This is a genomic window from Limnohabitans rimovensis (SeqCode) (assembly GCF_965234775.1).
GTDB classification, from domain to species: Bacteria; Pseudomonadota; Gammaproteobacteria; order Burkholderiales; family Burkholderiaceae_C; genus Limnohabitans; species Limnohabitans rimovensis.
In genome coordinates this window covers 113074-170023 of record NZ_OZ248568.1, presented here as the reverse complement: position 1 = coordinate 170023, position 56950 = coordinate 113074, and the positions used below count along the sequence as shown (strand labels likewise).

Annotated in this window: 48 protein-coding genes (2 of these 48 running past the window's edge); 22 read left to right on the top strand and 26 right to left on the bottom strand. The window is 62.0% G+C overall.

What is annotated here, in order from left to right; translation table 11 throughout:
- Positions 1 to 1747 carry the 5' portion of an acetoacetate--CoA ligase gene (locus AC8GFZ_RS13795; protein ID WP_506645482.1) on the bottom strand. It extends 332 nt beyond the left edge of the window, so 1747 of the gene's 2079 nt are visible here — the first part of the coding sequence; it begins with the start codon at positions 1745 to 1747; its stop codon lies beyond the left edge, outside the window.
- Between the two features lie 136 nt (positions 1748 to 1883).
- On the opposite strand from AC8GFZ_RS13795, the gene AC8GFZ_RS13790 reads away from it, so the two are divergent.
- Entirely contained in the window at positions 1884 to 2306 is a 423-nt protein-coding gene (locus AC8GFZ_RS13790; protein WP_506645481.1) for a hotdog fold thioesterase, read from the top strand.
- 78 nt (positions 2307 to 2384) lie between these two features.
- Here the strand turns inward: AC8GFZ_RS13790 and AC8GFZ_RS13785 are convergent, their stop codons facing one another.
- Positions 2385 to 2945 (bottom strand): cob(I)yrinic acid a,c-diamide adenosyltransferase, encoded by a 561-nt coding sequence (locus AC8GFZ_RS13785; protein ID WP_506645480.1) that lies wholly within the window; start codon positions 2943 to 2945, stop codon positions 2385 to 2387.
- Between the two features lie 169 nt (positions 2946 to 3114).
- Between AC8GFZ_RS13785 and AC8GFZ_RS13780 the strand changes: the two genes are divergently transcribed.
- Positions 3115 to 4542 carry an FAD-binding oxidoreductase gene (locus tag AC8GFZ_RS13780; RefSeq protein WP_506645479.1) on the top strand — a complete coding sequence of 476 codons (1428 nt, stop codon included), beginning with the start codon at positions 3115 to 3117 and terminating at the stop codon, positions 4540 to 4542.
- Here the strand turns inward: AC8GFZ_RS13780 and AC8GFZ_RS13775 are convergent, their stop codons facing one another.
- The 7 genes from AC8GFZ_RS13775 to mnmG form a co-directional block, all read right to left on the bottom strand.
- Positions 4543 to 6297: an ATP-binding protein gene (locus AC8GFZ_RS13775; RefSeq protein WP_506645478.1), complete on the bottom strand. Its 1755-nt coding sequence runs from the start codon at positions 6295 to 6297 to the stop codon at positions 4543 to 4545.
- A complete protein-coding gene (locus AC8GFZ_RS13770; RefSeq protein ID WP_506645477.1) occupies positions 6294 to 8030 on the bottom strand; it encodes a hybrid sensor histidine kinase/response regulator in 1737 nt (578 codons plus the stop codon). The genes AC8GFZ_RS13775 and AC8GFZ_RS13770 overlap by 4 nt, the downstream gene beginning before the upstream one ends.
- A gap of 21 nt (positions 8031 to 8051) precedes the next feature.
- Positions 8052 to 9017, bottom strand: a complete 966-nt coding sequence (locus AC8GFZ_RS13765) for a ParB/RepB/Spo0J family partition protein (RefSeq protein WP_506645476.1) — start codon at positions 9015 to 9017, stop codon at positions 8052 to 8054.
- Between the two features lie 14 nt (positions 9018 to 9031).
- A complete protein-coding gene (locus AC8GFZ_RS13760; RefSeq protein ID WP_506645475.1) occupies positions 9032 to 9829 on the bottom strand; it encodes a ParA family protein in 798 nt (265 codons plus the stop codon).
- A 26-nt stretch (positions 9830 to 9855) separates the two neighbouring features.
- Positions 9856 to 10470 carry a LysE family transporter gene (locus AC8GFZ_RS13755; RefSeq protein ID WP_506645474.1) on the bottom strand — a complete coding sequence of 205 codons (615 nt, stop codon included), beginning with the start codon at positions 10468 to 10470 and terminating at the stop codon, positions 9856 to 9858.
- Positions 10471 to 10658: 188 nt separating this feature from the next.
- Entirely contained in the window at positions 10659 to 11318 is a 660-nt protein-coding gene (gene rsmG, locus AC8GFZ_RS13750; protein ID WP_506645527.1) for a 16S rRNA (guanine(527)-N(7))-methyltransferase RsmG, read from the bottom strand.
- 119 nt (positions 11319 to 11437) lie between these two features.
- Positions 11438 to 13438, bottom strand: a complete 2001-nt coding sequence (gene mnmG / locus AC8GFZ_RS13745; protein WP_506645473.1) for a tRNA uridine-5-carboxymethylaminomethyl(34) synthesis enzyme MnmG — start codon at positions 13436 to 13438, stop codon at positions 11438 to 11440.
- A gap of 427 nt (positions 13439 to 13865) precedes the next feature.
- Between mnmG and AC8GFZ_RS13740 the strand changes: the two genes are divergently transcribed.
- Genes AC8GFZ_RS13740 through AC8GFZ_RS13730 form a run of 3 tightly spaced genes read left to right on the top strand, consistent with a single transcriptional unit; the run spans position 13866 to position 17482 of the window.
- Entirely contained in the window at positions 13866 to 14663 is a 798-nt protein-coding gene (locus AC8GFZ_RS13740) for an FAD binding domain-containing protein (RefSeq protein WP_506645472.1), read from the top strand.
- Between the two features lie 36 nt (positions 14664 to 14699).
- Complete coding sequence (locus tag AC8GFZ_RS13735) at positions 14700 to 15170, top strand: (2Fe-2S)-binding protein (protein ID WP_506645471.1); 471 nt, start codon at positions 14700 to 14702, stop codon at positions 15168 to 15170.
- Positions 15167 to 17482, top strand: coding sequence for a xanthine dehydrogenase family protein molybdopterin-binding subunit (locus tag AC8GFZ_RS13730; protein WP_506645470.1), 2316 nt, complete (start codon positions 15167 to 15169; stop codon positions 17480 to 17482). The genes AC8GFZ_RS13735 and AC8GFZ_RS13730 overlap by 4 nt, the downstream gene beginning before the upstream one ends.
- A gap of 84 nt (positions 17483 to 17566) precedes the next feature.
- Here AC8GFZ_RS13730 and AC8GFZ_RS13725 read toward each other — a convergent pair whose 3' ends face one another.
- The 8 genes from AC8GFZ_RS13725 to AC8GFZ_RS13690 all read right to left on the bottom strand — a co-directional run bounded on the left by AC8GFZ_RS13725 (position 17567) and on the right by AC8GFZ_RS13690 (position 24957).
- A complete protein-coding gene (locus tag AC8GFZ_RS13725) occupies positions 17567 to 18361 on the bottom strand; it encodes a class II glutamine amidotransferase (RefSeq protein WP_506645469.1) in 795 nt (264 codons plus the stop codon).
- Positions 18362 to 18446: 85 nt separating this feature from the next.
- Entirely contained in the window at positions 18447 to 18860 is a 414-nt protein-coding gene (locus AC8GFZ_RS13720; RefSeq protein WP_506645468.1) for a VOC family protein, read from the bottom strand.
- 35 nt (positions 18861 to 18895) lie between these two features.
- The gene (locus tag AC8GFZ_RS13715; RefSeq protein WP_506645467.1) at positions 18896 to 19918 is read right to left on the bottom strand and encodes an Ldh family oxidoreductase; all 1023 of its coding nucleotides are present in this window, start codon (positions 19916 to 19918) and stop codon (positions 18896 to 18898) included.
- A gap of 6 nt (positions 19919 to 19924) precedes the next feature.
- A complete protein-coding gene (locus tag AC8GFZ_RS13710; RefSeq protein WP_506645466.1) occupies positions 19925 to 21028 on the bottom strand; it encodes a cis-3-hydroxy-L-proline dehydratase in 1104 nt (367 codons plus the stop codon).
- Between the two features lie 30 nt (positions 21029 to 21058).
- A complete protein-coding gene (locus AC8GFZ_RS13705; RefSeq protein ID WP_506645465.1) occupies positions 21059 to 21994 on the bottom strand; it encodes a dihydrodipicolinate synthase family protein in 936 nt (311 codons plus the stop codon).
- A 63-nt stretch (positions 21995 to 22057) separates the two neighbouring features.
- On the bottom strand, positions 22058 to 23041 hold the full coding sequence (locus tag AC8GFZ_RS13700) for a TRAP transporter substrate-binding protein (protein ID WP_506645464.1): 984 nt from the start codon (positions 23039 to 23041) through the stop codon (positions 22058 to 22060).
- A 28-nt stretch (positions 23042 to 23069) separates the two neighbouring features.
- Entirely contained in the window at positions 23070 to 24335 is a 1266-nt protein-coding gene (locus AC8GFZ_RS13695) for a TRAP transporter large permease (protein ID WP_506645463.1), read from the bottom strand.
- 1 nt (position 24336) lies between these two features.
- The gene (locus AC8GFZ_RS13690; RefSeq protein ID WP_506645462.1) at positions 24337 to 24957 is read right to left on the bottom strand and encodes a TRAP transporter small permease; all 621 of its coding nucleotides are present in this window, start codon (positions 24955 to 24957) and stop codon (positions 24337 to 24339) included.
- Positions 24958 to 25048: 91 nt separating this feature from the next.
- On the opposite strand from AC8GFZ_RS13690, the gene AC8GFZ_RS13685 reads away from it, so the two are divergent.
- A complete protein-coding gene (locus tag AC8GFZ_RS13685) occupies positions 25049 to 25735 on the top strand; it encodes a GntR family transcriptional regulator (protein WP_506645461.1) in 687 nt (228 codons plus the stop codon).
- A gap of 71 nt (positions 25736 to 25806) precedes the next feature.
- On the opposite strand, the gene AC8GFZ_RS13680 is transcribed toward AC8GFZ_RS13685, so the two are convergent.
- Both AC8GFZ_RS13680 and AC8GFZ_RS13675 read right to left on the bottom strand, forming a co-directional pair.
- Positions 25807 to 27003 (bottom strand): amidohydrolase family protein, encoded by a 1197-nt coding sequence (locus AC8GFZ_RS13680; RefSeq protein WP_506645460.1) that lies wholly within the window; start codon positions 27001 to 27003, stop codon positions 25807 to 25809.
- An 11-nt stretch (positions 27004 to 27014) separates the two neighbouring features.
- Positions 27015 to 27716, bottom strand: coding sequence for a TetR family transcriptional regulator (locus AC8GFZ_RS13675; protein ID WP_506645459.1), 702 nt, complete (start codon positions 27714 to 27716; stop codon positions 27015 to 27017).
- Positions 27717 to 27988: 272 nt separating this feature from the next.
- On the opposite strand from AC8GFZ_RS13675, the gene AC8GFZ_RS13670 reads away from it, so the two are divergent.
- The 13 genes from AC8GFZ_RS13670 (at position 27989) to AC8GFZ_RS13610 (ending at position 42806) form a co-directional block, all read left to right on the top strand.
- Positions 27989 to 29584 (top strand): 6-hydroxynicotinate reductase, encoded by a 1596-nt coding sequence (locus AC8GFZ_RS13670; protein WP_506645458.1) that lies wholly within the window; start codon positions 27989 to 27991, stop codon positions 29582 to 29584.
- Between the two features lie 10 nt (positions 29585 to 29594).
- A complete protein-coding gene (locus AC8GFZ_RS13665; RefSeq protein ID WP_506645457.1) occupies positions 29595 to 30521 on the top strand; it encodes a UPF0280 family protein in 927 nt (308 codons plus the stop codon).
- Between the two features lie 69 nt (positions 30522 to 30590).
- Positions 30591 to 31175: an amino acid synthesis family protein gene (locus AC8GFZ_RS13660; protein ID WP_506645456.1), complete on the top strand. Its 585-nt coding sequence runs from the start codon at positions 30591 to 30593 to the stop codon at positions 31173 to 31175.
- A 46-nt stretch (positions 31176 to 31221) separates the two neighbouring features.
- Positions 31222 to 32427 (top strand): ABC transporter substrate-binding protein, encoded by a 1206-nt coding sequence (locus AC8GFZ_RS13655; protein ID WP_506645455.1) that lies wholly within the window; start codon positions 31222 to 31224, stop codon positions 32425 to 32427.
- Between the two features lie 85 nt (positions 32428 to 32512).
- The gene (locus tag AC8GFZ_RS13650; protein ID WP_506645454.1) at positions 32513 to 34423 is read left to right on the top strand and encodes an ABC transporter permease; all 1911 of its coding nucleotides are present in this window, start codon (positions 32513 to 32515) and stop codon (positions 34421 to 34423) included.
- Complete coding sequence (locus AC8GFZ_RS13645) at positions 34420 to 35187, top strand: ABC transporter ATP-binding protein (RefSeq protein ID WP_506645453.1); 768 nt, start codon at positions 34420 to 34422, stop codon at positions 35185 to 35187. Before AC8GFZ_RS13650 ends, AC8GFZ_RS13645 begins: the two co-directional genes overlap by 4 nt.
- Positions 35188 to 35197: 10 nt before the next feature.
- A complete protein-coding gene (locus AC8GFZ_RS13640; RefSeq protein ID WP_506645452.1) occupies positions 35198 to 35938 on the top strand; it encodes an ABC transporter ATP-binding protein in 741 nt (246 codons plus the stop codon).
- Between the two features lie 14 nt (positions 35939 to 35952).
- Complete coding sequence (locus AC8GFZ_RS13635) at positions 35953 to 36447, top strand: (2Fe-2S)-binding protein (RefSeq protein WP_506645451.1); 495 nt, start codon at positions 35953 to 35955, stop codon at positions 36445 to 36447.
- Complete coding sequence (locus AC8GFZ_RS13630) at positions 36444 to 40106, top strand: molybdopterin cofactor-binding domain-containing protein (protein ID WP_506645450.1); 3663 nt, start codon at positions 36444 to 36446, stop codon at positions 40104 to 40106. Before AC8GFZ_RS13635 ends, AC8GFZ_RS13630 begins: the two co-directional genes overlap by 4 nt.
- A gap of 223 nt (positions 40107 to 40329) precedes the next feature.
- Positions 40330 to 40563: a hypothetical protein gene (locus AC8GFZ_RS13625; protein WP_506645449.1), complete on the top strand. Its 234-nt coding sequence runs from the start codon at positions 40330 to 40332 to the stop codon at positions 40561 to 40563.
- Between the two features lie 33 nt (positions 40564 to 40596).
- On the top strand, positions 40597 to 41022 hold the full coding sequence (locus AC8GFZ_RS13620) for a putative toxin-antitoxin system toxin component, PIN family (RefSeq protein ID WP_506645448.1): 426 nt from the start codon (positions 40597 to 40599) through the stop codon (positions 41020 to 41022).
- A 217-nt stretch (positions 41023 to 41239) separates the two neighbouring features.
- Positions 41240 to 42436 carry an acyl-CoA dehydrogenase gene (locus AC8GFZ_RS13615; RefSeq protein WP_506645447.1) on the top strand — a complete coding sequence of 399 codons (1197 nt, stop codon included), beginning with the start codon at positions 41240 to 41242 and terminating at the stop codon, positions 42434 to 42436.
- Between the two features lie 181 nt (positions 42437 to 42617).
- Positions 42618 to 42806, top strand: coding sequence for a helix-turn-helix domain-containing transcriptional regulator (locus tag AC8GFZ_RS13610; protein ID WP_506645446.1), 189 nt, complete (start codon positions 42618 to 42620; stop codon positions 42804 to 42806).
- Between the two features lie 108 nt (positions 42807 to 42914).
- Here the strand turns inward: AC8GFZ_RS13610 and AC8GFZ_RS13605 are convergent, their stop codons facing one another.
- The 3 genes from AC8GFZ_RS13605 to AC8GFZ_RS13595 form a co-directional block, all read right to left on the bottom strand.
- Positions 42915 to 43844 (bottom strand): DMT family transporter, encoded by a 930-nt coding sequence (locus AC8GFZ_RS13605; RefSeq protein WP_506645445.1) that lies wholly within the window; start codon positions 43842 to 43844, stop codon positions 42915 to 42917.
- Positions 43845 to 43935: 91 nt separating this feature from the next.
- Positions 43936 to 46398: a hybrid sensor histidine kinase/response regulator gene (locus AC8GFZ_RS13600; RefSeq protein WP_506645444.1), complete on the bottom strand. Its 2463-nt coding sequence runs from the start codon at positions 46396 to 46398 to the stop codon at positions 43936 to 43938.
- The gene (locus AC8GFZ_RS13595) at positions 46395 to 47501 is read right to left on the bottom strand and encodes a TRAP transporter substrate-binding protein (RefSeq protein WP_506645443.1); all 1107 of its coding nucleotides are present in this window, start codon (positions 47499 to 47501) and stop codon (positions 46395 to 46397) included. Before AC8GFZ_RS13595 ends, AC8GFZ_RS13600 begins: the two co-directional genes overlap by 4 nt.
- Before the next feature lie 235 nt (positions 47502 to 47736).
- Here AC8GFZ_RS13595 and AC8GFZ_RS13590 point away from each other — a divergent pair, with 235 nt between their 5' ends.
- Together AC8GFZ_RS13590 and AC8GFZ_RS13585 are read left to right on the top strand one after the other, a co-directional pair.
- A complete protein-coding gene (locus tag AC8GFZ_RS13590; protein WP_506645442.1) occupies positions 47737 to 50034 on the top strand; it encodes a xanthine dehydrogenase family protein molybdopterin-binding subunit in 2298 nt (765 codons plus the stop codon).
- Between the two features lie 48 nt (positions 50035 to 50082).
- Complete coding sequence (locus AC8GFZ_RS13585) at positions 50083 to 51648, top strand: alkaline phosphatase D family protein (protein WP_506645441.1); 1566 nt, start codon at positions 50083 to 50085, stop codon at positions 51646 to 51648.
- On the opposite strand, the gene AC8GFZ_RS13580 is transcribed toward AC8GFZ_RS13585, so the two are convergent.
- On the bottom strand, positions 51638 to 52603 hold the full coding sequence (locus AC8GFZ_RS13580) for a LysR family transcriptional regulator (protein ID WP_506645440.1): 966 nt from the start codon (positions 52601 to 52603) through the stop codon (positions 51638 to 51640). The genes AC8GFZ_RS13585 and AC8GFZ_RS13580 overlap by 11 nt on opposite strands.
- Positions 52604 to 52712: 109 nt before the next feature.
- On the opposite strand from AC8GFZ_RS13580, the gene AC8GFZ_RS13575 reads away from it, so the two are divergent.
- Positions 52713 to 53126, top strand: a complete 414-nt coding sequence (locus AC8GFZ_RS13575; protein ID WP_506645439.1) for a hypothetical protein — start codon at positions 52713 to 52715, stop codon at positions 53124 to 53126.
- A 98-nt stretch (positions 53127 to 53224) separates the two neighbouring features.
- On the opposite strand, the gene AC8GFZ_RS13570 is transcribed toward AC8GFZ_RS13575, so the two are convergent.
- The 3 genes from AC8GFZ_RS13570 to recQ all read right to left on the bottom strand — a co-directional run.
- Complete coding sequence (locus tag AC8GFZ_RS13570; RefSeq protein ID WP_506645438.1) at positions 53225 to 55099, bottom strand: phosphoenolpyruvate carboxykinase (GTP); 1875 nt, start codon at positions 55097 to 55099, stop codon at positions 53225 to 53227.
- Positions 55100 to 55388: 289 nt separating this feature from the next.
- The gene (locus tag AC8GFZ_RS13565; protein ID WP_506645529.1) at positions 55389 to 55538 is read right to left on the bottom strand and encodes a hypothetical protein; all 150 of its coding nucleotides are present in this window, start codon (positions 55536 to 55538) and stop codon (positions 55389 to 55391) included.
- Positions 55539 to 55571: 33 nt separating this feature from the next.
- A protein-coding gene (gene recQ / locus AC8GFZ_RS13560) for a DNA helicase RecQ (RefSeq protein ID WP_506645437.1) crosses the window boundary here: on the bottom strand, positions 55572 to 56950 show its 3' portion. Its footprint extends 553 nt past the window's final position; only the last 1379 of its 1932 coding nucleotides appear in the window; its start codon lies beyond the right edge, outside the window; the stop codon is at positions 55572 to 55574.

Sequence of the window (56950 nt, the reverse complement as noted above, 5' to 3'; positions counted from 1 at the left end):
CGTCGAGCACTTCAGGCAAGGCCTCGACCGCGCGGTACAGCTCGCTGGTGCCCATGCGCAGGCCGTGTCGGTTGATGGTGGCGTCGCTGCGGCCATAGATGATGCAGCGCCCCTCGGGGGTGATCTTGATCCAGTCGCCGTGGCGCCACACAGCGCCCGCGCTGGCGGGTGCATCGCCGCCCGTGGGGTGGCGGCCCAAGCCGGGGGGGTAGTGCTCATAGTAGCTGCCCAAATAGCGTTGGTGGTCGGTGTCGCCCCAAAAAAACGGTGGCATGGCCGGCACCGGTTGGGTGACCACCAGTTCACCGACTTGGTCGATCACCGCTTGGCCGTCTTCGTTCCAGGCTTGCACGCTCACGCCGAGCAAGCGGCATTGCATCTCGCCGGGCACCATGGGCAGCTCGCGGTGGGCGCCCACAAATGCGCCCGCGTCGGTGCCGCCCGAAATATTGCACCACCAAATGTCGTTGGCTGGCAAGCCCACTTGGGTATACACGCGGTGAAACTGTTCTGTGCCCCAGCTTTGCACCTCGGCCGACAAGGGTGAGCCGGTGGTGCCCAAGGCGCGCACCCGGTGCAGGCCGGTGTGCTCGGCCAGGTTCAAGTCAGCCTTCATGCAGTTGTTGAAATACGCGGCACCGGCACCGAAAAAGGTGACGCCTTCTTGCGCTGCGTAGCGCCACAGCACGCCCCAATCGGGCTTGTCTTTGGAGCCGCCGGGGTTGCCGTCGTAAATGACGCAAGTGGTGCCACTGAGCAAACCGCTGAGCTGGGCGTTCCACATCACCCAGCCGGTGGAGCTGTACCACATGAAGCGCTCGCCCCAGGAGTTGGGCTCGTAGCTGCAGCCCACGTCGTACATCACGGTTTTGTGCGCCATGCCATTGAGCATGGTGCCGCCGTGGTCGTGCACCAAGGGCTTGGGCATGCCGGTGGTGCCGCTGGAATACACAATCCACAAGGGGTGGTCGAACGGCAGCCACAGGGGTTCAAAGGCGGCCACGGCGTCGTCGTTGCGGGCCACGATGCCGGCCCAATCGGCGGCACCCGGCAGGGTGTCGGCGGTGTTCAACACGCGGCACAAAATGGTGTGGCGCACGCTGGGCAAGGCATCGCGCAGTTGCGCCAACACGCCGATGCGCGGATGGTCTTTGCCGCCATAGGTGACGCCGTCGCAACCGATCAGCACGGTGGGGGTGATTTGGGCAAAGCGGTCGAGCACGGCGTTGGTGCCCATGTCGGGCGCACACACGCTCCACACCCCGCCCACCGAGACCACGGCCAAAAACGCCACCATGGTTTGGGGGATGTTGGGCAGGTAGGCGGCCACCCGGTCGCCGGGCACCACGCCTTGGGCTTGCAGGTGCAGGGCCAGCGCGGCGGCTTGGCGGCGCAACTCGGGCCAAGACAGTTCTTGGCGCTGGCCGCGCTCGTTGGTGCCGATGATGGCGGGCATGCCCGCAGCGTGCGCCTGCGCCACATGGCGCAACACCTGTTGCGCATAGTTCACTTGGGCACCAGGAAACCACTGCGCGCCGGGCATGGTGTTGCGCGCCAGCACCGCGCTGTGCGGCGTGGGGGACTGCACATCCAGGTATTCCCACATGCTTTGCCAAAAGGCGTCGAGCTCGGAGACCGACCATTGCCACAGGGCTTCGTAGTTGTCAAAGCGCAGCCCTTTGTGGCGGGCCAACCAGTCTTGGTAGAGCCGGATTTGCGGAGCGTAGGGTGGGGTGGTCGGGTTCATGGCCCCAAGGTTATCAGCCGCCTGGGCGGGTCGGCCATCGGGAACAACACCATGGGGCCATCACCATGGGACTAACATCGCTGTCCTTTGGGCTTGGGCATGCAGCACCCAGCCCATTCTTTCAGGAAAGCACCACATGCGCATTTGGAAAAAACCGATTTCAGTGGACATCCTCACCGAGTCCCACCACCGCACCGCGCCTGAGCTGTTGGGCATGGAGTTTGTCGAGGTCGGGGACGACTTCATCGTCGCCCGCATCCCGGTCGATGAGCGCACGCGCCAGCCCTATGGCTTGCTGCATGGTGGGGTGAGTGTGGTTTTGGCCGAAACCCTGGGGTCGTGCGGGGCTTATTACTCGTGCCCGCCAGAGGACCGTGCGGTGGGTTTGGACATCAATGCCAACCACATCAAAGGCGTCAAGTCGGGTTGGGTCCGCGGCATCACCCGCGCGGTGCACATCGGGCGCAGCACCCAGGTGTGGCACATCGACATGCACAACGAGGCCGGTGAGTTGACCTGCGTGTCGCGCATCACCATGGCCATCTTGGCGCCGCGCTGAGTCGGTTTGTTGTGCGGGAGGTTGCTAGCGGCGCAGAGCAGGCGCGGCGGCAGCGATCCGCATGTGATGCGGTGGCGATCAAGTGGCGTTTTTTAGGCGCTCGCTTTTCCAGTAGACATCGTCGCCGCCGTCCATGCGGTTGAGCACCCGCGCCAGCACAAACATCAGGTCACTCAGACGGTTGAGGTACTGGCGCGGCGTGTCGTTCAGTGATTCTTCCGCGCCCAGGGCCACCACGGCGCGTTCGGCGCGGCGTGCCACGGTGCGGCACACATGGGCCTGTGAAGCGGCGCGGTTGCCGGCGGGCAAGATGAACTCTTGCAGCTTGGGCAAGGCCTCGTTGTGGTCGGCCAAGGCATGGTCCAGGGCCAGCACGGCCTCGGCTTTGAGCAGTTCAAAGCCCGGGATGCTCAGCTCGCCACCCAGGTTAAAGAGTTGGTGTTGCACCTCGACCAGCAGTTCGCGCACGGCGGCGGGCACGGCTTCGCACAGCAGCACGCCGATGTGGCTGTTGAGCTCATCGACCTCGCCCATGGCGTGCACGCGCAAGCTGTTTTTGCTCACGCGGCGGTTGTCGCCCAAGCCGGTGGTGCCGTCGTCGCCGGTGCGGGTGGCGATTTGTGTGAGTCGGTTGCCCATGCGGTGTGTCCTGTGTGCGCCCAAAGCGCGCTGCTTTGGTTTTTGGTGAATGCGGCCTGCGAGGCCAGCCCATGCGGGCCGGGGCTTTGGACCCCGGTCAGGGGCCGATTGTCCATGAAGCGCCGGTACGGTGGCTTGCCTAGAATGGCCCCCACAGGAGACGCCCACCATGAACGCACCCACCACTGCCCAGCATTTGATTCCCCATGTTCAACAGCGCCCGGTGCCCGACGCCTTGATCGCCAAGCTCAAAGCCCATTTTGGCGAGCGTTGTAGCACGGCCATGGCGGTGCGCGAGCAACACGGGCGCGATGAGTCGGCGTTCACCACCGTGCCGCCACCGGCGGTGGTGGTGTTTGCCGAGTCCACCGCCGATGTGGCCCAAGTGGTGGCCTGGGCCCAAGAAGACCGCGTGCCGGTGATCCCGTTTGGCGTGGGCTCGTCGCTCGAGGGGCATTTGCTGGCGGTTCAAGGCGGCATCAGCATCGATGTGGGGCGCATGAACCGGGTGCTGTCGGTCAACGCCGAGGACTTGACGGTCACGGTGCAGCCCGGCGTGACGCGCAAGCAGCTCAACGAAGAGATCAAAAGCACGGGCTTGTTTTTCCCGATCGACCCGGGGGCGGACGCCAGCATTGGCGGCATGAGCGCCACCCGCGCCAGCGGTACCAATGCCGTGCGCTACGGCACCATGCGCGAAAACGTGCTGGGCCTGGAGGTGGTGACCGCTTCGGGCGAGGTGGTCCGCACTGGAACGCGGGCCAAAAAGTCATCGGCGGGTTACGACTTGACGCGGTTGATGGTGGGCAGCGAGGGCACCTTGGGCGTGATCACCGAAGTCACCTTGAAGCTCTACCCCTTGCCCGAGGCGGTGTCGGCGGCGACCTGTTCATTCCCGAGCATCGAGGCGGCGGTGCGCACCACCATCCAGCTGATCCAAATCGGTGTGCCGATTGCCCGGGTGGAGTTGATCGATCAGCATTCGGTGCGCATGGTCAACGCTTACGCCAAACTGGGTTTGCGCGAAGAGCCGATGCTGCTCATGGAGTTCCACGGCACGCCGGCCAGCGTGAAAGAACAGGCCGAGACGGTGCAAGCGATTGCCGACGAGTTTGGTGGTCAGTCCTTTGAGTGGGCGATGACGCCCGAAGAGCGCACCCGTTTGTGGGCCGCCCGCCACAACGCTTACTTTGCGGCGGTGCAAAGCCGCCCGGGTTGCCGCGCCATCAGCACCGACACCTGTGTGCCCATCAGCCGCTTGGCCGATTGCTTGCTGACCTCGGTGGCCGAGGCCGATGCCTCAGGCATCCCCTACTTTTTGGTCGGCCATGTGGGGGATGGCAATTTCCACTTTGGCTATTTGATCGACCCCAACGACCCACAAGAGCGGGCCACGGCAGAGGCGCTCAATCAGAAGTTGGTGGAGCGCGCCCTGAGCATGGAGGGCACCTGCAGTGGCGAGCACGGCATTGGCTTGCACAAAATGGACTTTTTGCTGGCCGAGGCGGGCGCACCGGCGGTGGAGATGATGCGCACCATCAAACGCGCCTTGGACCCGCACAACATCATGAACCCGGGCAAAATCTTTTTGCTCTGATCAGTCGCTTGGGGTTGGTCGGGCCAGCAACAAGGCTTGAGACTCGCGCACCAAATGCTGCGGGTCAAAGGGTTTGAGCAGCAAGGCGTTGATGCCTGCGGCGCGAAAGTTGGCCAGGTCCACGGGGCTGACATCGGCGGTCAGGCCCATCACCGGGGTGTTGCCCCGGGGTGCGGGCATGGCGCGCAGGGCGTGGGTGGCATCGGCGCCGTTGAGCTCGGGCATCACCAAGTCCATGAACACCAGGTCAAAGTCTTGCGTTTGCAGCGCTTGCAAGGCTTGCAGCCCGTCCCCTGCCTCGACCACGGTGCATTGGTGCCAGGCGTTTTTCAGCACCTGGGTGACCAACAAGCGGTTGAGGCGGTGGTCGTCGACCACCAAAAACCGCCATGCTTTGTCGGCCTGGACCAACGGTTTGTCGCTGCTGCTGATGTGCTCGGGCGAGCTGCTGGCGCGCAAGGGCAGGGTGAACCAAAACCGCGAGCCCCGACCCAGCTCGCTCTCAAAGCCCATGTGGCCGCCCAGCAGTTGAACCAGGCCATGGCTGATGGCCAGGCCCAGGCCGTTGCCCCCGTATTGGCGTTGGATGTCTTGGCTCGCCTGGGCGAAGCGGCCAAACAAATTCGCCTGGTCTTGGGTGGCGATGCCAATGCCGGTGTCGTGCACGGCAAACATCAGACCGTCGGCGTGGACCACCACATGCAGCCGCACATGGCCTTTGGCGGTGAACTTGAGCGCATTGCCCAACAGATTGACCAAGATTTGCATCAAGCGGTGGCGGTCCCCGCTGACCCAGGTGGGCACGCCGGGGGCGACCTCCAATTGGTAGGCAATCGACATGCTTTGCACTTTGGGCGCAAACAAATCAAACGCATGGCCGATGGTCGCGTGCAGGTTGAAGACCTCTTGTTGGGCGTTGAGCCGCCCGGACAGAAACTGTGAATAGTCCAACACATCGTTGATCACCGTCATCAAGTGATCGGCCGATTGCCGGGTGTGCTCCAGCAGTTGTTGGGCCCGCGGCTTGTCGCTGGTGCGCGACATCAACAGGCTGTTGAAACCCAAGATGGCATTCATCGGTGTGCGCAGCTCATGGCTGACGGCGGCAATGAAGTGCTCGCGCAAGGCCTGGGTGTGCTCGAGGTCGAGGCGGGTTTGCTCGAGCTCGTTTTGCCGTGTTTGGCTCTCGGTCAGGTTGCGGCGATGTTGTCGGTCATACACCAGCGGCACGACCATCAAGGTCAGGCAGTTGATGGCGATCGAAGCAAAAGCATAAAAATCTTGTTGATCACCGCTCACGGGCAGCGCTATCCCCGTGCCGCTCCACGTCATCCAGGCCAGTGTGATGGTGGTGAGCCACGACACCAGCAGCCACAGCAAGCCGTGTGCTGGGCCCATCACGTAGTAGGCCATCACCGGGACCAGCATCAACCACACCAATCGCAGCGAAAACACACCGCCTGAGACGCGCGCGGCATTGAACAAATAGGCCACACTCAAAAAACACATCAGACCCAAAACGATGTTGAGGGCCACGCCACGGTGCATCAACCACAACAAGCCCAGGATCAACAAGGCAAAGCCCACTTGCATGGTGGAGCCGTGGCGGTAGGGATTGAACAAGGAAAACGTCAGCGACACCACCACCAGCATCATCATGCACAGAAACACAAACGGCATCTTGTCGGCGCGAAAGCTGGCCGGGAGCAGCGCAACCCAATCTCCGCGCAGCCACTGACGCCAGGTGGTTTTCATGCGGACCCCCTTGGGGTTGCTGCGCCCAGGGCTTGTGAAACCGTGCGCACCAATGCTTTGGGGTTGATGGGTTTGTGCAGCACCATGTCCATGCCTGCTTGCAAGGCCTGTTGCTCGTCCAAGGGGTTGGTGTTGGCGGTCAAGGCCACGACGGGAATGTGGCACCAGGGCGCAGGCAGTTGGCGCAGCGCCCGCGTCAGGGCCAAGCCGTCCATGTCGGGCATCACCATGTCCACCAAAGCCAGGTCAAAGTGTTGGGCCTGCAACAGCGCCAGCGCCTGCGCGCCCGAGCTGGCAGTGCTCACCCGGGCCTGGGGCCACACCGCATGGATTTGCACGGGTGTGAGCATCAAATTCATGGCGTTGTCGTCGACCACCAGCACGTCAAACACGGCGCTATCGGGCAGGAAGGTCGGCGGCGCAATGGCCGCGGCCTGCGGCGTGGTGGCGGGCCACTCGAGCCAAAACACGGCACCCCCGCCGGTTTGGCTGTGCACCCCGATTTGCCCGCCTTGCAACACCACCAAGCGCTCGCACAAGCTCAGCCCCAAGCCGGTGCCGCCAAAGTCTTTGGTGGTTTGCAAGTCGGCCGACTCAAAGCGGTTGAAGATGTGGGCTTGGCGTTGCAAGGCAATGCCGCGACCCGTGTCTTTGACCTGCACTTGCAGGTGTTGGTTGAGCCAAGCCACATGGATCTCGACCTGGCCCTGTGCGGTGAACTTGACGGCGTTATCGGCCAGGTGGCGCATCACCTGGCACAGCCGGGGGCCATCGATCCACACCGCCTGTGGCACGTCGTCTGCAAAGTGGAGTTGCCACGCCAAACCCTTGTCCAAGGCTTTTTGCCGCAGGGGCGCGAGCGACTCGCTGAGCAGGGGGCGCAGTTCGCAAGCGCTGGAAAAAAACACCATTTGTCCGCTTTGCAACTGCGAGAAATCCAATATGTCGTTGACCACTTGAAGCAGGTGTTCTGTGGAGCGGCGGATGTGGCCCACGGTTTCCAGGCCTTCGGGGTCTTGGGAAAATTCGTCTTGCAGCAAACCGTTCAAGCCCAAGATGGCGTTCATGGGGGTGCGCAGCTCGTGGCCCATGGCGGCCACAAACTCGTCCTTGTGGGCTTGTGCCACCCGCATATCGGCATGCACATGCACCAGGGCTTGGTTGCGTTCTTCGGTTTCGTTTCTTTGCTTTTCGGTGATTTGGTCGTACAGGCGCACCATGAGCATCAAGGAGGCGGCGGCCATCACGTGGTTGGCCGTGGCATACAGAACGGTTGCGATGTTGTTGGTGATCGGGTCGGGTTGGCTGTGCAGCGTTAAGAGGTATATCCCTGTGACGATGGCCAGGATGACCAATAGCCACAAAAGGCCGCCGAGTTGACCGAGAAAGAACAGGGCCGGAATGCTCAAAATGCTCAACCACACCAAGGCGCTGGATTGGATGTGCCCGGTTTGGGTGGCAAAGTGGGCCAGCATGGCAATCAAGATCAGCATGCAGAAGTTGACCACCCAGTAGTAGAGCCGCTCGTATCGCACCAAGCCCAAAACCAAGACAAAGGCGCTGGCCACGATATACAACAGATACCCGTCAAAGCCTGGGTTGGGCAGCAGATTGAACACCACCGCATTGAGGCAAAGCAATATCGCGCCCATGCTCATCACTTGGTGCTGTTGGGCGCGCTCCCCATGCCCCAAGCGATGGGTCCAATTCAGCCAGCGGTCCCAAATGTTCATGGCGTTGCGCTGGGCGTGGCTTTAGCCGCGCAGTTTGTCGATCAAGCCGTTGAGCGCATCCAGCGAGCCGAACTGGATTGACAGCTCGCCCATTTCTTCCATGCGCCCATGGCGCTTGACGCGCTTTTTGATGCGCACCTCAACCTCGGCCATCAACAAATCGGACAGCTCCTCTTCGACCCGGCGCAGATCGCGCGACTTTTCTTTTTTGGGCTTTTGGGTGACCAGGTTGAACTCAGCACCGACCTTTTTGACCAGGCTTTCGGCCTCGCGCACCGAGAGTTTTTTGGCCGTGATTTGGTTGGCGGTGGTGATTTGGCTGGCCCGGTCCAGCGACAGCAAAGCGCGGGCGTGACCCATGTCGATGTCGCCGGCCATCAGCATGTTTTGCACCGGCTCGGCCAAATTGAGCAGCCGCAACAGGTTGCTGGCTGCGCTGCGCGAACGCCCCACGGCCTGGGCCACCGCCTCGTGAGTTAGCCCAAACTCTTTGATCAGGCGTTGCAGGGCGTGGGCTTCTTCCAAGGGGTTGAGGTCTTCGCGCTGGATGTTTTCAATCAAGGCCATGACCGCGGCCGACTCGTTGGGCACATCGCGCACCAGCACCGGCACGCGCTCGAGGCCCGCGATCTGCGCGGCCCGAAAGCGGCGTTCACCGGCAATGATTTCGTACAGCGCCTGGGCTTGACCCGGGTGGTGGGGGTCTTGGCTGCTGGCACCGCTGGCTCGGCGCAGGGCGGCGTCAGCGGGGCTGAGTTGGCGCACCAAGATGGGCTGCATGATGCCTTGGCTTTTGATGCTCTCGGCCAGCTCATACAAAGCGCCTTCGTCCATGCGGGTGCGCGGTTGGTAAGTGCCGGCGACCAACTCGCTCAGGGCCAGTTCGTGGGGCAAGCCATCGGCGGCAGGGGCGGGGGATTCGCTGACGGTGGGGCCAAGCAGGGCTTCGAGGCCGCGGCCCAGGCCTTTGGGTTTTTTGGTTGCCATGGTGGGTGGTGGGTTTAGAGTTTGGGGGCGCGCTCAACGAGCTCGCGGGCGAATTCCACAAAGGCCTGGCTGCCTTTGGCGGCGGGGTCAAACACCACGCCGGGCATGCCGTAGCTGGGCGCTTCGGCCAGGCGCACATTGCGCGGGATCAAGGTGTTGAACACCTTGTCGCCAAAGTGGCTCTTGAGTTGCTCGCTCACCTGTTGTTGCAAGGTGATGCGCGGGTCAAACATCACGCGCAGCAGGCCAATGATTTTCAGGTCGCGGTTCAGGTTGGCGTGCACTTGTTTGATGGTGTTGACCAAGTCGGTCAAGCCCTCCAGGGCAAAGTACTCGCACTGCATGGGCACGATGACACCATGGGCGCAGCACAAGCCGTTGAGGGTGAGCATGGACAAGGACGGCGGGCAGTCGATCAACACAAAATCGTATTCAGCGTCGACGGCGGCCAGGGCTTGTTTGAGGCGGTTTTCGCGCCGCTCCAAACCCACCAACTCCACCTCGGCGCCAGCGAGTTCGCGGCTCGCGCCCAGCACATCGTAGGTGGGCATTTTTTGCTGCGATGGCTCGCTGCCCCAACGGCTGGGTATGCGGGCTTCGGTGATGGTGGCGGTTTCGAGCAGCACGTCGTACACGCTGAGCAAAAGCTTGCGCTTGTCCACCCCCGAGCTCATGGTGGCGTTGCCTTGGGGGTCCAGATCGACCATCAACACCCGTTGGCCCACGGCGGCCAAACCGGCGGCCAGGTTGACGGTGGTGGTGGTTTTGCCCACACCACCTTTTTGATTGGCAACACAGAAGATATGGGACATGGGTGGGTGCCTTGGGGTAAAGGGTTTTATTTGCTCAGCGCCAGGCGCAGGCCAAAGGCAATCAGCAAGCCGCCTGCGGTTTTGTTCAGGGCCTGGGCCAGCCAGGGGCGCGCCTTGACGCGCTCGGCCAAACGGTGCGCCAACAAGGACAGGCCGATTCCGTACATCACCGCCAGGGCAGCGGCGGTCAATGCCATGGCGGCAAAGGTGCCCAGGCTGGGCGCCACGGCCGGGTCGATGAACAGCGGGAAAAACGCGATGTAAAACACAATCGCCTTGGGGTTGAGCAAGGTGATGAAAAAAGATTGCCGAAAGCACGCCCCGATGGGGATGTCGACCACCGGCGCTTGACCGGCCTTGGCCAAACACATCTTGGCACCCAACCAGGCCAGGTAAGCCGCGCCCATCCACTGGATGGCGGTGAACAAGGTGGGCGTGGTCAAAAGGACCGTGGCGACACCGGCCACGGCCAACCAAATCAGCACTTGGTCGCCCACAATGATGCCCGCCGTCGAGGCCAGGCCGCCGCGCACGCCACCCTTGGCGGTACAGCTCAAAATGGCCAGGTTTCCGGGCCCCGGAATGAACAAAAAAACCAACACGGCCACCACATAGGCGCCGTAATCTGCCACACCAAACATGCACACCTCTCGTTGCTGGGGCTGTGAGTGTAAAGCCTGGGGTGGTTCGCGTGTCCACTTTCGTGTGAAGGTGCCCGACCTGAAGCTGCTGCTTAGCCGTCACAAAGGGTCCGCGCACATGGGCGTCGGGGTGTGCCTGTGGCGCGTTTCGCCCAGTGTTTCACATGAAACAACCGGGCTGCAAGGTCTCAGCGGGTGAGGGCGGGGCGCATCCACACAAGGCAGCGCTGCGCGTCCAGCCCAGGAACGAGCAGTTGTTCCACATGAAACACATCCACCTCCGGCCCCAGGGCGGACAGTTCTTCGGTGGGCGCCTTGCCTTTGAGCGCCAGCCAAACACCACCCGGGGCAAGCGCTTTGGCCGAGCCACGCACAAAATCGGCCAACGAAGCAAAAGCGCGCGAGCACACCACGGCGTGGGCGGTTTCCATGTGCTCAATGCGTTGATGCAAGCCGCGCAGGTTGGTCAGGCCCAGGCTGGCCGCCACCTGTTGCACAAAGGCGGCCTTCTTGGCCACGGCGTCGAGGCAGGTCACTTGGATGTGCGGGCAGGCAATGGCGAGCACCACGCCTGGCAGGCCTGCGCCCGAACCCACATCCAGCAGGCGCAAGGGTTGGGCGGGCGTGTTCGCCGGAGTGTCCAGGTGCCGCAGCAGGGCCGGCACCACGGCCAGGCTGTCGAGCAGGTGCAGCGTCACCATTTCCAATGGGTCGCGCACGGCGGTCAGGTTGTAGACCTTGGACCATTTGTGCAGCAAACCCAAGTAGCCGATCAAGGCATCGGTTTGTGCTTCCGACAACGCCACGCCCAGTTGCTGGCTGCCCGTTTGCAGGGTGTTTCGCGCCAAGGCTTGGGTGCTGTCGTCCCAGGAGGTCTTCGTGGTGGGTTTGGCCCCGGGGGACGCAGGCTTGGGGGTGGATGCCTTGGCTTGTTGCCCAGGCGGTGTTGGCTTGGGCGGGCTGGGCCTCAAGGCGCGGCCTCGGCCGGCTCTGGCGCAAAGCCACTGAACCGGCCTCGGCGCAAATGGATCAACAACAAAGAAATGGCCGCTGGGGTCACGCCAGAGATGCGCGAGGCCTGGCCCAGGGTTTCGGGTTTGTGGCGGTTGAGTTTTTGCCGCACTTCCATGCTCAAGGCGCTCACCTGCGCATAGTCCAGGTCGGCGGGCAGGGGCATGTTTTCAAAGTGGGCGGCGCGGCCCACCTCGTCGCGCTGGCGGTCGATGTAGCCGGCGTACTTGGCGGCAATCTCGACTTGCTCGACCACGGCCAGCGCTGTTTCATGTGAAACACCGCCGCTGGCCAAGTCGGCGCTCAGTTGCGGGTTTTGATAGCGACCGCCATCCAGGCCCATCAAGTCTTGGTAGCCCACACCGGGGCGGCGCAGCAAATCGGCCAAGCTGTGTTCGTGTTCAATGGGTTTGCCCAACACGCGCACCGCTTCGTCGGCACTCAGGTTGCGCGGGTGCACCCACAGGCTCCGCAGCCGGGCGGCCTCTTGGGCCACGGCCTCGCGCTTGGACTCGAAGGCGCGCCAGCGTTCATCGTCGACCAAGCCAAAGCGGCGGGCGGTTTCGGTCAGCCGCAAATCGGCGTTGTCTTCGCGCAGTTGCAAGCGAAACTCGGCGCGGCTGGTGAACATGCGGTAGGGCTCGGTCACGCCTTTGGTCACCAAGTCGTCGGCGAGCACACCCAAATAGGCCTCGTCGCGCGCCGGTACCCAAGGGGCTTCGCCACGGCATTGCAAGGCGGCATTGATGCCCGCGAACAAGCCTTGGGCGGCGGCCTCTTCATAGCCGGTGGTGCCATTGATCTGGCCGGCAAAAAACAAGCCTTGGATGGCGCGTGTTTCAAAGTGGCGTTGCAGGTCACGCGGGTCGAAATAGTCGTATTCAATCGCATAGCCCGGGCGCAGGATGTGCGCGTTCTCCAAACCGGGGATGGAGCGAACCAGTGCGTACTGGATGTCAAATGGCAAGCTGGTGCTGATGCCGTTGGGGTAGACCTCGTGGGTGTGGAGGCCCTCGGGTTCGAGAAAAATCTGGTGGCTGTTTTTGTCGGCAAAGCGGTTGACCTTGTCTTCGACGCTCGGGCAATAGCGTGGGCCCACGCCTTCGATCTGGCCGGTGAACATGGGGCTGCGGTCAAAGCCGCTGCGGATGATGTCGTGGGTCGCTTCGGTGGTGTGGGTGATCCAACACGGCACTTGGCGCGGGTGCATGTCGGTGCGGCCCATGAAGCTGAACACCGGCACCGCACCGGCGGTCACCCCCCTTTCGGCGGCCAGATCGGCGCCGACCATGCCGTCGCCGGGTTGTTCTTGGCAGCGGCTGAAGTCAATGCTGCGCCCATCTAATCTTGGCGGCGTGCCGGTTTTCAACCGGCCTTGGGGCAGCTTGAGCTCTTTGAGCCGCGCCGACAAGCTCACCGCTGGGGGGTCGCCAGCACGGCCACCGGCGTGGTTGTTCATGCCCACATGGATCTTGCCGTCCAAAAATGTGCCGGCGGTCAACACCACGGTACGCGATCTGAAGCGAATACCAACTTGCGTCACAGCGCCCACTACGCGGTCACCTTCAACCATTAAGTCGTCCACGGCTTGCTGAAAAAGCCACAAGTTGGGCTGGTTTTCCAGGCGTTGGCGGATGGCCGCTTTGTACAGCACCCGGTCGGCTTGCGCCCGGGTGGCGCGCACGGCGGGCCCTTTGGAGCGGTTGAGGATGCGAAATTGGATGCCCGCCTCGTCGGTGGCCAGGGCCATGGCCCCGCCCATGGCGTCGATTTCCTTGACCAGGTGGCCCTTGCCGATGCCGCCGATCGAGGGGTTGCAGCTCATTTGCCCCAGGGTTTCGATGTTGTGAGACAGCAACAGGGTTTTGCAACCCATGCGTGCCGCGGCCAAGGCGGCCTCGGTCCCGGCGTGGCCGCCGCCGACCACAATCACGTCGAAGGTTTGGGGATAGAGCATCTGGGGTGGGCGCCCAAGCGTTGAGCGCCAGGGCGATACAAAGGAATCGGTGGGGTGCACAACCGCGCGCACAAGGCGGTGAACCAGCGGGTGCCGATTTTATACAGGCACAGCCGAAACTGCAGCTTTTTTAAGCAGCGACCCCAACGCGTTGTTTTGGGCGCTCAAAAGCTTTCACCGTGCGGCAGACGGCGCCTGGCCGGGTAGGGGTATGGCCCGCTGCGTGATGTCTCTGCAATGCGCCTGGCCGTGGCGAGCGCCAGTCGTTGGTCATCGCCGTGACGCCACCGGCTGGATGGCGGCGCGCAAGGACTCAGACATATCCCTGCGTCAAGTGCGTGCCGCGTCACCCAGGTTCGCAAGCCCTGTGGCATTTAGGGTAGATTGCAGGCTGCGCCGGAAACCCGGTGTTTTGGAGGATTTTCCCGTGTACGCATTCAAATACCAGCGCGCCGAATCGGTGGGCGCGGCCAGCGCGGCCTTGAGCGCCGATGACTCGGCCAAGGTCTTGTCGGGCGGCATGACTTTGCTGCCATCGATGAAACACCGCTTGACCGCACCATCGGCACTGATCGACGTGGCCCGTTTGCCCGAGATGACCGGTGTGCGCCAAGAGGGCGACCACTGGTGGGTGGGCGCGGCCACCAAGCACCAAGACGTGGCGGCCCACCCGGGTTTGCACAAAGCCATGCCAGGCCTCACCACGCTGGCCGGCTTGATTGGCGACCCGCAGGTGCGCGCGCGCGGCACCTTGGGTGGCTCCTTGGCCAACAACGACCCCAGCGCCGACTACCCATCCGCGGCCCTGGCGTTGCAAGCGGAAATCATCACCGATCGACGCACCATCGAAGCCGACGATTTTTTTCTGGGCATGTTTGCCACCGCCTTGCACAGCGACGAAGTCATCACCGGCGTGCGCTTTGGCACCCCGCAACGCTGTGCTTATGCCAAGTTCAAACACCCGGCATCGGGCTATGCGATGGCCGGTGTGTTTGTGGCGCAATACGCCGCAGCTGGCGAAGCGAACGGCGGCTGGCGCGTCGCGGTCACGGGCGTGGCCAATGGCGTGTTTCGCTGGCACGAGGCCGAACAGGCCTTGGCACAAGGCGCGCAACCGCCAGCCTTGCAGCGCGATGACGTGATCGACGACGTGCACGCGCCCGCCGCCTACCGCACCCACTTGGCCCTGCAAATGTTGGCGCAAGCCCGCCAATCGCTCACCTAACCCCAACCCGCGTGGCCCAGCCACGCCACACCCCGCATGAAACTCAACCTCACCTTGAATGGCACCCCCCGCAGCGCTGACGTGCCCGAGCGCACCTTGTTGGCCGACTTGCTGCGCGACACCTTTGGCATGACCGGCACCCATGTGGGCTGCGACACCACGCAATGCGGTTGTTGCACCGTGCATGTGGACGGCCAAGCGGTCAAGTCCTGCACCATGCTGGCGATGCAAGCCGATGGCTGCACCGTCACCACCATCGAAGGTTTGGGGGCCAATGGATTGCACCCGGTGCAGCAAGCGTTTTCGCGGTGCCACGGCTTGCAATGCGGCTTTTGCACCCCGGGCATGGTGATGGCCTCGGTGGACTTGTTGCGCCGCAACCCCACACCCACACCGGATGAAATTGCCGAAGGTTTGTCGGGCAACCTATGCCGCTGCACCGGCTATGTCAACATCATCCGCGCCGTGCAACAAGCCAGCCAAGTGATGCAAGGAGAGGCGCCATGAATGCACCCCTGTCTGCCCAGCTGTTGCGCAAAGAAGACCAACGCCTGATCACCGGCACCGGTCAATTCAGCGCCGACGCGCAAGCGGTGGGCTTGTTGCATGCTTATGTGATTCGCTCACCCCATGCCCATGCCCGCATTGCCCACATGGACCTGAGCGCGGTGCGCAGCGCAGCTGGTGTGCACCAGGTGTTGACCGCACAAGACATCCAGGACGCGGGCTTTGCCGACTTGCCCAATGTGGCGCAGGTCAATGGCCCACAAGGCCAGCCCCAAACCGTGTGCACCATGCCGGTGTTGGCGCGGGACAAGGTGTTGTATGTGGGTCAACCGGTGGCTTGGGTGGTGGCCGACACCGCCTTGCAAGCGCAAGACGCGGCCGAGCTGGCGCAAATTGATTACGACACCCTCGACGCGGTGGTCACTTATGTCGATGCCACAGCGCCTGGCGCGGTGCAGCTGCACCCGCAAGCGCCCGGCAACACCTCGGTGAAATTTGAGGCGGGCGACCGCGCCGCCGTGGATGCGGCGTTTGCCCAAGCGCACTTTGTCAGCGACATTGCCGTTGACAGCCAGCGTTTGGTGGGCTCGCCCATGGAGCCGCGCGCGGTGTGGGCCTGGCACGATGAGGCCAAGGGCGTCACCCATGTGCACACCCCCACCCAAGGGGTGGGTGGCATGGCGGGCTTTTTGGCGCACATCACGCGCTGGTCCCCTGAAAGCATGGAGGTCCACACCCACGATGTGGGCGGCTCGTTTGGGCTTCGCGCCACGGCCTACAGCGAACACCCCTTGGTGATGCTGTCCACGCGCTTGCTCAAGCGACCGGTGCGTTGGGTGGGTTCGCGCTCAGAGATTTTTGTCAGCGACTGGCACGGCCGTGCGCTGCTTTTGCATGGGCACATTGCCTTGGACGCACAAGGCCACATTTTGGCCATGCGCTTTGAAAACCAGGTCGATGTTGGCGCCTACAACGCCTACTTCAGCACCCACATTGGGGCGCGCAACCTGTCGATCACCATGGGCGGGGCCTACCACGTGCCGGCCTTGCACATGTCTGCGCACATTTACTTCACCAACACCGTGCCGGTGTCGGCGTATCGGGGGGCGGGACGACCCGACATTGCCTATGCCATTGACCGCTTGATCGACCATGCCGCACAACAGCATGGCCTCGACGGGGTGGCGATTCGGCGCAAAAACTTCATTGCGCCCCAAGCCTTTCCCTACACCACGGCGAACCAAACCGTGTACGACAGCGGCCATTTTGAGGCGGTGATGGACCACGCCATCGGCATGAGCGAGCCCCAAGGCTTGGCCCAGCGCCGCGCCGCCGCGTTGCAACGCGGCTGCTTGCTGGGGCGTGGGTTGGCTTACTACTTGGAGGCCTCGGGCCCCGGTGGCGCGGCCAAAGACCAGGTGCGCGGCAGTTTTGATGCCCAAGGCGTGTTGACATTGCGCGCCTTGACCGGTGCGTCTGGCCAAGGCCACGAAACCAGTTTTGCGCAAATCGTGCAAAACGAAATCGGCCTATCTGCCAGTGCCGTGCGCTACCTGGCCGGAGAGCCGGAAAAAGGCTTGGTCGGCAACAGCACCGGCGGCTCGCGCACCTTGTACGGTGCGGGCAGCGCCATCAAAAACCTGTGCCAACAATTCATGGACCAAGCCAAGCCGGCCATTGCGGCTTTGTGGGCGTGTGCCCCCGCCGACATCGGCCATGCCAAGGGCGAGTGGCAAGAGTTGAGCGGCGCCAAACGCAGTTTGCGCTTTGCCGATTGGATCGCCAGTTTGGGCGCACAAGCCGCGCAGGTGCAAGCGGTGGGTGAAGCGGCCTCGGGCGCGACCTTTCCCAATGGCTGCCACATCGCTGAGGTGGAAATCAACATCGCCACTGGTGTGGCCGAGGTGTCGCACTATTGGGCGGTGGACGATGTGGGCCAGGTCATCTCCCCCGAACAGGTGTTGGGCCAGGTGCATGGTGGTGTGGTGCAAGGCATGGGCCAGGCCTTTGGCGAGCACGTCATTTACGACCGCGAAACCGGGCAGCTGTTGACCGGCTCATACATGGACTACCCCATGCCCCGCGCGGGTGGTTTGCTGCGCCACTTTCACCACGAGACCCATGCGGTGCACACCGACCTCAATTTGCTGGGCGCCAAAGGGGTGGGCGAGTCGGGTTGTTCGGGTTCATTGCCGGCCTTGGCCAACGCGGTCACGGATGCGCTGCGTCAGGTGGGCGCGCCACCCATGGACATGCCGTTCACACCGGCCAAGTTGTGGGCTGCCATCCAAGCGGCTCCGCGCAGACCTTGACGCCAGCGGGGTGATGGGGGCTGAACCCAGCCCACGTGGGCTGCTGCGCTGCCGAGCGTCACGCCCGCGCAGCGGTGGCGGCGGTCACACAGAGAATTGGAAGTCTTCCAGGCCCTGGGGCGTCCAATGCACACCACGGCGCTCATCGACCTTGAACCAATGCGCGGCATTCGAGTCCGAGGGCTCCGACGCAATCGTGTTGATGGGGTTGGTGCCCGGCGCTGATGCGCGGGTGTGGGGTGCGCCAAAGTACATGCTGGGCGATTGGTCATCGCTGGAGTAGCGAAAGGCCCAGATGTCGTGGCCATTGGTCAAGGCACAGGAAATGCGCATGGGCTCATCGGCATGGTGTTGGTCCATGATGCGCGAGACATCCCGCAAGGTTTGCGCCATCGCACCGATCGGGTCGTGCACCAAGCCCTTGCTCAGCGCCACCAAAAACAAGGCCTCGCTGTCGGTGGTGCCTTCGCGGTGTGGGTAGTGCACATGGTCGATCAAGTCTTCCACATCTTTGCGGCAGTGCTGCCAGTTGCCCACTTTGCCGTTGTGCATGAAGGTCCAGTTTTTCCAAATGAAGGGGTGGCAATTGGTTCTGGAGATAGCTGTGCCCGTGGTGGCCCGCACATGCGCGAAAAAAAGTTTCGCCTGAACATGCGCGGCCAAGGAGCGCAAGTTGCTGTCGTTCCAAGCCGGGAGGATGTCTTTGAACAAGCCTGGGGTGGTGCGCTGGGTGTACCACGCCACACCAAAGCCATCCCCATTGGTCACCCAGGCCGATTGGGTGGCTGCCAGGCTTTGCTGGACGATCGAATGCTCTTGGTGAAAGATCAAGTCTTCCAGGTAAATCTCTGGACCTGCATAGGCAACCCATCTGCACATGGAAACCTCCCAAAAGAAACAAACAAAGGTTTGCGGTCTACTTTAAGCGGGCGTCAGGCCCGCTTCAGCGACGGGGGTGCGCAGCTTATTTGGCAAACAGCCGAGACGGATCGGCAAAGGCCTTGAACTCGACGGCATTGCCGCACGGGTCCAAAAAGAACATGGTCGCTTGCTCCCCCACTTGGCCCTTGAAGCGGATGTGCGGCTCAATCACAAATGCGATGTGTGCGGCTTTGAGCTTGGCGGCCATGCGCTCCCATTCGGGCATGTCGAGCACCATGCCGAAATGGCGCACCGGCACGTTGTCGCCATCGACGGCACTGGTGTTGTGGTGGCCGGCCTCGTTGGGGCTCAAATGCGCGACGATTTGATGCCCATAAAAATTGAAGTCCACCCATTCGTCCGATGAGCGCCCTTCCGGGCAGCCCAACAACTCGCCATAAAAAGCACGCGCCTTGGCCAAAGACGTGACGGGAAAGGCCAGATGGAATGGTTGCATGGGGCGGATGGTAATCCAAGGGCCGGACCGCCCTGTCACGGCGCCAAAGCAGCCAGTTCATCCAATAATGACTGGGCAATGTCGACCCCAAAGCGTTGGCTGTGTGCCAAGGCCGCGTGTCGGCGGTCGGACGGCAAACGAACGCCGGGTTGGTTGCGCGCCTCGGTCAAAAAAACCTCGGCCTGTTCCAGCCAAGGGTGGCCCATACCCAGCCCAAACACAGCTGGGTCGATGGCCAACAACAACTCGCCACCCAATGGCGGGCCGCCGTCGCCATTGTCCAAGCGAGCTGCCGCCCGGCTGGTGGGTTCACCAATCAAGGGCCCGGCCAACAGTTCGACCATCATCGACAACGCAGAACCTTTGTGGCCGCCAAAGGGCAGCAGTGCGCCGGCCAATGCTTCCCGCGGGTCGCGCGTGGGCTGGCCTTGTGCATCGATGCCCCAGCCTTCGGGCATGGACTCACCGCGGTGCCCCATCAACTCGATCTCGCCACGCGCCACGGCGCTGGTGGCAAAGTCAAAAACAAAGGGGTCTTGCTCGCCCCTGGGCCAACCAAAGGCGATGGGGTTGGTGCCCATCAAGCGCTCTTTGCCGCCGTGAGGGGCCACAATGCATTGGCCGATGGTGAATGCCCAACAAGTCAGTCCCGCTTCCACCAATGGCGTGAGATCGTGCCACAGGGAAGAAAAGTGATAGCAGTTGGTGAGCGCCAATGCGGCAATGCCATGGGCCTTGGCCGCCTCGATCAAAACGGGCGCACCCAAAGCATGGGCCGCAGGGGCAAAGCCATTTTGCCCATCCACACGCACCACCCCAGAGGCCACCCGATGCAATTGCGGCTGGGCTGCGCCATTCACCCGGCCGCTGCGCACACTGGCCACATATCCTTTGATTCGGTACAGGCCATGGGACGGTGAACCAGCGGCTTCTGTGAGTGCCACCGACCGTGCAATCGGTTGGGCTTGGTGCGGAGCCAGGCCACCCGCCAGCAACACCTTGAGGGCCAAAGCCTCCAGGTCTGCAAGCCCCATGTTGACGCGTGGTCCAACACCCATGGCTGCTTATTGGATAACGGCGAGTGGCTGGCCCAACACGTCCCAACGCGGCTCAATGCCCAAGCCGGGCGCCTGGGACGTGGTCATGTGCCCATTCACCCGTTGGGGTGCGCCCGAGGCGATTTCCACCGTCACATAGCTGTTGAAGTCGGTGGCGGAAAAGCAAAACGCCTCGGGGGTGGACTGGGCCAAGTGCGCGATCGTGGCGGTCACGATGTCGCCGCCCCAGGTGTCTTCGATGGTCATTGGGGTTCCAGTGGCCACACAAATGTCGCGCATCATGCGCGCCTTGGTCAAGCCACCCACCTTGCTGATCTTCAGGTTGATGATGTCCATGGCATCGTCGGCCAAGGCAGTCATCAACGATTGAGCGTCCCCAATCACCTCATCCAGCACGAAGGGGTGGGAAGTCCTTTTGCGCACAGACAGGCATTCTTCGTAGGTCATGCACGGTTGTTCGATGTAGACATCCACATCTGACACGGCAGAGACCACGCGCGCGGCCTGTGCACGGGTCCAGCCGGTATTGGCGTCGGCCACCAAAATATCGCTGGGGGCAAGAATGGCGCGCGTTTCGTGGATGCGGGCAATGTCCATGTCGGCATTGCCGCCCACCTTGAGCTGAAATTTCGTGTAGCCCTGTTTTTTATAGCCGGCAATTTTGGCGGCCATGACCTCGGGCGCTTCTTGAGAAATGGCCCGGTACAGCGCCACCTTTTCTTGTGCCGCACCGCCCAGCAACTGACAAACCGGCAAGCCAGTGGCTTTGCCCAGAATGTCCCAGCACGCAATATCAATTGGAGCCTTCACATAGGGGTGGCCGCGCAAAACCGCATCCATGTGTCGGTTGATCATGTCCAGGTTACGGGGGTCCAGGCCTATCATTTTCGGCCCCAGCTCGGCCAGGCCACTGCGAACCCCCAGCGCATAAGCCGGCAAGTAGGCCGAACCCAAAGGACAGCATTCGGCATAGCCGGTGATGCCCGCATCGGTTTCCACGGCCACCACCGTGGAGTCGAAAACTTCAACAAAATTACCGTTTGACCAGCTGTAGCGTCCTTCGCGCAAAGGCAAATCCACTTTCCAAAACTTGATGGCAGTGATCTTCATGGCAGCGTTGAAAAAAAGAAGGGGGGCCTTTTAATGCTTGACCCAGGCGGCGTACCAGCGCTTGAACAACTCCAATTGGTTACGGGCAAAGCGCTTTTGGCTCTCTGACAAACTGTCCGTGGGGTTGAAGTGCAACTCGTACTCGCGGTGGCCTTCCAGCACCATCAAGTACTTGAAGAACAAAACCAAATCAACGCCCACATCGAAGGTGGACAGCACGCGCAATGCACCTTCCAGCTCCATTGCTTGCTGCCTGGCTGTGGCGTCGCCCATCGCCGCTTTTTCGCACAGCGAAGCCAAATGCAACACCTCTTTGGGCAACACATTGCCAATGCCAGTGATGGCGCCTTTGGCACCGCAATTCACATAGCCATGGAACACCTCGGTGTCCACGCCCACCATCAAGGTCAGGCTCTCTGATTTGCCGGTGATGTGCTCGGCAGCGTAGCTCATGGCTTGGGCGCTGCCAAACTCTTTGAAGCCCACCAACTGAGGGTATTTGTCATGCAAGGCAAAAAACAAATCGGCCTTGGTCTCGAAACCGTAATAAGGGCTGTTGTAAATCACCGCGGGCAAGTTGCCGCCGGCTTCCAAAATACCGGCGAAATGCGCATATTGGGCGGCTGCGGAGGAGCCGCGCGACAACACGCGTGGAATCACCATCAAACCAGCGGCGCCCACTTTGTTGGCATGTGCGGCCAGGGCGGCTGCACGCATGGGGTTTTGTGCTCCCGTGCCCACGATCACCCGCAGCCCAGCCTTGACCAGGCCTTCAACGCCGGTCATGCGCTGCTCGTCGGTGAGCAAGGGCCAGTCGCCCATGGAGCCGCAGTAGATCACGCCCGCCATCCCGGCACCGACCAACTCTTGGCCTTTTCTCACCAGGGCATCAAAGTCGGGTGTGCGGTCGGGTTTACACGGCGTCATCAGCGCCGGCATCATTCCGGAAAAAACATTCTTGCTCATGGCTCACGTCCTCATAGTTGTCTGCCCCGGTGCATGGTGCAACAGGGCAGACGCAAGCGGGGTTTAAATGGACGCGCCAATCTTGCGCAAATTGGCGATCACCGGGGACTGGGGTAACCAGATCTTGTCAAATGCTGCAATCACAGCGTCGGTGTCGTTGACCGCGACTTGGCGGATGGGGATGGGCGCTTTTCTGAAGCTTTCCACCAGGCCCGGCTCGGTCGAGACGATGCCGTCCATTTGGATGTCCAACACTTCTTTGACGGTTTTGGTGATCAAGTCTCGGTCAGACGCTGAGAATGTTTGCCACACCCGCCCCGACACCACAGCGGCAAAAGGCATGAACAAAGCATTCATTTGCAGGATGACTTTGGACACCTTGTCAAAGCGCTGGTTCCAAGAAAACTCCAGGTCGGCCTCCAAGCCATCCACTTGGCCATTTGACATGGCGTCAAACACCTGGGGCGTGGGAATCGGCGTGGGTGCTGCACCCAGCAACTGGTAGAAGTCGCGGTAAACCGGCGTGGGGTTGATGCGCAGTTTCATGCCCTTGATGTCGGCCAAGGACTTCAAGTCACGTGATGAAAAAATGGCCCGCATGCCGGTGATGCCCCAACCCAGACCGATGGTGCCGGTGGTGCTGGGCAACACATCGAACAACTTCAACACCTCTGGGTGGCGCACAAACTTGGCCACAGCTGGCGTTGAGCGCACCAAGTACGGGGCGTTGATGGCAGCGATGTGGGGCACGCGTGAGCCCAACTCAGCCGCCTGAATGAAGCCCATGTCCAAAGCGCCAGACTGCAACTGCTGCATCATGGCCGACTCGTTGCCCAACTGGCCGGAGTGGAACACCGTCATGGTCAAGCGGCCATTGGTGGCCTCTTTCAATTTTTCACCCAACAACAAGGCTGCTTTGTTCCAAGAGTGGCCCACGGGCGTGATGATGCCCAGTCGAATTTCTTTGGCCTGGGCCAAAGAAAGCGTGGGCAAAGCCAGCGGCAAGGCGGCGCCATAAGACAGTACTTTTCTGCGGGAAACGGTCATGAGAGTTCTCCTGGTTGATGAAGTGGATTTATTTCAAAAGAGCGAGGGACAAAAACGGATAAATGGACAACAAAATCAGCAGCACACAGGCTATGCCAAAAAACGGCAAAGTGACCATGAACATCTTCCCGGGCTTGGCCCCAGTGATGGCCGCCGCCACAAAAAAGCACAAGCCCACGGGGGGTGACAACAAGCCCAACACCAAATTCACCACCACCACCACGCCAAAATGGCGCGGGTCGATGTGATACACATCGGTGGCCAGGGGCAGCAAAATCGGCACCGTCATGATCAATCCGGGGATGCCATCAATCACCGTGCCGATGATCAACAAAATCACATTGGTCAGCAGCATGAAGGTGATCGGGTCTTTGGCCACGGTTTGAACCCAGGCGGCGGTGGCCTGGGGCACTTTGCCGTAAATCAAAATCCACGAAAACACCGCTGCCGCTGCGACCAAAAAAAGCACGATGGCCGAATAAATGCCAGCCCGCAACATCATCTCTGGCAAGCGTGAGAACTGAAACTCTTTGGTCCAGTAGCGCCCTACCAGTGCCGCAGCCACGGCACCCACGGCAGCAGATTCGGTGGCGTTGGCCAACCCGGTCAGGATGGAGCCCACAATCACGATGGGGATCAACATGGTGGGCGCCGCATTCAAAACGGTGGCCAGGCGTTCCTTGATGGTGCGATGCGGTGCGCGGGGAAAGTTGTACAGGTAGCCCATCACGGCGATGATGACGAAAAACAGCACCGTCAAAATCACCCCCGGCAAGATACCGGCAATCAGCATGTCGCTCACCGACACCTGGGCCAAGGCGCTGTAAACCACAAACATCACCGACGGCGGGATGATGGGGCCGAGCATGCCGCCATAGGCGGTCAAGCCGGCGGCAAAGTTCTTTTCGTAACCTTGCTTTTCCATCTCGGGCACCATGATCTGCGACATGATGGCCACTTGCGCCGTGGCCGAGCCCAAGATCGAGGCCACAAACATATTGGCCAAAATATTCACATAGGCCAAGCCAGCGCGCACTGAGCCGACAAACGCCATGGCCAAATCCACAATGCGCTGGGTGATGCCGCCGCCATTCATGATTTCGCCAATCAAGATGAACAACGGAATGGCGATCAAGCCGTAGCTGTCGACCCCACCAAACATTTGCAAGGGGTAGGACTGGTATAGAACCGGGTTGTTGAGCGAGACAATGAATGCCACACCACCGATGCACAAACACAAACCGATCGGCACGCCGATCAGCATCACCAGCATGAACACAGCAAAGGTCAACATATCAACTGAGGCCTTCCATGCTGGAACTCAAAAACGCGGTGTTGTTGGATCGCGCAATCAGACCCAAGTCCTCGACCAGGTTGGCAGCGCTGTGCACCACCATGGACAGCGCAAACCAAGGCATGACCATATACAAAATCCACACAGGCCAATTCAGGGTTTGGGTGCGCTCGGTATAAATGAAGTTGAAGGTTTGCGCGGCCAATGCGCGGGCATCAAAGCCTGCCTGGGCCATGCCCACGGGGTCCAGCCACAAGACACAAAACCAAAGCAAAACCAATGAAAACGCGAGCACGGTGGCGGTGGCGCTCACTTTGAGCCATTTTTGGGCCTGGTTGGATAAGCGCTCGGTGAGCATCGTGACCGCGAAATCAAGCCGCAAACGCGTCATGGCCGAGGCGCCAATGAAGCACAAAAAAACCACGGAGTAAATGGCAGACTCGTCCACCCAGTACAAAGAAACGCCGCTGTAGCGGGTGACGACGTTGAGCAAAATCAAGCCGGTGATCAGAAACATCAAGCCGGGAACCGCCAAGCGCTCAGCGGCCAGCAACTTGGCAGACAGCCAAATCACCCCCCGAACCCATGGCGGTGACGACCCCAAACCTTCGGCTGGCTGCATGTGCGCGATCTCCTTGAGCGGCATTCTATGGCAAGAATATACATTCTACAATCGAGAGCACCATCGACAACTCAGCCTTTAAGATCGACGCATGAAAAGCCCTTTGGGTCACCGCACTTTGTCTGCCGCCATCGTTGAAGAGGTGCGCCGTGGCATCTTGAATGGCACGTACCCCGCCGGGGAGCAGCTGCGACAAGACGTCTTGGCCAGCACCTTCCAGGTCAGCCGCATTCCTGTGCGTGAAGCTTTGATTCAGTTGGAATCAGAAGGTTTGGTGGTCATCGCGCCGCACAAAGGCGCCATCGTGTCCACGTTTTCTCTGGAAGAAATTGACGACGTTTTTGACCTGCGTGTGATGCTGGAGCCGCGCTTGTTGGTCAAATCAATTGCCCGCTTCAAGGCGGCAGACTTTGCCGAGGTTTCCGCATTGGATGCCGAATTCAAAAGTGCCATCGAAACCCAAGATGTGGCGCGCTGGGGCTTGCTCAATGCCAAATTTCACTTGGCTTTGTACAAACATGCGCGCTTGCCGCGCACCCATGCGATCGTCGCCGCCTTGCTCCAAACCAGCGACCGATTCACCCGCATTCAGATGCGCAGCGGGCGCGCCTTGGACCGCGCAGAAAAAGAGCACCAACAGCTGCTGAAGCTTTGCCAACAAGGCCAAACCAAACTCGCCAGCCAACACTTGGTGGCCCACATCGAAAAAGTCCGCAAAGACTTGCATGCGCTCTTCAAAAAGCGGGCAGGTGCGGTGTCAGCATCCGCGAAACCTTGAGCGGGGCGTGAAACCTCGGTGCTGTCGGCAAACATCGCACCTGGGTCGGGTGCGCCGCCCCTAGGGCGGGCTCAATGGCCGCTGACGACTTCTGGAATGTCTTGTGCGGGCGGTGTGTTGCGGCTGCGCCCACAGCGCACGATGCCGTCGATCATGACCATGCCGATGCCGGGGATGTCGCCCAATTGCACGCTCTCGAGCAAAGTTTTGCCCGCGGTGTGTTGGGCCCGGTCCATGAACACGAAGTCGGCTGCACGACCGACTTCGATCAGGCCGCAGTTGAGCTGGCGAATGCGCGCGGTGTTGCCGGTGGCGAAACAAAAAACCAATTCGGCGGGGATGCTGGCCAGGCTCGAGAGCAGGGCCACCATGCGCAAGATGCCCAGGGGTTGCACGCCCGAGCCGGCCGGCCCGTCGGTGCCCAAAATCACACGGTGCGGGCATTTGAGTTCCAGCGCGGCTTTGGCCGCGGCGATGGCCACGCGTTCGTTGCCGTTGTGCACGATCTCGATGGCGCGGGATGATTTTTCGCACAACTCACACACATGGGCTTCGGGCAGCGAGGTGTGGCCGCCGTTGATGTGACCGATGACATCCGCATCGGCTTCCAGCACCACATCTTTGTCGATCATGCCCGAGCCCGGAATCGACGGGCCGCCGGTGTGAATGGTGCTTTGGATGCCATATTTGCGCGCCCAGGCGACCATCTCTTTGGCTTCATACCCGGCCTTGACCGAGCCCAGGCCGACTTCGCCCAACAGCGTCACCCCCGCATCGGCCAAATCTTTGAAGTCTTGTTCTGTCATGCCCTTTTCAATGACCGGCGCACCGGCCATCACCTTCACACCGCCGGGGCGAAAGTTGTCAAAGGCGCGCTGGGCGGTGATGGCCAAGGCCTTGAGGCCTACGATGTCTTTGGGCCGCCCCGGCAAATGCACTTCGCCCGCAGAGATCATGGTGGTTACGCCGCCATTCATGGTCGAGTCGATCCAGCCGATTTGGTTTTGGCGCGGCGTCCAGTCGCCAAACACCGGGTGCACATGGCTGTCGATCAGGCCGGGGCAGACACAGGTTTGGTGTGCATCAATGGTGGTTTGTGCGCTCGACAGGTCGCAATCTTTCTCACGCCCCACCGCAACGATCAAGCCGTTGTCGACCACGATGGTGTCGGCTTGCAAGATGGGCTGATCAATATCGCCCGACAGCAGCAGGCCAATGTTCTTGATCACGACTTTTCCAGATGCGCCAGCGGCGGCGATGTCGGCCATGGGGGGACTCCTCAAAGAGCGGGTTGAACAGCAGGGTTGACGACACGAAACACCGTGTCGAGCACAAAATGTTTCCATTGCGCCACGGCTGCCGGGGCGTCGATGTTCTCGCCCAAAAAGGCGGTCAAGGTGTGGCGATTGGACATATAAAAATACCCAGTGGCGGCAATCAGCAAATAGACATCGCGCGGCGACACATCGGCACGCATCAACCCTTGCTGCACGCCTGCTTGCAAGATGTCGCCAATCACGGTGATCGCGGGTGAGGAGTATTCCTTGGCCCGCAGCGATTTGACAATGTGGCGGCCCTTGTGCAGGTTTTCTGTGTTGAGCAGGGTGACAAACTCTGGGTGTGCGCGGTAATAGTCCAGCACAAAGTGCACCATTTGCTCGAGGGCCAGAAGTGGTTGGCCCACATCCAGTGCCAACTCAGCCTCAGCGTCATTCATGCGCTGGTAAATGGTTTCCAACACTTCAACGAACAAGCCTTCCTTGCTGCCGAAGTAGTAGTAAATCATCCGGTCGTACGACTTGGCCAAGCGCGAAATTTTCTCCACGCTGCCACCTTCATAGCCGTGCTGTGCAAACACCTTGATGGCCGCGCGCAAGATGCTCTCGCGGGTCTGTTGCGCGCTGTGCTCGCGCACGCCTGCGCTGCGTTTGCCCGCTGGCTTGGCCAAGCGGGCTTTGGGTTGGCGTGCGGTGGTGACCATGGTGAATTATTGGTCGATGAATCGGTGGGCGTGAGTCTCGGGGGCGACGGGTGGGTGCGCCGGCGTGCCCCGCCAAGGGTGGTGAAAACCCGTGTGCCCGGTGCGGCCCGCACCCCTGGGCGCCCTCTGGGAAAACCATGCTTGCGCGGCAAAAAAGGATGCGCTATATTGATGTTTCATGTAGAGAGCAACATTTTGGTGTGGTGAATGCTACACAAACTGCAGCTGGTGTGCAACAGCGCATCGCAGACCCCTGACGAACAAAACCGGTGATGACGGAACACTCGAAAACCGACGGATTGCCCAGCATCGAAGCGCCCGCCGCCCCTGAGTTTCAGGAGCGCGCCAATTTGCGCAACGAGCGCATGAGCGGCGTCAAAATCGAATGCAATGCCTGCCCGGTGCTGTGCCAAATATCGGTGGGGCGTGTCGGCGCTTGCGACCGCTACGCCAACCACGATGGGGTGCTGGTGCGCTTGGATCCGGTGGTTCTGTTGCGCCGCGAACTCGCGCAAACCGAGCCCCAGCTGGTGCCTTTTGTGGCGCGCGGCGAAGATGCCGCACCCGCGCCCTGGAATGGCGACCTGGTCCATGCCGACCAGGTCTTTGTCACCGGCGTGGGCTCTTCCACCACCTATCCCGATTACAAACCCGCCCCCTTCATCGTGTCTTCCAAAGTGGACGGCGTGGACATGGTGACCGTGGTCACCGAGGGCATCTTCAGTTACTGCAGTTTCAAGGTCAAGATCGATACCGACCGCTACTTGGGTGCCGAGCAAGCCAATGTGCGCATGAAAGGCGAAGTGGTGGGCCATGTGACCACCGCCGAATACGGCTCTCAAATGCTGTCGCTGGGTGGCGTGCACCACTTGACGGGTGGCAGCAAAAAAGAAGGCCGCGTCACCGTTGAGATGATGGAGGCCTTGGGCAACAAACAGGCGGTGTCGTTGACCATTGATGGCGGCGCGCAACTGGTCATTCAGGCGGGCCGCGCACCCATCGTCAATGGTGTGGAAGAACAACGCATGCGGGTGGGCTGCGGCTCGGCTGTGGTGGGCATTTTTGCGCGGCAGTTTTATGGCGTGGCTGATGAGGTGCTGGTGCTCGATGACCACATCACCGGCGTGCTGACCGAACACCAAGCCGGCCGTTGCCTGGACATGCGGCCCTCGGGCATTGCGGTGTTGGGCCGCAAGTCCACGCCCGGGCGTTACTTTCAAGTGGCCAACCCTGGCAATGGTTGGGGCGGCACCGACATCGTGGACCCCTTGTCCATCATCGAAGGCTGGGACCCCAAAGTGGTTTGGCCCGGCTTGCGCTTGTTGGTCACCTCCACCACCGGCGAGCATGCGGCTTGGTATGTGCTCAACGACCAGTTGCAAGCGGTGCAGCAAGACATGCCTGCCGAGGTGCGCACCATCGTGGACCGCATTGGCGAAAACTGCGAGCCGTCGCTGTGCAGCGTGATGTTTTTGGGCGGGGCCGGCGGCAGCTTGCGCGCTGGCGTCACAGAAAACCCGGTGCTGCTCACCCGGGCCATCAAACAAGCTTTGGTCAATGTCACCTGTGGTGGGGCCCCGGCGTTTGTTTGGCCCGGCGGCGGCATCACCGTGATGAGCGATGTCTTGCGCATGCCCGACAACAGCTTTGGCACCGTGCCCACACCGGCCATCATTGCGCCGATTGAATTCAGCATGCGCTTATCGGATTATCAAGCCCTGGGTGGACACATGGGCCATGTGCGCTCGCTGGAAGACGTGCTGCGCCACGGCGCTTGGCACAACGAAGGCGCGCCCACCGCGCTCAAGTGGGAAGCACAGCCATCTGCAAATCCCTGGCCGCTCGGGCAAGACCCGATGCTCGGATAAGGTGCGCAACGTGACCGCTTCGCGACAACTTTTACCCGATGGCCGCTGGCACTTTCAGCACGGCCCGATGGACATCGTGATCGGCGCCGATCCGGTGGGCCCCCATGGCCCAGCGGCGGTGGAGGATGCCCATGAAAGCGCTTGGGCGCGTTTTGTACCCCTGCTCGACGAGCTGATGCAAGAGTGGCCGGTGCTGCGTTTGCCGGTGCAAGCCCATCGGCCCTGCCCGCTGCATGGCGCGGTGGCGCGGCGCATGTGGCAGGCCTGCTTGCCGTGGGCGGCGCAGCACTTCATCACGCCCATGGCCGCTGTGGCCGGCAGTGTGGCGCAAAGCTTGATCGCCAGCTACGACCGGCCTGGCGTGGCCCGCGCTTGGGTCAACAATGGCGGCGACATTGCCCTGCACCTCACGCCCGGGCAGTCGGCGCGCGTGGGTTTGTATGCCGACTTGGCGCGCTTGCCAGCGCACGGGTGGGGGCAAGACATCCAATTGGACGGCGCATTGGAAGTCACCCACGCCATGCCGGTGCGCGGCGTGGCCACCAGCGGCTGGCGCGGGCGCAGCTTTTCTTTTGGCATCGCCGACAGCGTGACCGTGCTTGCGGCCACCGCTGCGCAAGCCGATGCCGCAGCCAGCATGATTGCCAATGCGGTCAACGTGGACCACCCCGGCATCGTGCGCCTACCCGCCCACAGCTTGCGCGACATGACCGATTTGGGCGACCTGGCGGTGACCGTTGATGTGCCCCAGTTGCCCGCCCGCTTGGTGCACCAAGCCTTGCAAAACGGGTGGGAGTGTGCGCGCGAATGCCAAGCCCAGGGCTTGATGGCGGCCGCGTTTTTGGTGTGCCAAGGCCAGTCAATGGCATTGACCCTGGGCGGCGCTGTGGATGGCCAACAGGTATCCTGTGCCAGCGATGCTTTGGCGTTGGCTTGAAACGACGCACATCACCCGAACCACTGACACCGAAGACCCGACACATCAGAATCCCAGGAGACGCGAACCATGCCCGCCAACATTCGAAAAATCGTGGTCCAAGTCGATGAGACTTGGCAAGAGATGGGCCGCACCGTGTCACCACCCACGCGCCGGGCTTTGGCCATGGCGGTGATTGCCAACCCCTATGCCGGTCGCTACAGCGAAAACCTCGATGAGCTGATCGCCATTGGCGAAGAGTTGGGCGCTTTGCTGGGCCAAAAGTGCGTGCAAGCCCTGGGCATCGCGCCGGGCCAAGCGCACAGTTACGGCAAGGCCGCGATCGTGGGTGAGGGTGGCGAGCTCGAACACGCGGCCGCTATTTTGCACCCCAAGCTGGGCGCGCCCTTGCGCCAAGCGGTTGAAAAAGGCGCGGCCCTGGTGCCGTCGGCCAAAAAATGCGGCGGCATGGGTGCGGCCATTGACGTGCCCTTGGGCCACAAAGACGCCGCTTTTGTGCGCAGCCACTTTGACGCCATGGAAGCACGCGTGAGCGACGCGCCACGCGCGGCAGAAATCGTTGTCGCCGTTGTCGTCACCGACAGTGGCCGTCCCTTGCCGCGCATTGGCGGCTTGCAAGTCCATGAGATTCAAGGTCAGGACGGTTTGCGCTGAAACGCAGACCTATTTTTTCGCTTCAAACCACCACAGGAGACCCACCATGAAAGCTGTCAACACCCTACGCCGCGCCATCGCGCTGGCGGCCCTGACTTGGGCCGCCGTGCCTGCTCAGGCCCAAAACACCATCAAGATCGGTGAGATCAACAGCTACAAAGTGCAGCCCGCTTTTTTGGAGCCCTACAAAAAAGGCATGGAGTTGGCCATTGACGAAATCAATGCCGCCGGTGGTTTCATGGGCAAAAAATACGAACTCATCACCCGCGACGACAACGCCAACCCGGGTGACGCCGTGCGCGTGGCTGAAGAGCTGATCTCGCGCGAAAAAATCGATGTGCTCACCGGCACCTTCTTGTCCAACACGGGTTTGGCCGTGGCCGACTTTGCCAAGCAAAAGAAAGCCTTTTTCTTGGCCGGCGAGCCCTTGACCGACAAGCTCACTTGGCAAGGCGGCAACGCCTACACCTTCCGTTTGCGCCCCGGCACGTACATGCAAGCGGCCATGTTGGTGCCCGAGGCGGTCAAGCTGAAGAAAAAACGCTGGGCCGTGGTCTACCCCAACTATGAATACGGTCAATCGGCAGTCGCCGCTTTCAAGGCCTTGCTCAAAGCCGCACAACCCGATGTGGAGTTTGTGGCCGAGCAGGCCCCGCCTTTGGGCAAGCTCGATGCCGGTAGCGTGGTTCAAGCCCTGGCCGATGCCAAGCCCGATGCCATCTACAACGTCTTGTTTGGCGCTGACCTGTCCAAGTTTGTGCGCGAGGGCAATACCCGCGGCTTGTTCCAAGGCCGCGAAGTGGTCAGCATGTTGACCGGCGAACCCGAGTACCTGGACCCGCTCAAAGACGAAACCCCCAATGGTTGGTTGGTCACCGGCTACCCCTGGAACAACGTCGCCACCAACGAGCACAAAGCGTTCTTGCAGGCTTACCAAGCCAAGTTCAAAGACTATCCGCGCCTGGGCTCGGTGGTGGGTTACGCGATGATCAAGTCGGTGGCGGCTGGGGTGGCCAAGGCCCAAAGCACCGACTCTGAAAAGTTGCGTGTGGCCTTTCGCGGCCTGCAGGTGGACACCCCGTTTGGCAAGATCACTTACCGCGCAGAGGATCACCAATCCACCATGGGCGCGTTTGTGGGCCGCACCAAAAACGAGGGTGGCAAAGGCGTGATGGTGGATGCGCGCTATTTGGATGGTGCGCAATACCAGCCATCGGCGGCTGACGTGAAAAAATCACGCGCCGCAGACTGACACCCTTTCCTGATGTGACGGGCCCCCTGGGCAGCGACTGGCTGGGGGGTTTCGTTTTCAGGCTTAGACACGAAATGCGTGCCACATGAGTTTTTCTGGCTTCCTCGTTCAGTTGTTGAATGGCTTGGCGGCGGCGTCATCGCTGTTTTTCGTGGCGGCGGGCTTGTCGCTGATTTTTGGCGTCACCCGCATCGTGAATTTCGCGCACGGCTCGTTTTTCATGGCCGGCATTTACATCGCCTACACCGTGGTCGAGCGTTTCGCGGGCAGCATTGGGTTTTGGCCCTGCTTGGCCTTGGCCGCTGTGGCGGTGGGGGTGCTCGGTGCCTTGATCGAAATGCTCTTGTTGCGCCGCATTTACAAAGCGCCAGAGTTGTTTCAGTTGCTGGCCACCTTTGCCCTGGTGTTGGTCATCAAAGACGCGGTGCTGTGGCTGTGGGGCCCGGAAGAATTGCTCGGACCCCGTGCCCCTGGCTTGGCTGGCTCGGTGTCCATCGGGGGTCGGCAGTTCCCCATGTACGACTTGTTTTTGATTGTGGCGGGCCCGATTGTTTTGGCGCTGCTGTGGCTGTTGCTCACCCGCACCCGCTTTGGCACCTTGGTGCGCGCGGCCACCCAAGACCGCGAAATGGTCAGTGCCTTGGGCGTCAACCAAGCTTGGTTGTTCACCGCGGTGTTTGCTTTGGGTGCGATGTTGGCGGGCTTGGGCGGGGCCTTGCAGTTGCCGCGTGAGCCGGCCAATTTGGAAATGGACTTGAACATCATTGGCGCGGCTTTTGTCGTGGTGGTGGTGGGCGGCATGGGCTCCATCCCTGGGGCTTATTTGGCTGCCTTGCTGATCGCCGAAGTCAAGGCGGTGTGCATTTGGCTTGGCATGGTTGAGGTGTTTGGGGTGGCGGTGTCGTTTTCCAAACTCACCTTGGTGGTGGACTTTTTGGTCATGGCCATTGTTTTGGTGTGGCGGCCTTGGGGCTTGCTGGGCAAGCCCCAGGCCCCCAGCCGCTATGTGGGTTTGCGCGAAGAGCCTTTGCGCGCGGCCAGCCCGGTTTATGTGTGGGCCGCGGCCTTGCTGGGCGTGGTCTTGGTGGCCATGCCTTGGCTCACGCCCAACTCACCCTACACCACGGTGTTGATGATCGATTTGTTGATCGCCGCATTGTTTGCCACCAGCTTGCACTTCATCATGGGGCCAGCGGGCATGCACTCTTTTGGGCATGCGGCTTATTTTGGTTTGGGCGCCTATGGCGCGGCGCTGCTGGTGCGCGCTTTGGGTTTGTCGATGGAGGTGTCGTTGCTGGTGGCGCCCTTGGTCGCGGCTTTCGGTGCCTTGGTGTTTGGTTGGTTTGCGGTGCGTTTATCGGGCGTGTACCTGGCCATGCTCACCTTGGCGTTTGCCCAAATCACCTGGGCGGTGACCTTCCAATGGGACAGCTTCACCGGCGGCAGCAACGGCCTCACCGGCGTGTGGCCGTCGGCCCTGTTCAGCGACAAGCGCATGTATTACTGGCTCACCTTGGGGCTGGTGGTGGCTGGCGTGCTGGGGCTTCGGCGGGTGTTGTTTTCGCCGTTTGGTTATGCATTGCGTGCGGGCCGCGACTCGGTGCTGCGCGCCGATGCGATTGGCATCGATGTCAAACGCTTGCAATGGTTCGCCTTTGTGCTGGCTGGCGGCGTGGCCGGTTTGGCGGGGGCTTTGTATGCGTTTTCCAAAGGCAGCATTTCGCCCGAATCGATGAGCGTGGGCAAGTCGGTGGACGGCTTGGTCATGGTCTTGTTGGGCGGTATTCAAACCTTGGCCGGCCCCGTGGTCGGTGCCTTCAGCTTCACTTGGCTGCACGATGTGGTGGCGCGCAACACCGACTACTGGCGCGCCATGTTGGGCTCGGTCATTTTGTTGTTGGTGCTGCTCTTTCCCCAGGGCATTTCCGGCTCGGCGCAAATGCTGTGGCTGCGCTGGCGTGGCAAAGCGACGCCTTCCACGGGGGCCGCACCATGAGCGCGCTGCTGCAAGTGAGCAACCTGGGCAAGTCCTTTGGTGGCGTCAAAGCGGTGGACGGCATCAGCTTTGATCTGGCGCCCGGCGAGTTGCTGGCCTTGATTGGCCCCAATGGCGCGGGCAAGTCCACCACCTTCAACATGGTCAATGGCCAGCTGAATGCGGATCAAGGCTCCATCATGTTGCAAGGCCAAGAGTTGGTCGGGCGCAAGCCGCGCGACATTTGGCGCCAAGGTGTGGGGCGCACCTTTCAAATTGCCGAAACCTTTGCCTCATTGACCGTGGTGGAAAACGTGCAAATGGCTTTGCTCTCACACGACGATCTGCTGTTGTCGATGTGGCGGCGCGCTGCTGAGCATCGCCGTGACGATGCGCTGGCCTTGCTCGACCAAGTGGGCATGAAGCCCCAGGCCGATCGGCCCTGCAATGTGTTGGCCTATGGTGACGTCAAGCGGGTGGAGTTGGCCATCGCCATGGCCAACGACCCCAAGCTGCTGCTGATGGACGAGCCCACCGCCGGCATGGCCCCCAAAGAGCGCAACGAGTTGATGGCCTTGACCAAAGACCTGGTGTTGCAGCGCGGCTTGGCGGTGCTCTTCACCGAGCACAGCATGGACGTGGTGTTTGCCTATGCCGACCGCATCATCGTGCTGGCGCGTGGCCGCTTGATTGCCGAGGGCAAGCCCCAGGACATCCGCGACCACCCCCAGGTGCAGGCCGTGTACTTCGGCACCGGTAAAACCTTTGAAAAGCCCAGCGCTTGACCCGCCCCACATGACCACCCTGAACACCGACACCTTGCTGGAAGCCAAAGGCCTGGCCGCTTGGTATGGCGCCGCCCAAATTTTGTTTGACGTGGACTTGCAAGTCCGGCGTGGCGAAGTGGTGGCCTTGATGGGGCGCAACGGTGCGGGCAAGTCCACCACCCTCAAGGCCTTGATCGGCATGCTGGCGCGCCGGCGCGGTGACATCCGCTTCATGGGCCACGACCTCTCGCGCAGCGAGCCGCACCACGCGGCCCGGCTGGGCCTGGGCTTTGTGCCCGAAGACCGGCGCATTTTCACCGACCTCACCGTCACCGAAAACCTCGAGGTCGGCAAACAAGCGCCGCGCCATTGGCCCGATGGCACACCGGCGCCACATTGGACGCCGCAGCGTTTGTTCGAGTTGTTTCCCAACCTGGGTGAAATGCCGCATCGCCCCGGTGGCCGCATGAGTGGCGGCGAGCAACAAATGCTCACCGTGGCCCGCACGCTGATGGGCAATCCGTTTTTGGTCTTGCTCGACGAGCCCTCCGAGGGCGTGGCCCCGCTCATCGTCGAGCAAATGGTGCAGATGATTTTGGCCCTCAAAGCGCAGGGCGTGAGCATCTTGTTGTCAGAGCAAAACATGCACTTTGCCGAGCTGGTCTCTGACCGCGCCTATGTGCTGGAGAAGGGGCAAATCCGCTACCAAGCCAGCATGCAGGACTTGGCCGCCAACGAAGAAGTGCGACGCAACTACTTGAGCGTTTGAAAGCCACCCACCGCATGCGCCCCCCCACGGTTTTACACGTCAATCAGGTGCGCTGTGAGCTGCCACCCGAAGCGGGCCAAGCCAGCTTGTTGAATGTGTTGCGCAACGACTTGCAGCTCAATGGGCCCAAATACGGTTGCGGTTTGGGCGAGTGCGGGTCGTGCACGGTGTGGGTCGATGGCGTGGCGGCACGCGCCTGTGCCATCCCGGCCCGCGGTGTGGCTGGGCGCGAGATCACCACCTTGGAAGGCTTGGCCCCTTTGCACGGCGTGCCGGGCGAGTTGCATCCGGTGCAACAAGCCTTCATCGACGCCCAAGCCGCGCAGTGCGGCTACTGCCTCAATGGCATGGTGATGATGGCCGCCGCCTTGTTGGCCCGCGAGCCTAACCCCAGCGAGGCCGATGTGCGCCGCGAACTGTCGGGCAATTTGTGCCGCTGCGGCACCCACATCGAAATCATTCAAGCGGTGATGTTGGCCGCGCAGCGCATGCAAGGCGTGCCCACATGACGCGCCGCGCCGCCCAACCCCAGCGCCGCGCTGACTTCCATGCAGCCACGGGGGTGTTGCTCATCACCCGCGAGCCACCCCCGCCTCCGCCCCCGGTCAAAGGCCAGCCCTCTGCGGTGCCCAGCAACCCTGCCGAAGGCGTGGAAATTTTGCTCGCCGTGTGGGACGACGGCAGCGTCACCGCCTTGCATGGCCATGTGGATTTGGGCACGGGCATCGGCACCGCGCTGGCGCAAGTGGTGGCCGAAGAATTGGATGTGGGCCTGTCCGATGTGCATGTGGTGTTGGGCAGCACCACCTTGGCACCGAACCAAGGGCCGACCATTGCCAGCACATCGTTGCAAATGCATGCTGCCCCCTTGCGCGCCGGTGCCTCACAGGCCCGGGCTTGGCTGCTCGAGCGTGCGGCCCAGCGCTTGGGTGCTGCGCCGGCCGATTTGCACGTGCAAGCCGGTGTGGTCATGGTGCGCGCCGACCCCACACGCCAGTGCCGCTATGCCGATGTGTTGGCAGGTGAACATGTGGCCCTCGGCTTGGCGCTGGACACACCGCTCAAACCCGCAGCCGAACACCGGCTCATTGGCCAACCGATGCAGCGCATGGACATACCGGCCAAAGTCACCGGCGAGGCCTTGTTTGTGCATGACATGCGCGTGCCCGGCATGCTGCATGGCCGTGTGGTGCGCCCGCCTTATGTGGGTGCTGACCATGGCGACTTCATCGGCAACACCTTGTTGTCGGTGGACGAGTCGTCGATCGCCCACATTCCCGGCGTGCGCGCAGTGGTGGTGATTCGCGACTTTGTCGGTGTGGTGGCTGAGCGCGAAGAACACGCCGAACAAGCCATGCGCGAATTGCGCGTGCAGTGGAAAGACTGGCCTGGCCTGCCCCCCTTGGGCGACTTGCAACAGGCTTTGCGCACCAACCCGTCCACCCAACGCCGCTTGGTCGATGACGGCGATGTGGACGCCGCCATGGCCCAAGCCGCGCAACGGCTGTCGCGCACCTATGTGTGGCCGTATCAAATGCACGCGTCGATGGGGCCGTCTTGTGCTTTGGCCCTGTGGCCGCCAGAGGCGGAGGCGGGCGATGCGCGTCTCACCGTTTGGGCCGGCACCCAAAGCCCGCATGTGTTGCGCGCCGACCTGGCCAAGCTGATGGGCTTGAACGAGATTGACATTGCCGTGGTGCGCATGGAGGCCGCTGGTTGCTATGGCCGCAATGGCGCTGACGACGTCGCCGCTGATGCCGCCTTGCTGGCCCGCGCGGTGGGTGCGCCGGTGCGGGTGCAACTCACCCGCGAGCAAGAGCACGCCTGGGAGCCCAAAGGCGCGGCCCAGCTCATGGATGTGCGCGGCGGCTTGAATGCCGACGGCAGCGTCGCCGCTTACGACTTTGAAACCAGCTACCCCTCCAACGGTGCACCCACCTTGGCCCTGCTGTTGACCCGCACCATCGAGCCCTTGGCCCAGGCCTATGAAATGGGCGACCGCACCGCGCGCCCGCCGTATGCCTACACCAACCTGCGGGTGAGCGTGAACGACATGGCGCCCATCTTGCGCGCCTCTTGGCTGCGTGGGGTCTCGGCCTTGCCGAGTTCGTTCGCCCATGAAAGCTACATCGACGAGCTGGCCACGGCGGCGGGGGTGGACCCGGTTGAATTCCGCTTGCAGTACCTGCAAGACCCGCGCGCCAACGAGCTGCTGGCCGCCACCGCCCAGCGTGCCGGTTGGGTGGCGCGCACCGGGCCGCACCAGCAAGCGGTGCCGGGCACGGCCGGCGAGGTGTTGCGCGGTCAGGGCGTGGCCTATGCGCGCTATGTGCACAGCAAATGGCCGGGCTTTGGCGCGGCCTGGTCGGCCTGGGTGGCCGATGTCGAGGTGAACCGGCGCACCGGTGAAGTGCACGTCAGCCGCGTGGTGGTGGGTCACGACGCGGGCATGATGATCAACCCCGCGGGCGTGCAGCACCAAATCCACGGCAATGTGTTGCAAACCACCAGCCGCGCCCTCAAAGAAGAGGTGCAAACCGAGCCGCACAAAAACACCGTGGTCGCGCAAGAGTGGGGCGCTTACCCGATATTGAATTTCCGCGATGTGCCGGTGATCGAGGTGGTCACCCTGCCGCGCCAACACGAGCCGCCACTGGGCGCGGGCGAGTCGTCTTCGGTGCCCGGCACCGCAGCCATTGCCAATGCCATTTTTGACGCCACTGGCGTGCGCTTTCGCGAACCTCCCTTCACCCCCGAGCGGGTGCGCGCGGCTTTGCAAAGCCAAGCCGGCGCCACCGATGGCCCCGCGCCTCATCCAGCCCCGCCGGCGGAGTCCCAGCCCATGCCCCAAGGTGTGCGCTGGCCGCAGGCATTGCCCACCTGGTCGCGCGTGGGCGTGGTGTTGGTCGGCGTGGTGGGCACCACCCTGGCCTTGCTGGGTTGGCGCGCCAGCATCGCACCCGTTCAATATAGTCCCAGCAGCTTGTACAGCGCCGAAACGCTGGAGCGCGGCCGCCTGTTGGCCGCCGCAGGCAATTGCGTGGTGTGCCACACCGCGCCCGGTGGCGTGCCCAACGCGGGTGGCCGCGCCATCGACACGCCGTTTGGCACCATCTACACCACCAACCTCACACCCGACCCGGTGCACGGCATGGGGCAGTGGTCGTTCAGCGCGTTTCAACGCGCCATGCGCGAAGGCGTCTCGCGCGATGGGCGGCACCTGTACCCGGCGTTTCCGTTCACATCGTTTGCCAAGATGAACGACGACGACCTGGTGGCCCTGTATGCCCACCTCATGGCGCAAACCCCCGTGGCCTCGTCGCCACCCAGCACCGGCCTGGCGTTCCCGTTTGGCCAGCGCGCTTTCATGGCCAGCTGGAAGGGCTTGTTCCACGACACCCAGCCCTTTGTGCCCACGCCCGGCCAATCTGCCGAATGGAACCGGGGCGCTTACTTGGTGCAAGGCGTGGGCCACTGCGGCGCTTGCCACACGCCGCGCAATGCCGTGGGCGCAGAGCGCGGCGGCGCGGCCTATTTGAGTGGTGCGGTCGTTGACGGCTGGGAGGCGCCGGCGCTCACCGCGCTGTCCAAGTCGCCCGTGCCGTGGAGCGCTGACGCGCTGTACAGCTACTTGCGCCACGGCCACGCGCCCCACCACGGCATGGCGGCCGGCCCCATGACCGCCGTGGTGCAGCAATTGGCCCAGGTGCCCGATGCCGATGTGCGTGCCATGGCCACTTATTTGGCCAGCTTCAACCCGCCCGCCACCGACAGCGCGGCTTTGGCCCAACAGCTCGTGCAGCAAGCCGCCGATCAGCGCAGCGCCTTGGTGGGCAGCCCCGGTCAGCGCATGTTTGATGGCGCTTGCAGCGCCTGCCACCACGACGGCGACGGCCCCAAGCTGCTGGGCGTGAACCAGCCCTTGGCGCTCAACACCAACTTGCACAGCCAGCTGCCCGACAACCTGATTCGGGTGATTTTGGACGGCGTGCAAGACGTGCCCGGCCCGCAAGTGGGCTTCATGCCCGGCTTTCGCCATGCCCTCACCGACTCACAAATCGCCGAACTGGCGCGCTACATGCGACAGCGTTACGCCCTCAGCCAAGCGCCTTGGGAAAACTTGGAGGCAGCGGTGGCGCGGGTGCGGGCTTTGCAGGCGGTGCGCTGAGCACTGAAGAAAGCCTGTCACCCATTCGGGTCGCCTTGAATGGCTTGTGGCCTGTCCTGCGGGTCATGCCATGGGCATGACGTCGGCAGAAAAAGGGAAGCAGGTATAGTTATTTGAAACGGGCTCTCAATAAACCAGCAGCGCCCGTGGGCAAGGCTCAATGTGCACAGGCGGGCGCACCATTTGGCGCTCATAAGGCATGCAACGCTGAGGAGAAACGGATATGACCGCACTGGAATCCCGAATCATTCAAGGCCTCAAGGGGTTACCGCCTGAGCGCGTGGTTGAGGTGGTTGACTTCGTGGAATTTTTGGCTTCCCGTGTGCAAAGGGAGTCGGCCGCACGAGGCTTGACTGACGCCATGGCGCGGCTCGATGCACTGGGCCTGCCACCCATCACAGGCGACGAGATCGAAAAAGAGATTCAAAAGGCACGCCTTGAGCGCGGGGCTGCATAACCAGCTGTCATCCGCAAACATGTCCGCAGCCAAATGCGCATTGTCATTGACACCAACCTGCTGATTTCAGGGGTTATTTCTGCCGGCCTTGCGCGCCAGTTGATGGAGGCGGTCAAGACCGGAGAGTTTGAGTGGTGTACCAGCGAGGTTTTGTTGGCCGAGTTCTTGGAAGTGATGGCGCGGGATAAGTTTGCCTCGCGACTGGCCCTGGCTGGGCTGACGCCCCAGGCCATTGTGGATGACTTGCGCACCCTGGCGTGGGTGGTCTCGCCAACGGAGGTCGCCCGTGTGGTGCCCTCAGACCCGGATGATGACCATGTGCTGGCTGCTGCCTTGTCGGGGGCTGTTGACCTGATCGTTTCTGGAGACAAGCGGGATTTGTTGGCATTGGGCAGTTATCAAGGCATACCCATCGTCACGGCCAGGCAGGCGATGGAGCGTATTGCCACCAGCGAATAAATGCGAGGTTGGCCATTGCAAAACTTTATCTTTCTATCTAGAACGCAGACAGCTAGACCACTTTTGTGCCGGCCTCAAAGTTGGCGTTGTTTTGCAGTTGATTTTTGCCAATCTCATATGCAGGGCCCTGGATGACCCCTGTGGATGATTAATAAATGCGTGTGGGCTTATGATCCCCCTCTTTCATTTGTCAGCCACACATTCACCAGGAGTTTTCATGGCCAAGGCCTCCTTTCACTGGGACGACCCCTTTTTATTGCAGCAGCAGCTCTCTGAAGACGAGCGCATGATCGAAGAGGCGGCACGCGCCTACTGCCAAGACAAGTTGCTGACCCGCGTCACCGAAGCCTTTCGCCATGAAAAAACCGACCCCGCCATCTTTCGTGAAATGGGCGAACTCGGCTTGCTCGGCCCCACCATCCCTGCGGAATACGGCGGCCCAGGACTCAGCTACGTGGCCTATGGCCTGATCGCCCGAGAGGTTGAGCGTGTCGACTCTGGCTACCGCTCGATGATGAGCGTGCAATCGTCCTTGGTGATGCTGCCCATTTTCGAGTTCGGCACCGAAGGCCAGCGCCAAAAATACCTGCCCAAACTCGCCACCGGCGAATGGATTGGCTGCTTTGGCCTGACCGAGCCCGACCACGGCTCGGACCCGGCCAGCATGGCCAGCCGTGCGCAAAAGGTCAAAGGCGGGTATCAGCTCAAAGGCAACAAAATGTGGATCTCCAACTCGCCCATCGCGGACGTGTTTGTGGTCTGGGCCAAAGAGGTCAGCGAATCCGGCGCGGTCGGCCCCATCCGTGGCTTTGTGCTGGAAAAAGGCATGAAAGGTTTGAGTGCCCCCGCCATCCACAGCAAAGTGGGTTTGCGTGCATCCATCACCGGCGAGATCGTCATGGACGGCGTGTTTGTGCCCGAAGAAAACGCCTTCCCCGAGGTGCAAGGTTTGAAAGGCCCGTTCACCTGTTTGAACAGCGCACGCTACGGCATCGCTTGGGGTGCCTTGGGTGCGGCCGAAGACTGTTTTCACCGCGCCCGCCAATACACCTTGGACCGCCAGCAGTTTGGTCGCCCACTGGCCGCCAACCAGCTCATCCAAAAGAAACTGGCCGACATGCAAACTGAGATTTCACTCGGCCTGCAAGGCTGTTTGCGCTTGGGCCGCATGAAAGACGAAGGCACGGCCAGCGTGGAAATCACCTCCATCTTGAAGCGCAATTCCTGCGGGAAAGCGCTGGACATTGCCCGCATGGCCCGCGACATGATGGGCGGCAACGGCATCAGCGACGAGTTTGGCGTGGCCCGCCATTTGGTGAACTTGGAGGTGGTCAACACCTACGAGGGCACGCATGACATCCACGCCCTCATTTTGGGCCGCGCCATCACCGGCATTGCGGCGTTTGCCAACTAAACGGGTGTCGCCCGTCGCGCAGCGACGCGGCGACCCACCCGTGCCAAGCTGTGGCCATGGGCCCAGTGGGCATCAAAATGGGCGCTTCGGCGCCCTTTTTTCATGCGGGTGGGCTGGGGCGATCAGTTCACCCCAGTTAGAGTGATTGTCAAAGCCAAAGAGATTGCCAAGGGAGTTTCACATGCGCAAAACCACGGAATTTGACCCCGCCAACCACCTCGACAACCCGGAGGTCATCGCCGAGTACCTCCGTCTGGCCTTGGCCAGCGGCGACAGCGAATTGCTTTTGTCTGCCATCGGGGATGTTGAAAAAGCCAAAGGCCAAATCCAAATTGGCCCCCATACAGACGTGGGTCGTGAAAGCCGCTAATTGGCGTTGTTTCCAGGCGCAGAACCCATACTTCAAAGTTTGGTAGGCCCTGGGAAGGCAAAGGTGGGCGAATACTGTGTCGATCAGGTGATGGGCGATGGGTCGCCCTCACTGGCTCTGCGCAGCCTCAGCATTTGCCGGTGCCGCCGGCCGGTTGACCATCACGATGCCCGCGGCCACGCCGGCCATGGCGACGGCCAGGCTCCAGGTCCACGGTTCGCCCAGCCACAGGATGGCGATCACCAGGGTGAACATGGGCGATAAAAACGAAAACGAAGTGACCTGCGTGGCTGGGTAATGGGCGATGAGCCACATCCAAATCAAGATGGTGACAAACGCGCCCAAGGTGCATTGGATGGCCACCGACACCCAGGCCAAGCTGGGGGCGTCCCAGTTCCAGGGCTCTCCCAGCAGCAGCGAGATGAGGGGCAACACCAGGGCGCTGACGCCAATTTGGTAGAGCAGCATTTTTTCGGCACCCACTTGGCCCACGCGGGTGGTGCGCAGGGTCACGGTGGTCAATCCCCACAAGGCCCCGGCCAGCACGCCGAGCAAGTCGCCACGCCATTGCAAAGGGTTGTCGCCTGGCCCATGCCAGCCTTCTTGCAAAGCCAGCCCCACCGAGCCAAAGGCCAACAGCAGGCCCAACCATTGCCAGGGTCCTAGGCGTTCAGAGCGCACCCGCAAGGGCACGCACACCGCGACCCAAAACGGCGCGGTGTACAAAAAGATGGTTAAACGCGAGGCGCTGGTGTCGAGCAGGCCCAAATAAATGCTGGCAAATTCCAGGGCAAACAAGCTGCCCGCGAGCAAGCCCGACCACAGGCTGCCGTCACGCTGCCACAGCACGATGCCGCGCCAGCGGCACCACAGCAGCAGGCACAGCGCGGCACCAACCATCCGCAGCGCCGCTTGAAACACCGGGGCGATGAGGGGCAAGGTGAGTTTGATCAGCACCTGCTGAAAGCCCCAGACAAAGCAGCACGTCAGCAACAAGCCAATGGCGGTGGCATCCAGGTGTGAGCGGCGCGAAGTCATGCGGGTAGGTGGGTGTGGGCGTTGTCACCCCCTGCCGGGCGGTGTGTCGGGGCCATGCCCGGGCAGGGTGGCGCGCCTGATTGTGCCTGTGTCACATGCGCGGGCCAGGCGTGCCTTCTTCAGTGGGGCGCCAGCGCTGCATTTTGGCGCTCAGTTGTTCGAGCTGGATGGGTTTGGTCAGGTAGTCGTCCATGCCCGCGGCCAAGCAACGCTCGGCGTCGCCCAACATGGCCAAGGCGGTCAAGGCGATCACGGGCACACGGCCCATGGTGGGGTTGAGGGCTTCGCGCTCGCGCAAGGCGCGGGTGGTGTCAAAGCCGTCCATCTCGGGCATTTGGCAGTCCATCAGCACCAGGTCGTAGGTGTTGGTTTCAAAGGCGCTGAGGGCTTGCACGCCGTTGTCGGCCATGTCGATGTCGCAACCCATGCGGGTGAGCATGGCGCGGATGATGGTTTGGTTGACCGGGTGGTCTTCGACCACCAGCACCTTGATCGGGTGTTCGCGTGTGGCGTTGTTTGTCCAAGGGGTGGGGGCGGTGGGCGCTGCATGGGGCGTGGCCACGGCGGCCATCAGCTCTGGGTTTTGGCGTTGGTGCAAGCGCGTCCACAGGGCGCGCACAGCCTCGCGCTTGGGCGGTGTTTCCAGCCGCCACAGCGGTGCCATGGGCCACTCGGCGGGGGGTAAAAAAACCTGCTGCGACCGGGCCAGCACCACATAAGCCAACACCGCATGGGGCAGTTGTTCGCGTGTCGGCAGGGGGCTGTGGCTGTCAATGAGCACCCAGGCGGGCTTATTGGTGTCGCCACCGATGGGTTGGCGCAAATGGATCATGTGGGTGTGCCAACTTTCGCGCCAGTTGGCGCTGACGGCGTCCACAAACAACGGTGTGGTGGCAGGCAAGTCGGCGGCTGGGGCTGGCGTTTCCACTTCATGCGCTGGTGTGGTTTCCAGGGGCAGCCACACTTCAAACACGGTGCCTTGGCCGGGGCTGCTTTGCACGGTCAATTGGCCCCCCAATAAGCCCACCAGGTGCTGGGTGATGCTCATGCCCAGTCCCGTTCCACCGTAGCGGCGCGCATGCGAGTTGTCGGCTTGGTGAAACGGCGTGTACAAGCGCTCGAGCTGTTGCCCGTCCATGCCAATGCCACTGTCTTGCACCCGCAGGTGCAGCGAAGTGGAGCCGTCGCCTGGTCGCCATTGGGCCCACAACAGCACATGGCCTTGTTCGGTGAATTTGATGGCATTGCCCAACAAGTTGAGCACGATTTGGCGCAGGCGCAGCGGGTCGGAGCGCACCCAGTCGGCCTCGCTGACGTCCAAGTCGCAGTGCAAGTGCAAGCCTTTGTCATGGGCCGATTTGGCCAGCAAGGTGCAGCTGTCTTCCAAGGTGTGCAGCAGGGGAAAGGCCTTTTGATCGAGCTGAAATTGGCCGGCCTCGAGCTTGCTGAAGTCCAAGATGTTGTTGATGATGCCCATCAGGTTTTCGCCTGAGCGGCGCATCAGGCCCGTCCATTCGGTTTGTTGTTCTGTCAAGCGCGAAGCGGCCAACAGGTCGCAGGCGCCCAAGATGCCATTCATGGGGGTGCGGATTTCGTGGCTGATGTTGGCGATGAACATGGCATGGATGCGCGCCTCAATCGCGCTTTGGTCGGCCAAGCGCTGGTTGTGCAGCTCTTGGCGCAGCGAGCGGCTGAGGTTGCGCGAGCCCCACATAAACAAGCCCATCACACAGCACAAGAAAAAGCTCGGCCACCACAGTTGGGCCAACCAGGCTTGTTGCACGGCAGAAGGGTTGATCCAGGCTTGCACCATCAAATCGGGGGCTTCGGTGGCCAGGGTCAACACCGGTGCGCGGCTGGGTGCGGCGCCGTCAACCCAGCCCGAGCCCAATACGGCGGCACCCAACAGCACTTGCAGGGCCGGGGATGTTTCAGTGGAATGGGTGTTGAGCGCCTCGCGCACCAAGCCGGGGTCGAGCAAGGCCACCGCCATGCCGGCGAAAGTGCCGTCGCTGTAAGTCAAGCGCATGCTGCGCGCCAGCAAGGCTTGGCCTTGTTCGTTCACCACATGGCTGAGGATGCTGGCGTCGCTGTTGTTGCTTTGCGCTTGGGCAATGTCTTGCAAGGACGCCTCTAGGGGCAAAGCGGGGATGGACAACAAAGGGTCGCCCGCTGCGGTGGTCACCAGCACCTGGCGATAAGGGGTGCGGGTGTCGCGACCGCGCACTTGGGCCAGGGTGTCGCTGTCAATCAAGCCCGGCCCACTTCGGTTGAAGGCGGCCAAGGTGTAGGCCAGGATGTCGTCGATGTGGCGCAAGGCGTTGTCCAGCCGCGCCTGCACCGATGCGGCAGCAATTTTGGCCTTTGTGCGCTGATCCTCCACGGCAAAGCTGTGGCTGCGATAGACATAGACCAACCAGATGAGCGCCAGCAGGCCCAGCACCAACCACACCCCCCAGCGGATGCGCTCGAGTTGGCGCTCCACGCCACGGGTGTCACCGGCTTGCCCTGAATTGCCCGATGTGTGGCGGCCCAAACCTTGCAACAGTTTCATGCGTAGCGCGCTTGCCAGTAAGCGCGGTCGGCCACTTCGGCCCAGCGCAATTGGTTTTGCAAATAAGCGGTGTAACTGCGGTGGATCTCTTGGGCCAGCGTGTCGCCCTGCACCGCATCGCGCAACACCTGTGGCGTGATTTGCCGAAAGGCACGCGTCACATCGTTGGGCAGGCGCAGCAACTCGACGTTTTTGAATTGGCGCAGGGTCTGCAAGCTGCGCGCGTTTTCGTGGTTGAACTGCGCCAGCATGTCGGTGCACTCTTGCCAGCCGGCGGCGCGCATGATTTCTTGGTGCAGGGGCGACAGCCTCTCCCACACCTTGGGGTTGACGATCAACTCGGTGGTGTGGCCGGGCTCGTGGATGCCGGGCACATAGCAGTGGTTGCACACCTCGTGCAGGCCCAATTGCATGTCACACCAAGGCGACACCCACTCCGCCCCGTCGATCTTGCCGCTGGCCAGCGCGGGCACGATTTCGCTGGCGGGTAAATTCACCGTCACCGCGCCCAAACGGCGCAACACCTCGCCGCCCAAGCCCGGGTAGCGCAAGCGCAAGCCCTTGAGCGAAGCCAGTGATGTGATTTTTTCGCGCATCCAACCGGCGGTTTGCACCCCGGTGTTGCCACAGGCCAAAGGCACCACGCCATGCGCCCGGGCCAAGCGTGTCCACAGCGCCATGCCGCCCCCAAAGCGCAGCCATGCGGTGTGCTCGTTGGCATTCATGCCAAAGGGCACGGTGGCAAAAAACGGAAAACCCGGCGAGTGTGTGGACCAGTAATAAGACGTGCCATGGGCCATGTCCACTTGCCCCGAGGCCACAGCTTCGAGCAGCTGCAAGGGTGGGATGCCCGACTCGCCCGAAAAGCGCACGTCGATGTGCAGCTGCCCGCCCGACAAGGTGTTCACCCGCTGAGCCCAGCGCCGCACCGCATCGCTCAGCCCCGGCATTTTGTCGGGCCAAGCAGCCGCCAAGCGCAAGCGGGTTTCGGACGCCTTGTTGGGCTGTGCCGCTGCCGCTGACCAGGCCAGCGTTGACACAGCACCCGCACCAGCAGCCAACCAACGTCGGCGTGGGATGCGCTCAAAGGGGCTATTTTTCATGAATTAATCAAATAAATGTCCGTCAAAAGTGCTATGAAGTGTAAAAGAAACGAAAACTTTTTATAACTACACAAAAGTTAACAGTAATCGGCATATTTGGTCTTTTATTAAACCTAAGTATTCATATTTGTGGGTTCTCCCTTTGGTGGGCATTTCACCCGCCCCGATGGGGCTGCGACTACACTGGTGCCCCTGTGAATCGACAAGCAAAAGGGCTGATGTGAATACGGAAAACATGCGATTTGGAAGCGGTCATGCGGTCAAGCGTTTGGAAGACGACTTGTTGCTCAAAGGCCAAGGCTTGTTCACCGATGACGCCCAGGTCGAGGGCCTGCAGCACATCTGGTTTGTGCGCTCGGTCTACCCCCATGCGCTGTTGAAAAGCGTCGATGTGGCCGCGGCGCGCGCCATGCCCGGCGTGTCTTTGGTGGTCACCGGCGCAGATTTGGCCCAAGCGGGCATCAAGCCCTTGCCCAAACCCGCTGGCTTCAAACGTGCCGATGGTTCGCCAGCGGCCAGCCCACCGCGCTACCTGATGGCCCATGAGCGGGTGCGCTTTGTCGGCGAAGTGGTCGCGGTGGTGGTGGCCGACAGCGTGGAAAACGCGCGCAATGCTGCCGAGGCGGTGATGGTCGACTACGACGAGCTGCCCAACGCCACCGGCGTGCACGCGGCTTTGGCGGCCGATGCCCCCCGGTTGTGTGACGACGTGCCCGACAACATCGTGGCCGAGACGCGTTATGGCGACGCACAGGCCGCGCAGCAAGCTTTTGCCAGTGCCGCGCATGTGGTCAAACTGCACATTGACAACCAACGCTTGGCCGCCCTGACCCTGGAGCCGCGCAGCGTGTTGGCCTACATCGACCAAGGCCGCTTGACCATGCGCATGAGCAGCCAAATGCCCAGCGGCGTGCGCACCTTGGTGAGCGATTTGCTCGGCCTGCCCAAAGAAAAAGTGCGGGTCTTGGTGGGTGACGTGGGCGGTGGCTTTGGCATGAAAACCGGCATGTACCCCGAGGACGGCGTGGTGGCGTATTGCTGCCATGTGCTGCAACGCCCGGTCAAATGGATGGCCGAGCGCGCAGAAGACTTTCTCAGCTCCACCCATGGGCGTGACATCGAAACCCAGGCAGAAATGGCCTTGGCCGCCGACGGCAAAATTTTGGCCTTGCGCATCGAAACCTTGGCCAATGTGGGGGCCTACCCTGCGCCCACGGGCGTGGCCATTCAGGTGATGATCGGCCCCTGGGTGCAAACCAGCGTGTACGACATCCAGACCATTGACTTTCATTTCACCGCCGTGTTGACCAACACCGCCACCATGGGCGCGTACCGGGGTGCGGGCCGGCCCGAAGCGATCTTCAACATCGAGCGCTTGATGGACGAGGCGGCGCGCCAAATCGGCATGGACCGCGTGGCCCTGCGCCGGCGCAACATGATTGCGCCCAGCCAAATGCCCTACAAAAATGCCATGGGCCAAACCTATGACGTGGGTGCGTTTGAGCACATCATGGACAAAGGCCTGGCGCTGGCGCAGTGGGATGGCTTTGCCCAGCGCGAAGCAGCTTCTAAGGCGCGCGGCAAATGGCGCGGTTTGGGGCTGGCCACATTTTTGGAGTGGACCGGCGGCAACGCCTTGGAAGAAAACGTCACTGTCACCATCGCCGCTGATGGGGTGATCGAGGTGTTCAGCGCAATGGCCCCCATGGGCCAGGGCATCGCCACCTCGCTGGCGCAACTGGTGGTCGATGTGTTTGGGGTGCCGATGTCGCAGGTGCGCATTGTGTTGGGCGACACCGACCGCGGCGACGGCTTTGGCAGCGCGGGTTCGCGCTCTTTGTTCACCGGTGGCTCGGCGGTCAAAGAGGGCTCTGAGCGCAGCCTGGCGCAAGCCCGTGAGTTGGCCGCCAAAACACTGGAAGTGGCGGGTGCCGACTTGGCCTACGAGGCTGGGCGCTTTCAGGTCAAGGGCACCGACATCGGCCTGGGCCTGGGTGAGTTGGCGCAGCGCCAGCCCGATGGCCGCATGCATTTGGCCTCCACCACCAAGGTCAGCGGGCCCACCTGGCCCAATGGCTGCCATGTGTGCGAAGTCGAGGTCGACGCGGCCACCGGCAATGTGGAGTTGGTGGCCTACAGCTCGGTCAACGACGTGGGCCGGGTGGTCAACCCGACCATCGTGCGCGGTCAGCTTGACGGCGGCGCGGTGCAAGGCATCGGCCAAGCCCTGTGCGAGCAAATGACCTACGACGCCGAAACCGGCCAGTTGCTCACCGGCAGCTTGATGGATTACGCCGTGCCCCACGCCGACATCATGCACGCCAACTTTGTCACGGAGATGGACGAGTCCGTGCCCTGTAAAAACAACCCCATGGGCGTCAAAGGGGTGGGCGAGTTGGGCACCATTGGGGCCACGCCTGCCGTGGTCAATGCGGTGGCCGACGCCTTGGCGCGCAATGGCCACGCGGCCCAGGCCAGCCAATTGCAAATGCCCATCACGCCGTACCGCTTGTGGACCTTGCTCAACGCTTGAGCGGTACCCATCCCGCAGCCCACCCCACAGCTCACCCGATGGCCAGCCATGCAGCGGCGTGACTTTCACCGTTGGGCCCAGGCCCACGCCATGGCCTTGGCCTTGGCGCCATGGCAGCAGGCGGTGGGCCAAGCCGGGCCAGACCCACGGCGCTGGCGCGACAACCCGTTCACCTTGGGTCTGGCCAGCGGCCAACCCCGACCCGACACCGTGGTGTTGTGGACCCGTTTGGTGGTCGGCCCGCAAGACCGTGCCGACAGCGGTACCGATGCAGCACGGGTGGTGTGTGAAGTGTTTGCCGACGAGGCCTTGCGCCAACGCGTGTGGCACAGCGACATCACCACCGATGCACAGCGCGGCCACAGCGTGCATGCCCAGGCCACTGGCTTGGCACCTGGGCGCTCTTATTGGTACCGTTTTCGCTGTGGTGATGCGATCAGCCCGGTGGGCCGCACCCGCACCGCGCCGCGCCCCACCGACGATGTGCGCCGACTGCGCCTGGCCCTGGCCTCGTGCCAGCACTATGAACAAGGCGAATATGTGGCCCACGCGGACATCGCGCGCCAAGACCTGGACCTGGTGGTGTTTGTCGGCGACTACATCTACGAGAGCACCAATCCGCGCTTGGCCATCCGCAAGCACACCGGCGGCGAGCCCAAAACCCTGGACGAATACCGCCAGCGCTATGCGCTGTACAAATCAGACCCCCACCTGCAAGCCGCCCACGCCGCGCACCCCTGGTTGCTGATGTGGGACGACCACGAGGTGGTCAACGACTATGCGGCTGACCGCGATACGCGCAACACCCCGTTGGAGGTGTTCATGCAACGCCGCGCGGCGGCCTATCAAGCCTATTTTGAACACCAGCCCCTGGCCTTGGGACTGGACCCGAGCAGCCCATGGGGTGCCAGCATGCGACTGCACCAGCACCTGCCCTGGGGCCGCTTGGCCGACCTGTGGACTTTGGATTGCCGCCAGTACCGCAGCCCCCAAGCCTGCCAAGACCCCAACCGCGGCGGCGGCCGGGTGGTGACCCAGTGCGCCGAACTCGATGAGCCTGGGCGCAGCATGCTGGGTGCCGCCCAAGAAGATTGGCTCTACCAGGGCTTGCGCCAATCCAGCGCCACTTGGAAGCTGCTGGCGCAAGCCACCCAAATCAGCCCCACCTCGGTCAGCACGCCCTTGGGCCGGGCCACTTACACCGATGCCTGGGACGGCTACCCGCAAGCGCGGCGGCGTTTGCTGCAAGCCATGGCCGATGGGCCGGTCAGCAACGTGCTGACCTTGGGCGGCGATGTGCACATGAACGTGGCCGCCAAGTTGCGGTTGCAGCCCAATGATGACAACTCGCCGGTGGTGGCCAGCGAGTTTGTCGCCACCTCCATCACCTCACGCGGCTTGGGTGAAAGCGTGCTCAATGCGGCGCGCTCAGCCAACCCCGACATTGTTTACGCCCGTTCTGATGAGCGCGGTTATGCGCTCATCCACATCGAGCCCGAGTCGGCGCTGTGTGAATTTCGCACCACGCCTTTTCCGGCGGGCACCCGCGCCGATTTGACCGTGCAAGCGCGCTTCCAAGTCGAGCGCGGGCGGGCGGGTCCAGTCAAGCTTTGATTTTGGCCAGCGTCTGAAGGCTGGCACGCGCCACGGCTTGGCGCAACCACTGGTGGGCATGGGGCTGACGCAAGCGTTTGCGCCACACCATGTCCACATGCACGGTGGGCACTTGAAATGGCAAGGGCTTGACCACCAGCCGCTCAAACACCCCGGTCACGCTCAAAAAATGCTGCGGCAGCACGGTGAGCAAATTGGAGTGCGCCACCACCTGACCGGCGGTGAAAAACTGGTTCACGGTCAGCACCACATGGCGCTCGCGCCCCAAGCTGGCCAGGGCCTCGTCGACAAACCCAAAGGGCCGGCCGGAAAAGCTCACCAACAAATGGCGCGCCTGGCAAAAGGTGTCCAAGTCCAATGCTTGTGTCGCCAAGGGGTGGTCTTGGCGCATCACGCACACATACTGACCGTCAAACAAGCGCTGGTGCTGCAAGGCATGGCCGCCTTCCACCGGTGTCGGGGCGTTGAGCTCGGCGAGCAGGGCCGGGAAGTAGCCCACCGCCATATCGATCAGCTCCTGCTCGAGCATGGCGCTGGGGTTGCGCGTGCTAAGCGGCAAAACACGCATGGAAACGCCCGGTGCTTCGCGCTCCAAAATATCGACCAAGCCGGGCATCAGCTCGGCGGCGGTGGCGTCGGCCATGGCCAACACAAAGGTGGCATCGGCGTGTGCGGGCTCGAATTCGCCCGGGTTGAGGCTTTGTTCCAACTGCGCCAAGGCGGTGCGCACCTGCGGCCACAAAGCCAGGGCACGTGGCGTGGGGCTCAGGCCTTGGCCGTCGCGGCGCATCAAGTCTTCGCCCAAGCGTTCGCGCAAGCGGCGCATGGCGTTGCTCACCGCCGGCTGGGTCAGGGCCAATTTGTGCGCCGCCCGCGTCAGGCTGCGCTCGGCCATCACCTCGTCAAAGATGCGCAGCAGGTTCAAGTCCAGGGTGCGGAAGTTGACTTGATTCATAAGTCTGGTGAATGTATCACATGCGCAATCATCACTTGTTTGATGTGGGGGAATACCCTAATATCCATCCATCAGCAACGCTTTCACTGCTTTAAATACGGAGTTCACCATGACCACCTTTGTCCACATCGACTACCCCACAACCCACCCCGGCGTGGAACGCGCCATCAGCGTGGCCCGCAAATTCCAAGGCTTTGGCGCACGTTTGAGCCAAGAGCGTGGCCTGGCCGCCTTGTTGCAATGGTCGGTCGTTGCGGCCGTGTTGGTCGGCGCCTTTCAAGCCATTGAAAGCCTGAGCGAAGACCACTTGATGCTGGCCTGGTTGGCCATGTGGTTGGTGGCTTTGTCTGCCCTGGCCTTTTTTGCCCGCCCCCTGCATCACCTGCATTTGGGCCAGCGCCTGGCGGCTTGGAACCTGCGCCGCAAACAGGCCGAGGCGGATCGCCGTTTGTGGGCCTTGGCCCAAGTCGACCCCCGCATCATGGCTGAATTGCAAGGTGCGCTGATGCGCGGTCGCGGTTAAAGCACGGGCGCCATGTGGGCGCCTGCTTTCTCTAAAAGCCAAAGAAAAAGCCGTTGCATGCAACGGCTTTTTTGTTTTCCCCGCCCAAGGGGCAAAGGTCAAGCGTGCAAACGCTTTTCGATCGCGGCCTTGGTCTGCGGCAGCGCAGCGGGCAGCTTGTGGGCCAGTTGGCTGAATAACTCATCGTGCAACTTGAGCTCTTCCACCCAAGCGGCTTTGTCGATGTGGGTGACGGTTTTGAATTGCTCTTGGGTGAAGTTCAGGCCGGTCCAGGTGATTTCGTCAAACGCCGGGCTGACGCCGAACACGTGGTCTTGGCCTTTGGCGCTGCCCTCGATGCGGTCGATCATCCACTTGAGCACGCGCATGTTCTCGCCATAACCAGGCCAGACAAACTTGCCATCGGCCCCTTTGCGGAACCAGTTGACGCAGTAAATGGCCGGCAACTTGGCGCCAGAGGCTGCCAGTTTGGTGCCCATGTCCAGCCAATGTTGGAAGTACTCACTCATGTTGTAACCCGTGAAGGGCAACATGGCAAACGGGTCGCGGCGCACCACGCCTTGTTGGCCAGCGGCCGCGGCTGTGGTCTCGGAGCCCATGGTGGCAGCCATGTACACGCCCTCGGTCCAGTTGCGCGCTTCGGTCACCAAAGGCACGGTGGTCGAGCGGCGGCCACCAAAGATGAAGGCGTCGATGACCACACCAGCGGGGTCGTCCCAGGCGCTGTCGAGCGCGGGGTTGTTGGTCGCGGCCACGGTGAAGCGGGCATTGGGGTGGGCGGCTTTGGCGCCGGTTTCTTTGGCGATGGCAGGGGTCCAGTCTTTGCCCTGCCAGTCGATGCAGTGCGCAGGGGCGTCGCCCATGCCTTCCCACCACACATCACCGTCGTCGGTCAGCGCGACGTTGGTGAAGATTACGTCACGGTCCAAACTGGCCATGCAGTTGGGGTTGGTCAAGGTGTTGGTGCCGGGGGCCACGCCAAAGTAGCCGGCCTCGGGGTTGATGGCGCGCAGTTTGCCGTCGGCGCTGGGCTTGATCCAGGCGATGTCGTCGCCAATGGTGGTGACTTTCCAGCCCTCAAAGCCGGCGGGCGGGATCAACATGGCGAAATTGGTTTTGCCGCAAGCGCTGGGGAAGGCCGCAGCCACATGGTACTTTTTGCCTTGGGGGTTGGTCACGCCCAAGATCAGCATGTGCTCGGCCAGCCAGCCGGGGCTGCCCGCAGGGCCTTCGGCGGCGGCGCGGCCCATGTTGGAGGCGATGCGCAGCGCGAAACACTTTTTGCCCAACAAGGCATTGCCGCCATAGCCCGAGCCATAAGACCAAATCTCGCGCGACTTGGGGAAGTGCACGATGTATTTGGTTGGGTTGCAGGGCCACGCCACGTCTTTTTGGCCGGCCTTCAGCGGTGCGCCCACGGTGTGCACGCAGGGCACAAACTCGCCATCGGTGCCCAGCACGTCATGGACGGCTTGGCCCATGCGGGTCATGATCTTCATGTTGACCGCCACATAGGGGCTGTCGGACAACTCAATGCCGATGTGGGCAATCGGGCTGCCCAAGGGGCCCATGGAAAACGGCACCACATATAAAGTGCGGCCGGTCATGCAACCATCAAACAAGCCGTTGAGGGTGTTGCGCATTTCGGCCGGGGCGATCCAGTTGTTGGTGGGGCCAGCGTCTTCTTTGCGGTCGGTGCAAATGAAGGTGCGGTCCTCCACGCGGGCCACGTCGCTGGGGTCGGACTTGGCCAAAAAGGAGTTGGGTCGCTTGGCGGGGTTCAGGCGCTGGAAGGTGCCGGCGTCCACCAGTTGTTGGCACAAGGCGTCGTATTCGGCTTGGCTGCCGTCGCACCAATGGATGGCGTCGGGCTTGCACAAGGCGGCGATTTCGCCCACCCAAGCCACCAGTTTTGCGTTTTTAACAAACCCGGGGGCGTTCAAAGCCAGGCCCGGTGTGTAAGGTGCGTTCATGCGTGCTCCGTCGATAGTTGATTCAGGTCAGCCCACCATGTTTCTCACTCGCCAGGGCGGGGTTTTCATGGGCTGAACTCAAGCAACCATTTCACCCTGGGCAGCGCGGCTGGGGCCAGGGTGGAGGCGATTCTAGGCAGGGGCTTGGGCCGGTGCCTGACAGGGTCATGCAAAAAACGCATAACCTTATGTCTGGGGCTCTTGCCCGGCGCCCAACGGGTCGGGGCGCATTCAGCGCAGGCACAAAAAAGCCCCGACCAGCGGGGCTTTTGGATGCGCACCGGGGCGATCAGGCCATAAAAACAGCGATGAAGGCCAGCAGAAAAATCAACACGCCGCCCGCGATGGGCAACACGATGGGCATCAGCGGAACAATGCTCTCCACCACATCTTCGGTATCTTGGTGGTGGTGTTCGTTGTGGTGGTGGGGAGCAGACATGGTCATTCCAAAGGTTTCAGAGATGTGCTTATTTTAAGCCATGGCCCGTGCTGCCACCACGCGCAGCACTTCTTGTCCATAGGCTTGCAGTTTTTTCTGGCCAATGCCACTGATGTCTTGCAAGGCCTCCAGGCTGCTGGGGGCCAGGTGGGCAATGGCGTGCAGCGTGGCGTCGTGAAAAATCACATAGGCCGGCAGGTTGTGGGTGCGGGCCACTTCGCCGCGCCAGGCCTTGAGGGCTTGCAAGCGCTCTTGGGCGTTGGCGTCCAGCGTGGGCAGCCCCGGTGTGCCCTCGATGCGCCGCGCCTTGCGCTCGCTGGCGCGGTCGTGGCTGTGGCGCAGGGTGACGCTGTGGTTCCCTTTCAGGATGGCGCGGGAGGCGTCGGTCAAATACAAGGTGTTGAAGGCCTGCGCGTCCACGCCCAGGGCCTCGGTGGCCACCAGCTGACGCAACACGCTGCGCAACTGGGCTTCGCTGTAACGCTGGCCCACGCCAAAGCAACTCAGGTCTTGGTGGCTGTGTTGCAAAACCTTTTCGGTGCGCTTGCCACGCACGATGTCCATGGTGTGGGCCACGCCAAATTGCATGCCCGAATGCTGTTGCACCCGGTACACGGTCGAGAGCAGCATGCGCGCGGCCTCTGAGGCATCCCAGGTGTCGGGGGGTGACAAACAGTTGTCGCAATGGCCACAACGCATCAGCGGCGGGCTGCCGGCCCCTTCGGGCGCATAGGGCTCGCCAAAATAGGCCAGCAAGCGCACCCGCCGGCAGTCGGTGGCCTCGGCCAGCGCCAGCAAAGCGTCAAGCTTGCCGCGCATCACCTGCTTGTGGTCCTCGCCCGCTGGGCTTTCGTCGATCATGCGGCGCTGGTTGACCACGTCTTGCAAGCCATAGCACATCCAGGCTTGGGCGGGCAGGCCGTCGCGCCCGGCGCGGCCGGTCTCTTGGTAATAGCCCTCGATGTTCTTGGGCATGTCCAGGTGCGCCACAAAACGCACATCGGGTTTGTCGATGCCCATGCCAAAAGCGATGGTGGCCACCATCACAATGCCCTCTTCGCGCAAAAACCGGTCTTGGTGGCGCTGCCGAATGGCCGCATCCATCCCCGCGTGGTAGGGCAGCGCGAGCAAGCCGTGCTGCACCAAAGACTGCGCCACCTCCTCCACCCGCTTGCGCGACTGGCAATACACAATGCCGCTGTCGCTGCCCTCGGGCCCGGTGTGCTCGCGCTGGATCAAGCGCAGCAGCTGGGCCAAAGGCTCCTTTTTTTCGACAATCGTGTAGCGGATGTTGGGCCGGTCAAAGCTGCTGACAAATTGGCGCGCGTCTTCAAGCTGCAAGCGCTCCACAATGTCCGCACGCGTCAGGTCGTCGGCGGTGGCGGTCAGGGCCACGCGCGGCACACCCGCGA

Coding starts and splice junctions, on each gene's coding strand:
- AC8GFZ_RS13685 (WP_506645461.1), top strand. CDS start 25,049: ATGAAAAGCCCTTTGGGTCACCGCACTTTGTCTGCCGCCATCGTTGAA.
- AC8GFZ_RS13755 (WP_506645474.1), bottom strand. CDS start 10,470: ATGTTTGGTGTGGCAGATTACGGCGCCTATGTGGTGGCCGTGTTGGTT.
- AC8GFZ_RS13790 (WP_506645481.1), top strand. CDS start 1,884: ATGCGCATTTGGAAAAAACCGATTTCAGTGGACATCCTCACCGAGTCC.
- AC8GFZ_RS13655 (WP_506645455.1), top strand. CDS start 31,222: ATGAAAGCTGTCAACACCCTACGCCGCGCCATCGCGCTGGCGGCCCTG.
- AC8GFZ_RS13625 (WP_506645449.1), top strand. CDS start 40,330: ATGACCGCACTGGAATCCCGAATCATTCAAGGCCTCAAGGGGTTACCG.
- AC8GFZ_RS13780 (WP_506645479.1), top strand. CDS start 3,115: ATGAACGCACCCACCACTGCCCAGCATTTGATTCCCCATGTTCAACAG.
- AC8GFZ_RS13695 (WP_506645463.1), bottom strand. CDS start 24,335: ATGTTGACCTTTGCTGTGTTCATGCTGGTGATGCTGATCGGCGTGCCG.
- AC8GFZ_RS13645 (WP_506645453.1), top strand. CDS start 34,420: ATGAGCGCGCTGCTGCAAGTGAGCAACCTGGGCAAGTCCTTTGGTGGC.
- AC8GFZ_RS13650 (WP_506645454.1), top strand. CDS start 32,513: ATGAGTTTTTCTGGCTTCCTCGTTCAGTTGTTGAATGGCTTGGCGGCG.
- AC8GFZ_RS13785 (WP_506645480.1), bottom strand. CDS start 2,945: ATGGGCAACCGACTCACACAAATCGCCACCCGCACCGGCGACGACGGC.
- AC8GFZ_RS13605 (WP_506645445.1), bottom strand. CDS start 43,844: ATGACTTCGCGCCGCTCACACCTGGATGCCACCGCCATTGGCTTGTTG.
- AC8GFZ_RS13765 (WP_506645476.1), bottom strand. CDS start 9,017: ATGGCAACCAAAAAACCCAAAGGCCTGGGCCGCGGCCTCGAAGCCCTG.
- AC8GFZ_RS13720 (WP_506645468.1), bottom strand. CDS start 18,860: ATGCAACCATTCCATCTGGCCTTTCCCGTCACGTCTTTGGCCAAGGCG.
- AC8GFZ_RS13670 (WP_506645458.1), top strand. CDS start 27,989: ATGACGGAACACTCGAAAACCGACGGATTGCCCAGCATCGAAGCGCCC.
- AC8GFZ_RS13775 (WP_506645478.1), bottom strand. CDS start 6,297: ATGAAAACCACCTGGCGTCAGTGGCTGCGCGGAGATTGGGTTGCGCTG.
- AC8GFZ_RS13700 (WP_506645464.1), bottom strand. CDS start 23,041: ATGACCGTTTCCCGCAGAAAAGTACTGTCTTATGGCGCCGCCTTGCCG.
- AC8GFZ_RS13705 (WP_506645465.1), bottom strand. CDS start 21,994: ATGAGCAAGAATGTTTTTTCCGGAATGATGCCGGCGCTGATGACGCCG.
- AC8GFZ_RS13660 (WP_506645456.1), top strand. CDS start 30,591: ATGCCCGCCAACATTCGAAAAATCGTGGTCCAAGTCGATGAGACTTGG.
- AC8GFZ_RS13585 (WP_506645441.1), top strand. CDS start 50,083: ATGCAGCGGCGTGACTTTCACCGTTGGGCCCAGGCCCACGCCATGGCC.
- AC8GFZ_RS13690 (WP_506645462.1), bottom strand. CDS start 24,957: ATGCAGCCAGCCGAAGGTTTGGGGTCGTCACCGCCATGGGTTCGGGGG.
- AC8GFZ_RS13580 (WP_506645440.1), bottom strand. CDS start 52,603: ATGAATCAAGTCAACTTCCGCACCCTGGACTTGAACCTGCTGCGCATC.
- AC8GFZ_RS13760 (WP_506645475.1), bottom strand. CDS start 9,829: ATGTCCCATATCTTCTGTGTTGCCAATCAAAAAGGTGGTGTGGGCAAA.
- AC8GFZ_RS13620 (WP_506645448.1), top strand. CDS start 40,597: ATGCGCATTGTCATTGACACCAACCTGCTGATTTCAGGGGTTATTTCT.
- AC8GFZ_RS13710 (WP_506645466.1), bottom strand. CDS start 21,028: ATGAAGATCACTGCCATCAAGTTTTGGAAAGTGGATTTGCCTTTGCGC.
- AC8GFZ_RS13630 (WP_506645450.1), top strand. CDS start 36,444: ATGACGCGCCGCGCCGCCCAACCCCAGCGCCGCGCTGACTTCCATGCA.
- AC8GFZ_RS13640 (WP_506645452.1), top strand. CDS start 35,198: ATGACCACCCTGAACACCGACACCTTGCTGGAAGCCAAAGGCCTGGCC.
- AC8GFZ_RS13600 (WP_506645444.1), bottom strand. CDS start 46,398: ATGAAACTGTTGCAAGGTTTGGGCCGCCACACATCGGGCAATTCAGGG.
- AC8GFZ_RS13725 (WP_506645469.1), bottom strand. CDS start 18,361: ATGTGCAGATGGGTTGCCTATGCAGGTCCAGAGATTTACCTGGAAGAC.
- AC8GFZ_RS13730 (WP_506645470.1), top strand. CDS start 15,167: ATGAATGCACCCCTGTCTGCCCAGCTGTTGCGCAAAGAAGACCAACGC.
- AC8GFZ_RS13715 (WP_506645467.1), bottom strand. CDS start 19,918: ATGGGTGTTGGACCACGCGTCAACATGGGGCTTGCAGACCTGGAGGCT.
- AC8GFZ_RS13615 (WP_506645447.1), top strand. CDS start 41,240: ATGGCCAAGGCCTCCTTTCACTGGGACGACCCCTTTTTATTGCAGCAG.
- AC8GFZ_RS13675 (WP_506645459.1), bottom strand. CDS start 27,716: ATGGTCACCACCGCACGCCAACCCAAAGCCCGCTTGGCCAAGCCAGCG.
- mnmG (WP_506645473.1), bottom strand. CDS start 13,438: ATGCTCTATCCCCAAACCTTCGACGTGATTGTGGTCGGCGGCGGCCAC.
- AC8GFZ_RS13610 (WP_506645446.1), top strand. CDS start 42,618: ATGCGCAAAACCACGGAATTTGACCCCGCCAACCACCTCGACAACCCG.
- AC8GFZ_RS13590 (WP_506645442.1), top strand. CDS start 47,737: ATGCGATTTGGAAGCGGTCATGCGGTCAAGCGTTTGGAAGACGACTTG.
- AC8GFZ_RS13735 (WP_506645471.1), top strand. CDS start 14,700: ATGAAACTCAACCTCACCTTGAATGGCACCCCCCGCAGCGCTGACGTG.
- AC8GFZ_RS13770 (WP_506645477.1), bottom strand. CDS start 8,030: ATGAACATTTGGGACCGCTGGCTGAATTGGACCCATCGCTTGGGGCAT.
- AC8GFZ_RS13575 (WP_506645439.1), top strand. CDS start 52,713: ATGACCACCTTTGTCCACATCGACTACCCCACAACCCACCCCGGCGTG.
- AC8GFZ_RS13565 (WP_506645529.1), bottom strand. CDS start 55,538: ATGTCTGCTCCCCACCACCACAACGAACACCACCACCAAGATACCGAA.
- AC8GFZ_RS13680 (WP_506645460.1), bottom strand. CDS start 27,003: ATGGCCGACATCGCCGCCGCTGGCGCATCTGGAAAAGTCGTGATCAAG.
- AC8GFZ_RS13635 (WP_506645451.1), top strand. CDS start 35,953: ATGCGCCCCCCCACGGTTTTACACGTCAATCAGGTGCGCTGTGAGCTG.
- AC8GFZ_RS13595 (WP_506645443.1), bottom strand. CDS start 47,501: ATGAAAAATAGCCCCTTTGAGCGCATCCCACGCCGACGTTGGTTGGCT.
- AC8GFZ_RS13570 (WP_506645438.1), bottom strand. CDS start 55,099: ATGAACGCACCTTACACACCGGGCCTGGCTTTGAACGCCCCCGGGTTT.